The sequence below is a fragment of the Roseinatronobacter bogoriensis DSM 18756 genome (genome assembly GCF_004366635.1).
GTDB lineage: Bacteria > Pseudomonadota > Alphaproteobacteria > Rhodobacterales > Rhodobacteraceae > Roseinatronobacter > Roseinatronobacter bogoriensis.
The window spans coordinates 113,857-171,527 of the sequence record NZ_SORN01000002.1; the positions used below are offsets into that span (position 1 = coordinate 113,857).

Below are 57,671 nucleotides of genomic sequence, written 5' to 3' on the forward strand. Positions count from 1 at the left end.
AATCGAGCATGACGCCGTGCGGGCATGGGGTGACGATGCGCTGGCGGTTGATGGCCGGGGCAGGGTGACCGTGCAAAATCCCGAAGGCGTAACGCTGCAAATCGCAAATTCCGAGACGGGCATCCTTCAGTCCCTGCCCGAAGGTTTGGCGGTCAGCGACCTGACGCAAGGCTTTGGCAAGCTGCCTTTCGCCTTCAACTGGCTGGGGGTTGAGATGGGTTTCGTGTCGGCCCATAAGATTGGTGGCCCGAAAGGTGTGGGCGCGCTGGTCATGCGGCGCGGCACGGATATTGCAGCTCAGATTCGCGGGGGTGGTCAGGAAATGGGCCGCCGCGCCGGAACAGAAAACCTGATCGCAATCGCCGGATTCGGCGCAGCGGCAGAAGCTGCGGCAAAAGACCTTGCGGATGGGGTGTGGAATTCTGTATCTGAAATTAGAAATATTCTAGAACAGGCTCTGGACGCTGGCGCAAGCAAGACTATTTTAGTCGGGAAAGATGGTGACCGTTTGCCCAACACCCTGTGTCTTGCGACACCGGGCTGGAAGGGAGAGACGCAGGTGATGCAGATGGATTTGGCGGGGTTTGCCATTTCGGCTGGATCGGCCTGTTCTTCTGGTAAGTTGCGCGCTTCGGCAGTGTTGGGCGCAATGGGGTTTGACGCGGTAACGGCATCGGGTGCGATCCGTGTGTCGCTGGGGCCGCATAATGTGGAAGAAGATGTGCTTCGCTTTGCCGAAGCGTGGTTGAAGGAATATCGCCGTTTTGCTGCCCGCGCAGCGTGAATGGACGAAACTGGCCCCTGCACAACAGGGGATGAGAGAAAAAGGAAAGCACATGGCTGTACTGGACGAGACGCAAATGCGCGAAGGTGTGGACCGCGAGACTGTCGAAACAGTGCAGTCGATGGCGGGCACCTATAAGCACGGCTGGGAAACAGAAATCGAAATGGATTTCGCGCCCAAGGGCCTGAACGAAGATATCGTGCGCCTGATCTCGGAAAAGAATAATGAACCTGAATGGCTGCTGGAATGGCGGCTGGACGCCTATCGGCGTTGGTTGACGATGGAAAGCCCTGATTGGGCGATGCTGAACATCCCCGAGATCGACTATCAGGAACAGTATTATTACGCCAAGCCCAAGTCGATGGTCGAAAAGCCGAAATCGCTTGATGAAGTTGATCCCAAGCTGCTGGAAACCTATGCGAAACTTGGAATTCCGCTGAAAGAACAAATGCTTCTGGCCGGTGTTGAAGGTGCGGAAGAGGGCCGCAAGGTCGCTGTTGATGCCGTGTTCGATTCTGTATCTGTTGGCACGACCTTCAAGAAAGAACTGGCAGAGGCTGGCGTGATCTTCTGTTCCATCTCGGAAGCTGTGCAGGACCACCCGGAGTTGGTGAAGAGATATCTCGGCTCTGTTGTGCCACAGAATGACAATTACTTTGCGGCGCTGAATTCGGCTGTGTTTTCAGACGGTAGTTTCGTCTACATTCCTGCGGGCGTGAAATGCCCGATGGAATTGTCCACCTATTTCCGCATCAATGCAGAGAATACGGGCCAGTTCGAGCGCACGCTGATTGTGGCGGAAAAAGGCAGCCATGTCAGCTATTTGGAAGGCTGCACGGCACCCAAGCGTGACACAAACCAGCTACATGCGGCGGTGGTCGAGATTGTCGTGCTGGAAGATGCAGAGGTGAAGTACTCGACCGTGCAGAACTGGTTTCCGGGCGATGAAAACGGCAAAGGCGGGATTTACAATTTCGTCACCAAACGCGCCGATTGCCGCGAGGACCGCGCAAAAGTGATGTGGACGCAGGTCGAAACCGGCAGCGCGATTACTTGGAAATACCCCTCCTGCATTCTGCGCGGCGATGACACGCAGGGCGAATTTTACTCAATCGCCATCGCCAATAACTGGCAGCAGGCCGATACGGGCACGAAAATGGTGCATCTGGGCAAGAATTCACGCTCGCGCATCGTGTCCAAGGGGATTTCGGCAGGGCACGCGCAAAACACCTATCGCGGGCTTGTCTCAATGCACCCGAAGGCCAAGGATTCACGCAATTACACGCAATGCGACAGCCTGCTGATCGGCGATAAATGCGGCGCGCATACTGTGCCTTACATCGAGGTACGCAACGCATCGAGCCGTGTGGAACATGAGGCCACCACCTCCAAGGTCGATGACGACCAACTGTTCTACTGCCGTCAACGCGGCATGGATGAGGAAGAGGCAGTGGCGCTGGTGGTTAACGGGTTCTGCAAGGAAGTGTTGCAGGAATTGCCAATGGAATTCGCAATGGAAGCGCAAGCGCTTGTCGCAATTTCGCTTGAGGGCTCGGTGGGCTGACACGCCCCAAGGAATGAAACGAGGAAAAGAATATGCTGGAAATCAACAACCTGCACGCCGAACTTGAAGAAGATTCTGGAGTGAAGATCCTTAAGGGTCTGTCGCTGACCATCAAGCCGGGCGAGGTTCATGCGATCATGGGCCCGAACGGGTCGGGTAAATCGACGTTGTCCTATGTCCTGTCAGGCCGCGACGGGTATGAAGTGACCGAGGGCAGCGCCACGCTGGAAGGTGTTGACCTGCTGGAGATGGAACCCGAAGAGCGCGCAGCCGCAGGCCTGTTTCTGGCCTTTCAATACCCGGTCGAGATTCCCGGTGTGGGCAACATGACCTTCCTGCGTACCGCCGTGAACGCCCAGCGCAAGGCGCGTGGCGAGGAAGAGCTTTCTGCCGGGGAATTTCTGAAAGTCGTGCGCGCGAAGGCCAAAGAGTTGCAGATTGACGCGGAGATGCTGAAACGCCCCGTGAATGTGGGCTTCTCAGGCGGCGAGAAGAAGCGCAATGAAATCCTGCAAATGGCAATGCTGGAACCAAAAATGTGCATTCTTGATGAGACGGATTCCGGCCTTGACGTGGATGCGATGAAGCTGGTGTCTGACGGTGTGAACGCGCTGCGCGATGCGGGGCGGTCATTTCTGGTTATCACGCATTATCAAAGGCTTCTGAACCATATTCAACCTGATGTCGTGCATATCATGTCTGAGGGGCGGATCATCAAGACGGGCGGGCCAGAGCTTGCACTTGAAGTTGAAGAGAATGGTTATGCCGACCTGATGGCGGAGGCGCAGGCATGATGCCGCGTGCGAAACTGAAAGCCCAGAAAGTTGAGGCTGCGAATGCCCTGTTGGACGGGCGCGCGTTGCCGCAAGGCGGCGCATGGATCACGCGTGCGCGCAGTGACGCGGAACAGCGCGTGCGCGACATGGGTTTGCCGACCAAACGCGATGAATACTGGCGTTATACTGACCCGCGACGCCTGACGTCTGCCGATGTCGTAGCGGGTGCGTTGCATGACACGCAAGGCGAAGCGCCTGCATTCGACGCGTTTGACCGGGTCAAGCTGGTATTTGTCGATGGTGTGTTTGACGCCGACGCATCCGATCCAATGGCGTTGGATGGGGTTGAGATTTGCCAGCTTTCACAGGCGGCCATGACAGACCTGCACTGGGCGCGTGATATTTACGGGGCATTGGAAGCGCGCGGACAATCGCCTGTTGAACGCCCGCTTGCCAGCCTGAACACGGCCTATGCGACCGAAGGCGTGCTGATCCGTGTTACGGGCAAGCCAGCAAAACCGATCTCGTTGATCTACCAGCGCAAGTCCGAAACATCTGACGCGATGGTTCACCATGTGATCCGTGTCGAGTCCGGTGCGGAGGCGACGATTCTGGAGAATGGCCCCTTTGCCACGCGGTTCAATCAGGTGATGGAAGTTGACATTGCCGATGGTGGGACGCTGCATCACATTCGTGCGCAGGGCCGCGACCATGAACGCGCAGGTTCTGCCCATTTCTTTGCGCGTTTGGGGGCAGGGTCGCATCTCAAGTCCTTCACTCTGACCGCGAATGGCGCGCTGATCCGCAATGATTCCGTGATCTGGCTGGATGGGGGCGAGGGGTCTGCGCATGTGGCCGGTGCAACTGTGGGTGATGGCGCCTTTCACCATGATGATACGGTGTTTATCACACATGGCGCGCCGCGTTGCGAAAGCCGTCAGGTGTTCAAGAAAGTGTTGCGTCACGGTGCCGTTGGTGTGTTTCAGGGCAAGATTCTGGTGGACCAGATCGCGCAACTGACCGATGGCTATCAGATCAGTCAATCGCTGTTGCTGGACGAAGATGCACAGTTCCTGGCCAAGCCGGAGCTTGAAATCTATGCGGACGATGTGAAATGTTCGCACGGGTCCACCTCGGGCGAGATTGACAGCAACCAGCTTTTCTATCTGCGCGCGCGCGGTGTCCCGGAGGATACGGCGAAAACGCTTCTGGTTCTGGCCTTTCTGGCCGAGGCGCTGGACGAGATTGCAGACCCCGCTTATGCCGAGGACCTTCGTGCCAGATTGGAAGCGTGGTTTGAACGGCGTGGTTGATGGCGGTTGTAAATCGCGTTAAATCAACGCCCGTCCGGTAAGGTCGGGCGGACCACGCAGTCAGACAGGGGCGTATGCAATGTCGGTTACGAGCAATATGGTGCGCACCTATCGCGCCCCTCGGGCAACGATTCGGGGCATGATTACCCAAGGTATCCGCGAGCCGCAAATTTTGGTATTTGCGCTTGCCTCTTGCGGGCTGATCTTTGTCGCGCAATGGCCGGGCTTGTCGCGGGCCGCGACGCTTGACCCCTCGATCACATTCGAGCAGCGCATGGGCGGTGCCATGTTTGGCATCATGTTCATGCTGCCTTTGCTGTTATACGCGGTCGCCGGTCTGTTGCAGCTTGTGATGCGTGTTCTGATAGGGCCAGTGCAGGGGATTCATGTCAGGTTGGCGCTGTTCTGGTCCTTGCTGAGTGTGACACCGCTGATGCTGGCGCAGGGGGGGCTTTCGGCCATTGTCGGGCCGACCCCGGCCGTGACCGCTTTCGGGTTTGTGGTGACGGCGGTCTTTCTTTACATACTTGCGGCGGGGCTTGTGGAAGTGGCGCGCCCGCGTCATGGAGAAGCTTCCTGAGGGCTGGCCAAAAGGGACTTAACGCATGAATTTGAATGCCGCCAATGTCAGCGCGCTTGTGCGCCTAACGATGACGCGCCCGCGTGAAGCGGCAGGGCGTCTGCTGGATATGAATATCCCCGATGATGCGCGCTGGTTGGGCTTTGTCATTGTCGTTGTTCTGTCGGTTATTATTGGCCAGATCTCGGTTCTTCTGATGGGCGAGGAAGGGTTTCAGGGCAGTATGCTGTTCATGGCCATGTTCCAGACCTCGATCTTGCTGGGGATGGTGGTTGCGGTTCAGGGAATCGGGCGCGCGCTAGGGGGCAGTGGCACGTTTCCCGATACGCTGATGCTGGTGGCGTGGCTGCAATTCGTGATGCTGGTGTTCCAACTGATCCAGATTGTAAGCCTGCTGATCTTGCCGGGTATATTCGGGCTGATCACAATTGTCGCACTGGTGTTCTTCATGTGGATGCTGACAAATTTCATCATGGCGCTACATGGATTTGTGTCGCCGATCAAAGTCTTTGTCGGCATCATTTTCTCGTTTTTCGGCATGGCCATCGTTCTGGCTATCTTGCTGGGCATGATGGGGCTTGCGCCAGGAGGGGTGTAATATGCTCGATATCGGGCGGGTGCGCGCGGATTTTCCGATTCTGGAGCGCAAGGTCAATGGCAAGCCATTGGTCTATCTGGATAGCGGGGCTTCTGCCCAGAAGCCGCGCGCGGTCATTGACGCGGTGACGCGCGCTTATGCGGAAGAATATTCCAACGTCCATCGTGGGTTGCACTACCTGTCCAATCTGGCGACAGATAAATATGAGGCTGTTCGCGGCACATTGCAGCGCTTTCTGAATGCAGCGCATGAGGATGAGATCATCTTCACGACAGGCACCACAGAGGGGATCAATCTGGTTGCCTATGGCTGGGCCATGCCGCGGTTCGAGGCGGGCGATGAAATCGTGCTGTCGATCATGGAGCACCATGCCAATATCGTGCCGTGGCATTTTCTGCGCGAGAGGCAGGGCGTTGTGCTGCGTTGGGTCGATTGTGCGCCCGACGGTTCACTTGACCCGCAAGCGGTGATTGATGCGATCGGCCCGCGCACCAAACTTGTGGCGATCACACATATGTCGAATGTGCTGGGCACTGTGGTCGATGTTGCCGCGATAAGTTCGGCTGCGCGTGAAAAGGGCGTGCCAGTTCTGGTTGATGGGTCGCAGGCAGCGGTGCATATGCCCGTCGATATGCAGGCGATCGGCTGCGATTTCTACGCGGTCACCGGGCACAAGCTGTATGGTCCTTCTGCCTCGGGTGCGATCTATATCAGCCGCGCACGTCAGGCAGAGATGCGCCCATTTCTGGGCGGCGGCGACATGATCCGCGAAGTGACGCGCGATACTGTCATCTATAACGACCCCCCCCATAAGTTTGAGGCAGGCACCCCCGGAATTGTCCAGCAGATCGGCTTGGGCGTTGCGATCGAGTACATGATGGCGCAGGGCATGGAAGCCATCGCCGCGCATGAAACTGATTTGCGCGATTACGCGCAGCAACGGCTGGCGGGGCTGAACTGGCTGACTATTCAGGGCACGGCCCCCGGCAAGGGTGCAATCTTCAGTTTCACACTCGAAGGGGCGGCCCATGCGCATGACATCTCGACTGTGCTGGACAAGAAAGGCATCGCGGTGCGTGCCGGCCAGCATTGCGCGGCGCCGCTGATGGATCATCTGAGAGTAACCGCCACCTGCCGCGCGTCTTTTGCCATGTACAACACCCGCGAGGATGTCGATGCACTGGTCGAAGCGCTGGAATTGTGCCACGAGCTATTTGCCTGAAAAGGGCGATTGCATCACGGCATATGTCGTTCTATAGACGCATCAGAAGCACCCATAGCTCAGCTGGATAGAGCGCTGCCCTCCGAAGGCAGAGGTCAGAGGTTCGAATCCTCTTGGGTGCGCCATTTTCCAATGTTTGCAACGTGTTTCGCTGAGTGCGATGTAATTGCTTGGGGATTGGCGGCGAAAATGCGCCCCAGCGACTGCACTATGGCAGTGCCGGGGCCGCAGCGTATGAATTACAAAGGCACGGATGGATCGCCAAAGCCCTGAGGGACATACAGGTTTTGTGCGCCAAGGTTTTTCACATCCGTTTCGCCACACAGGGCCATTGTGACATCAAGCTCCTTGTGGATCACTTCCAACGCCTTGGTCACGCCAGCCTCGCCCATCGCGCCCAGCCCATAGGTATAGGCGCGCCCGATATAGGTTGCCTTGGCCCCTAGCGCCAGCGCCTTGAGCACATCCTGACCCGAGCGGATGCCGCTATCGAGATGGATTTCGACATCCTTGCCCACAGCCTCGACAATCGAGGGCAGCATACGGATGGAACTGACCGCGCCATCCAGCTGGCGGCCACCGTGATTGGACACGACAATCGCATCCGCGCCGACATCTGCCGCGCGGCGCGCATCTTCGGGCTCCATTATTCCCTTTACGATAACCTTGCCGCCCCACCATTCCTTGAACTGTGCGATTCGGTCCCAGTTCAGCGCCGGATCGAATGCCTCGGCGGTCCAGGTGGAGAGGGATGAGGGGTCGCTAACGCCTTTCGCATGGCCGACGATATTTCCGAAGAAGCGGCGCTTGGTGCCCAGCATCTCCAGCCCCCAAGGGATTTTGGTCATCATATTGGCGATGGATTTCGCAGTGAGCTTGGGCGGGGCAGACAGGCCGTTCTTGAGGTCCTTGTGGCGCTGGCCCAGAACCTGAAGATCGACCGTGATGACGATGGCCGAGCACTTGGCCTCATGCGCGCGCTCGAACAGGCGGCGCATGAAATCGTCGTCCTTTAGCGTATAGACCTGAAACCAGAACGGGGTTTTCGTATGTGCGGCCACATCCTCGATCGAACAGATCGACATTGTTGACAAGGTATAGGGGACGCCGAATTTTTCTGCTGCGCGGGCGGCCTTGATCTCGCCATCGGCAGATTGCATCCCTGTCAGCCCGACCGGGGCTAGGGCGACCGGCATCGCCACATCCTGCCCGATCATCTGCGATTTGGTCGTGCGGCCAGACATGTCCACCGCAACGCGCTGCTTTAGCCGGATTTGTGCGAAATCCGAGGTGTTTTCACGAAAGGTCTGTTCTGTCCAGCTGCCCGATTCCGCGTAATCATAAAACATGCGCGGGGTGCGTCGCTCGTAGATTTTGCGCAGATCCTCGATATTGGTAATGACGGGCATACGGGCTCCCCCTGAAATTGGTAAAAAAACTTTACCGAAGCCGGGGGGCTGATGCAAGCATTCAGCCCAGAACGCGTTTCACCCAGCCTTTCTTTTTGGCTGGGGCTTCTGACGCTTCGGAGTCCGCTGGCAATGTGGTGTCGGGGTCTGCCTCTTCTGTTGCGGGTGGGCCCTCGATTTCGGCTTGGAAACGGGTGAAAAATTCGGCGGCCATACGGCGTGCAAACCCGTCAACAATGCGACTGCCAAGCTGCGCCAGCTTGCCGCCGACCTTGGCGTCCACCTCATAGCTTAGCAATGTGCCGCCATCTTCGCCGGGCGACAGCCGGACATGGGCGTCACCTTTGGCAAAGCCTGCGGCACCGCCCTTGCCTTCACCCGACAGGGTGCAGCTTTCGCCCTCGACCACGTCCTTCATTGTCACGACGCCTTTGAATGTCGCTTTGACGGGACCGACCTTTTGCACGACAACAGCTTCATACCCTTCTGCCGCTGACCCGCTAAGTTCCTGACAGCCGGGCACACAGGCCCGCAACACTTCTGGGTCAAACAGCGCGGTCCAGACGGTTTCTGGCGGGGCCGCGATCTGGCGTTCATCAGACATATGCATGGCGTGACCTTTCCTTTATCGTTGTGCATAAGGTAGGGCATTGGCCTGTGCCGGAAAAGAAGGCTTTGGTCGCATGGACTTTGGTCTTAGGCTGTGGCTTGGGCAAGCTGCCCGATTGACGCTTGTGGAAATTTGAGGCCTGAATTTGCGATGCGTGATTTGACCAACCGCCCCAGCATATTGTCGGAACAACCGGCGCAGGCCGCACATGACCGTGTGTATCGGGGGCTGCGCCAACAGGTAATGCATGGGGAACTGCCGCCGGGGCAGGCGCTGACCTTGCGCGGTATTGGCAAAGCCTATGGCGTCAGCATGACCCCCGCGCGCGAAGCGTTGCGCAGGCTTACGGCAGAAGGGGCCTTGTCATTGTCGGCATCGGGGCGGGTCACAACGCCGGAGTTGAGCAATGACCGGATTGAGGAACTTGCGCAAATCCGGGCGCTGCTGGAACCTGAATTGGGCAGCCGCGCGTTACGGCGTGCGCATCTGGCCTTGATTGACCGGATGGAATCCATCAACGAGGCAAATGCCCGCGCGATCCATCGGCAAGACCCGGTGGAGTATATTCGCACCAATCTGGAATTTCATCGCACGCTGTATTTGCGCGCGCAAAGCCCTGCGATGCTGGGTTTGCTGGAAACGGTCTGGCTGCAACTTGGCCCCACCATGCGCGCCCTTTATACCCGATTGCGGCGCACAACAGCCCCGCCGCATCATCGCCTGATCTTGGAGGCCTTGCGCGCAGGTGATGATGCCGCGTTGCGACTGGCGCTGCGCACGGATGTGACGCAAGGCTTGCGGCATTTGCAGGGGTAGCAAGGGGTATAGCCTTGCAACATATGCCGCGCCAAGGATCAGGTGATCTGTCCGTCCTGCAAGTGCACCACGCGATCCATGCGGCGGGCAAGGTCCATGTTATGTGTTGCAATCAGGGCCGACAGCCCTGTGTCGCGCACCAGTGACATCAGCGCGGCAAATACCTGATCCGACGTGGCGGGGTCCAGATTTCCGGTCGGTTCATCGGCCAGAAGAAGGCTGGGTTCATTGGCCAGCGCCCGACAGAAGGCAACGCGCTGCTGCTCGCCCCCCGAAAGCGCGGCAGGGCGGTGGTCAGAGCGTGCGGCGATGCCCACGCGTTCCAGCAAGTCACGCGCGCGGTTTTCGGCCCTTGCCTGCGGCACGGCATTGGCAAGCTGCGGTAAAACCACGTTTTCCAGCGCAGAAAATTCGGGCAGCAAATGGTGGAACTGATAGACAAACCCAACCTGACCGCGCCGCGCTGCCGTGCGGGCACGGTCGCCCAGCCGTGTCATATCGGCCCCGTCAATATGCACAGCGCCGGTGTCTGGCGTGTCAAGCAGGCCCGCAATATGCAGCAAGGTAGACTTGCCTGCACCCGAGGGGGCGACCAGCGCCACAATCTCGCCCCGGTCGATTTGCAACGAGGCTTCGTGCAGGACTTTCACCTCGTTCGGTTTGCCTGCGTTATAGGTCTTGGAGATCGAATTCAGGGTCAGGGCTTGATCATTCATAGCGCAATGCCTCCACCGGGTTCATGCGTGCGGCGCGGCGCGCAGGAAAGATTGTCACGATGAAAGACAGCGACAGGGATAGCCCGACAGCTTTGAGCACATCGACCAATCGCAACTCTGCCGGCAGGTTGTATATGCCACGGATGGACGGGTCCCAGACCCCGCCACCTGACAGGTAATTCACAAGGCTGAAGATCTGGTCGATATACAGCGCGAACAGGCAGCCCAGAATGACACCGGCGATTGTGCCCAAGACCCCCACGCTGGCACCGCAGATGAAAAACACCCGCAAGACCGAACCTTCGCTTAGCCCCATTGTGCGCAAGATGCCAATATCGCGGCCCTTGTTCTTGACCAGCATGATCAGCCCGGAAATGATATTCATCGCCGCGATCAGGACAAGAATTGACAGGATCACGAACATGACATTGTCTTCGACATCCAGCGCACGCAGGAAGGCGCCTGCGCTGTCGCGCCATGTCCATAACATCGCGCGCTCTCCGCCCGCGCGTAGCAGGTCGCTGCGCATACTGTCGATCTGGTCGGGATTGGTGACCATCACCTCCATTTCATCGGCGACCCCGTCGCGGTTGAAATAGGTCTGCGCTTCTTCAAAGGGCATATATAACCGTGTTCGGTCAATGTCATAGCGCCCGGCGGTAAAGATATAGACCACCTCATAAGCGGATATGCGCGGGCTTGTGCCAAAGGCCGTGCGCGCGCCATCCGGTGAAATGACACGGATGGAATCGCCCAGCGAGATATTGAGTTCCCGCGCCACGCCAGAGCCAATCGCGACCCCTTCGCCAAAGCGCGAGATATCGCCCAAGGCTTGTTCCGGGTCAGCAATGCGGGGGATGGTCAGCAAGTTTTCCTTTGATATTCCAAAAACTTCGACCCCGGTGTTGCGCCCATGTGCAGAGGCCATGACTTGACCGCGAATAAGCGGGGCCACCCGCGTGACACCGCGTACGGCGGCAAGGCGTTCGGCCATATCTTCATAATCTTCGATAACACGGCTGGTGCGGCCTGAATCGTCAACATGGACCGAAGAGTAGATGGTCACATGCGCATTCGCACCAAGGATCGTATCGACAAATTCGGCCCGGAACCCCGAACGCACCGACAGGGTGGCGATCAGTGCAAACACAGCCAGCATGATCCCGAGGAATGAGATGATTGTCATGGCGCTGACGCCACCTTCGGCCCGGCGCGCGCGAAGGTAACGCAAGGCAATCATCCATTCAAATGCGGCAAAAGGGGGCGTGTGGCCGGTCATGCGTGAACTGTCCTGCTCTGGGTTTTGCCGCAAACTCTCGACAATGCGCGACGAGGTCAAGCATAAAGCACACCAGTTGCCATTGGTTTGATCGGCCGTCCCTGCAGGCAAGAGTGCCTTGTCAAGCTGACCAGCGGCGGGCGGATTGTGACCGGATTGACGATGTGCCGAAATAGAAAACGCCCGTCTGCGATGCAGAAGGGCGCTCTTTCTGTCTGGTCACAGAGCGTTTTAGTTTCGCAGGAAATCTGCTGTTTCGATCAGAACATCGGCTTCGACAAAACCACGGATCATTTCAGTTTCCATGACGAATGTCGGTGTCCCGCTGATCTGCAATCTTTGTGCAAGGGCGCGGTTCTCGGCCAGAATATTGCCGACCTCTTCGCTTTCCATTTCGGCAACAACGGCTTCGAAATCGAGGCCCAGATCACCCGCAAGGTCATCCAGATAGTCCGGGGTCACCGGGCCATCATGGCGGATAAGCGTGTCATTGACCTGTTCATAGATGTCATCGCCACCCAGTCGCAGGCTGGCGATGGCAAAGCGTGATGACAGTTCTGATTCTGGCCCAAGGATCGGAAATTCCTTGATGATCAGGCGGATACCGGAATCTGCTTCCAGCAGTTCCAGCACTTCATCATGGGCGCGTTTGCAAAAGCCGCAGCGATAATCCAGAAACTCGACCAATGTAATGTCGCCCTCCGGGTTGCCACCAACCCAGGAATGCGTGTCATTGAACAGCGCGTCTGCATTGGCTTCGAGGATCGCGCGGTCCATGTCGGCTTGCGCTTCTGCATTGCGTTGTTCAAAGGCGGCGACTGCTTCAAAGATCACTTCGGGATTTTGCAGCAGATAGCTGCGGACCTGTTCGCCGAATTCGGCATCAACACTTACAGTGCCGGGCACTGCACTGGCGCCCAGCTGTTCAAGGACATCTTCTTGTTGGGCAGCCTCTGCTTCAAGCTGTGCTGATTGTACCTGATTTGCATCTGCCACAGTCTGACCGTTGCCGCCCGATGATGTCAGAACAATCAGCCCAAGAGCAGAGGCGGCAAGGCATGTCCCTATCAGTGCAGTGTCGGTCAGCGGCAATGTCATTTGAAAGCTCCTGTATGTCTTGAATCGCGGCGATGGCTGTTTGATCGCATGCCGAAATCTGTTGCGCCTTATAAAGCTTGTGCGGGGCTGGGAATCAACCCTTTCGGCCCAGTTGAAGGCCGATTTCGCGAAAGTGAACGCGTTTGCAAGGCGCAATCGGTTCATCACAGGTTTTCTGTCCGCCATGTCGGGTGTATTGGGGGAAGAGGGCAGTCAGGAAAAGAGGTCGAATTGCGCATCGGGGCAGGGTGGCGAAATATGGTCGGCGTGATATGCGGCCTACTGGTGCTTTTGCTCTGCGCGCCATCTGCGTTTGCGCAGGCCAATATGGGGGCGCAGGCGCGTGTCCTTGAAGCTGGGACCGTCTTGGTGGGCGGTCGCGATACGCTCGCGCTGGATATATCGTTAAGCCAGCCAGTCCCGTATAGGGTGCGCACATTCTCTGCCCCGCCGCGACTGGTGATTGATTTCAATACACTCGACTGGGCGGATGTGGAGCCGGGTGCGGGTGCGCCGCGCAGTCATGTGCGCGCAGCACGGCGGGGTCAGTTGCCGGACGGCTGGTCGCGTCTGGTGCTGGATCTTGGCGCGCCGTTTTTGCTGACAAGTTCGGAACAGCGCGTTGACCCTGACAGTGGGCAAGCCATCATTTCCTTGCGAATGAAGCGGGTCGCCTTGGAAGAATTCGAGCGCAATGCGCAGGATGAGCAACGCTTTGCGCGCCTGAGTGGTGCAGCCTATCTGCACCCGGAGGCCGCGCCTGCGCCCGCGCCTGCGCCCGCGCCGCGCAAACCCATTGTAATGCTGGACCCCGGTCATGGTGGCATCGACCCCGGCGCCGAACGGGACGGAATTCGTGAGGCCGATATTGTCCTGAGTTTTGCACGTCAATTGCGCGAGGTCTTGCTGCGTCGCGGTCGTTTTGATGTGGCCATGACACGCGATGCGGACGAATTTGTGTCCCTTGATGGCCGGATCAGGGCCGCGCGCGCCGCGCAGGCGGATCTGTTCCTGTCGCTTCATGCCGATGCCTTGCCCGAAGGGCTGGCCACGGGCACTGTCATCTACTTGCTGGGGGACGAGGCCAGCGATGAATCCGCCGCGTATCTGGCCGAGCGCCATGACCGCGCCGATATGCTGGCCGGTGTTGACCTGACTGGCAACACGGATGAGATCGCGCGCGTGCTGATGTCGGTCGCGTGGCAAGACACCGCGCCACGGGCGCGCGGACTGGCCGATGCGCTGGTCGAAGGGCTTGGGGATGCGGGGCTGCGGCTGCACCGACGGCCAATTCAGTCGGGCGCGTTCACAGTTTTGCGCGCGGTCGATATGCCCTCGGCGCTGATCGAGCTTGGTTTCATGTCCAGCCCGCGCGATTTGCAGAATTTGCGCGATCCTGACTGGACCTTGCGCATGGCCGAGGCTTTGGCGGATGCGCTGGAACTCTGGCAGGAACGTGACACGGCGATGCAACAGTTGCTCAGGCGTTGAAACTGCCTTTGCGTCACGGAGTTTTGACAGGGGCGTGTTTTTGACCTTGGTCAAAGAAGAGCCTATAAGAACGCTATCTGTCCATACGAGGTATCCGGTGCTCCGAGCGATTCTTTCTTTTTTTGGCGGCTTGGTCAGCTTCGCCATAACGGCGTTGTTTGTCGGCGCGCTCGCAGTTGCGGGGGTGTTCTGGTATTATGGGCAGGATTTGCCAAGTCATGAACAGCTAGCCAATTATGCGCCGCCCTCTATCAGCCGCATCTATTCTGGTGAGGGGCGCCTGATTGATGAATTCGCGCTGGAGCGGCGATTGTTCACGCCGATTGACGATATTCCGGAAGAGGTCAGGGATGCTTTCATCGCTGCCGAAGATCGGAATTTCTATGTTCATACCGGATTTGACGCACGCGCGATAGCCGTTGCTGCTTATGAAGCTGTCGCCTCTCGGGGCGAGAATGTTCGCGGTGCGTCCACCATCACGCAGCAGGTGATGAAGAACTTTCTTCTGTCTGGCGACCGGACGGGTGAGCGCAAGATCAAGGAATTGATCCTTGCCAGCCGCGTCGAAGGCACGCTGACCAAGGATCAGATTCTGGAACTGTACCTGAACGAGATTTTCCTTGGTCAGAATTCTTATGGTGTGACTGCGGCTGCGCAAACCTATTTCAACAAGACGCTGGACGAGCTTGATCTGCAAGAGGCCGCCTTTCTGGCAGCCCTGCCGCAAGCACCATCCAGCTATCACCCGGTGCGCAACCATGACCGCGTTGTCGCACGTCGCAATTATGTGCTGGGTGAGATGTTGCGCAATGGCTTCATTTCCCAAGCCGAACATGATGCAGCGCGCGCGTCACCCCTGCTGACAGTACAGTCGGGCGACATTGCAGCGGCCCGGTCCAGCATGCCGCCGCGCGATTATTTCACCGATGAAGTGCGCCGCCAGTTGTCCAGCAGCTTTGGCGAAGACGAATTCTTTGCCGGGGGCCTGTCCATCCGCGCGACCATCGACCCGGAAATGCAGGTGCATGCGGCCCATGCCCTGCAACGTGCGCTGGAACAATATGACCGCGGGCTGGGGCGTTTGCGCACTACGGGCGAAACCATTGCGCCGGACCTGCTGGACAGCGAAGACGCGTGGCGCAATGCGCTGGCCGGGATGGAGCTTGCACGCGATGTGACCTTGGGCAACCGCTGGTATCCGGCCGTTGTGCTGGAGGTCAGCGCGGAAGAGGCTCGTCTTGGGATTGAAGCCGTTGCAGATGATTATCACGCCCCGCATGTTGTGGAACGCGCCGATATTTCATGGGCGCGCGGGTCGTTGTCGGACAATCTTGATGTTGGCGATGTGGTTTATGTCCGGCGCGTCACCTCTGACAGCGATGGCAGTCATGTGCGCTGGTCTTTGCGTCAAATTCCCGAAGTTCAGGGCGGGTTTATGGCGATGGACGTCAATACGGGGCGTGTGATCGCCATGCAGGGGGGCTTTTCCTATCAGGCCTCGGTGTTTAACCGCGCGACCCAGGCGCAACGGCAGCCCGGTTCTGCCTATAAACCGTTTATCTATGCCGCTGCGCTGGATTCCGGCTTTACCCCGGCGACGATCATCGTGGATGCGCCGATCGAATTGGAGACACCTCAGGGAATATGGCGGCCCACGAATGCCACCAACCAGTTCTATGGCCCAACCCCTGTGCGCCGTGGGATCGAATTGTCGCGCAACCTGATGACTGTGCGGCTTGCGCAGGAAATCGGTATGGATGTCGTCGGTGGTTATGCCGAGCGTTTCGGGGTGTATGATCGTGCGCAGCAATTCCTTGCCGCATCGCTTGGGTCGCAGGAAACAACGTTGTTTCGCATGGTGGCGGCCTATGCCATGTTCGCCAATGGGGGCGAACGGGTAGAGCCGACGCTTGTTGACCGGGTGCAGGACCGCTGGGGCGAAACTGTCTATCGTCATGACCAGCGCAATTGCGTGGATTGCGAAGAGCGCGCCTTGCCAGAGGGGCGCAGCCCCTGGATCGCATCGCGCCGTGCGCGGGTGATGGATGCCGTTACGGCCTATCAGTTGACCTCCATGATGGAAGGTGTGGTCCAGCGCGGGACGGCAGCGCGCACTGTGAACCTGCCAGTTCCCGCCGCTGGCAAGACCGGCACAACCAATGAAGCGCGCGATGTCTGGTTTGTCGGATATACGTCAAATATCGTTGCAGGATGCTATATTGGCTATGACCAGCCACGTCCGCTTGGGCGGGGCGCTGGAGGCGGCACGATGTGCGGGCCTGTGTTCAATGAATTCATGCTGGAAGCGATCAAGAAATATGGCGGCGGGCGTTTCCGGGTGCCCGAAGGGGGCTATTTCCTGAAAATCGACCGCAATAGCGGCGCGCGGCTTGCAGATGATGCAACTGGCCCCAATGTCATCTCAGAGTTCTTCCGCGAAGGTGTAGAGCCGATCTTTGGCCTTGCGGCTGTGATTGATGGCGGGTTTTCTCTGGGTTCGGACCTGCCTGTGTTTGCCCCGGGCGAAAGCTATGAGGCATTGCAGCGCGACGATGAAGGGCGCGGGACGGCACCCAGTGGTCCGGCCAGCCTTGGTTCTGTTTCCACCGGTGGTTTGTATTGAACTGGCAATGCTGGTTAACCCCGTTCTGAAGGTGCGGGCGCTTGCCCCTGTCGGCGGGCCGCGCTATGCACTGCGTTGAAAAATCCAGATGATATGGTGAAGACCTATGCGCTCCGAGACGCTCAGCACGATTGATGCGATCCGCAAATCCCTGCTTCTGCTGGGGCAGCGGATGGATATCGAGACAGCACCGCACAGGCTGGAAGAATTCGACGCGATGACCGAAGACCCTGATTTGTGGAATGATTCCGCGCGCGCGCAGGCATTGATGCGGGATCGGCGGATGCTGGCGGATGCGCTGGAGACGCACCGTTCCATTTCGCAGGAACTGGAAGACCAGATCGGTCTGATCGAACTGGGCGAGGCTGAGGGAGATTCCGAAGTCGTGGCCGAAGCGGAGGCCGAGCTTGCCAAACTGGGCAAAGTGGCGGCTGAGAAAGAGCTTGAGGCGCTTTTGAACGGCGAGGCGGATTCGAACGATACCTTCCTCGAGATCAACGCAGGTGCCGGCGGCACCGAAAGTTGCGACTGGGCCTCGATGCTGGCGCGGATGTATGTCCGCTGGGCCGAGAAAAAAGGCTATACAGTCGAGATGATGAGCGAGAGCGCGGGCGAAGAAGCGGGCATTCGCTCTGTCGCCTACAAGATCAGTGGGCATAATGCCTATGGTTGGCTGAAATCTGAATCGGGCGTCCATCGACTTGTGCGCATTTCGCCCTTTGACGGGTCTGCGCGGCGTCATACTTCTTTCAGCTCGGTCTGGGTTTACCCTGTCGTGGACGACAATATCGAGATTGACATCAACCCCTCGGATATTCGCATAGACACCTACCGTTCCTCTGGGGCAGGTGGGCAGCATGTGAATACCACCGACTCGGCGGTGCGTATCACCCATGTTCCGACAGGCATTGTCGTGACCTCCAGCCAGAAATCGCAGCACCAGAACCGCGAAATTGCGATGAACGCCTTGAAATCGCGCCTGTATGAACTGGAATTGCGCAAGCGCACCGAAGCGATCGAGGCCGCGCATGACGCCAAGGGCGATGCGGGCTGGGGCAATCAGATCCGCTCTTATGTGCTGCATCCCTACCAGATGGTGAAGGATCTGCGCACGGGGCACGAGACGTCAGACAGTCAAGGCGTTCTGGATGGTGCGCTTGATGGCTTTATGGCGGCGACATTGGCAATGGATGTGTCGGGCAAATCCCGCGCAGAGGCAAATGCCGAAAGCTGAACCGGCCCGCCCCCAAGCAAACTGAAGAATTTTCTTGCAGGACATATTGTCGCAGCCCTATCCTTCGTTCATGCACAGCGGAGGATCGGATGAACGACAACATGACCCAACAGGCCCATTTGCCACCGTCAGAGATTCCGGCCCCTGAACATATCGGCATCAATGATTTGCGCGACGTCTTGCAGGCGGGGTTTCGTGATTTCATGCGTGCACCGCTATTCGGTATCGCCTTTTCTTTGGTATATGTATTGGGCGGCCTGATCATGTATGCGATCTTCCTTGCCTCAGGTCAAAGCTGGTGGTTCATCCCGATTGCTGTGGGGTTTCCGTTGCTTGCGCCTTTTGCCGCAACCGGGCTTTATGAGGTTAGTCGCCGCCTTGAACAGGGAGAGCCGCTTGGCTGGGCCGCTGTGACGGGGTGCGTGTTTGCACAAAAGGACCGCCAAGTCCCTTCAATGGCGATGGTCATCATGCTGGCCTTCATGTTCTGGGTCTTCGTTGCCCATACGATTTTTGCGCTGTTCTTTGGCCTGCAACCCATCACCAGTTCGACCACAGACATGCTATTGTCAGGGCCGGGCCTGATGATGTTGCTGGTTGGTGGCACAATCGGAGGGGTAATGGCGGCGGTCTTGTTTGCATTGACCGTTGTATCCTTGCCTTTGTTGCTGGATCGCGAAGTCGATTTTATTACTGCGATGATCACCTCTTTCGGGGTTGTGACTAAGAATTTCGGGGCGATGATGGTCTGGGCGGGCCTGATCGCGGTATTGCTGTTTCTTGGGATGCTTCCTTTCTTTCTGGGGCTGTTCGTGGTCCTGCCTGTTCTTGGCCATGCAACCTGGCATTTATATCGCCGCGCGCTGCCCTGAGCGAAGGCGGCGTTTATGCTTTGTAGGGCTGGACACTGCGCGCGGGTCAGGGCAATCTGATCCCAAAGAGGGAGTATGTTATGCCCGCAACGTCGCGCCGCAGTTTTCTTGTTACAGTCTTTGGGGTGATCGGAACGTTATGGTTCGCGGTCCACGCAATTGAATATGTCTTTGCGCGTTATTCCGCGCTGGAGGCGAGCTTTTCCTTGCCAGAACCACTTGGCCTGTCCGGGGTGTTCGAGGGGATGCCGCAATGGGCGGGCATTGCCTTGACTGCTACGATCTGGCTGGGCCTTCTGGGGGCGTTCCTGCTGTTGCTTGGGGATCGGGCCTCGGTTCTGATCCTGTCCTTCACATTGCTGGCAACATGTGTCGCCCTTGCTTGGGGTGTTTTAAGCTTTCTTGAAGGGAATCAGACCCTTGCAGGGATTAATCTGATCTTGTTCCTTGGCAGTCAAACGCTGATGGCTTTCGGATTGTGGTTGTATTCAAGGACGGCAAAAAGGTATCAGACGATCTGACACCTTCTTGGCTTGATGGCCGGGCCGCGTGACGATGTGATTGTAATTTCGGACACAGTCGCTAAGTCTCGCGCCCAGTCAAACCGGAGTATCAGATGAAACGCCACGCAAATCTCTCGGACGCTATCGGCAATACGCCCCTTATCCGGCTGAACAAGGCCAGTGATGCTACGGGATGCGAGATATTGGGCAAGGCAGAGTTCCTGAACCCCGGCCAGTCAGTCAAGGATCGTGCTGCACTATATATCATCCGCGACGCGGTAGAGCGGGGCGCATTGCGCCCCGGCGGCACGATTGTCGAAGGCACCGCGGGTAATACTGGAATCGGGCTTGCACTTGTCGGGGCCTCGCTTGGGTTTCGGACGGTTATCGTCATTCCGGAAACGCAGAGTCAGGAAAAGAAGGACATGCTGCGCCTTGCGGGTGCGGAACTGGTCGAGGTGCCCGCCGCGCCCTATCGCAACCCCAATAACTATGTCCGCTATTCGGGCAGGCTTGCAGCCGCTTTGGCGGAGTCTGAGCCAAATGGCGCGATCTGGGCCAATCAGTTTGACAATGTTGCAAACCGGCGCGCGCATTTCGAGATGACGGGGCCGGAAATCTGGGCACAGACCGAAGGCAAGGTGGATGGGTTCATCTGTGCTGTCGGCTCAGGCGGGACACTTGCCGGTGTGGCCGAAGCATTGCAGCCCAAAGGTGTGCGTATGGGTTTGGCAGACCCGATGGGTGCCGCGCTTTACAGTTTTTACACGACAGGCGAATTCAAGTCAGAGGGTGACTCCATCACCGAAGGGATCGGGCAGGGGCGTATCACAGCCAATCTGGAAGGGTTCACCCCGGATTTCTGCGCGCGCATCCCGGATGATGAAGCGCTGCCGATTGTGTTTGATCTGCTTGCCGAAGAGGGGCTTTGCCTTGGCGGGTCTTCGGGGGTGAATGTTGCAGGTGCCATTCGCATGGCGCGCGATATGGGGCCGGGGCATGTGATTGTGACGATTCTGTGCGACTATGGCACGCGGTATCAGTCCAAGCTGTTCAATCCCGAATTCCTGCATAGCAAGGGCCTGCCAGTGCCTGCATGGATGGAAAAAAGACCTCGCAAGTTACCTGATGTCTTTGAGGGGTGATCCCTTGAAACTGTTTCGACATCTGCAATCGGTCATGCTTGCATGTATGCTGGCATTGTCTGCACCTGTGTTTCTGCCCGCTGTGGCGGTGGCACAAACCAGCCATCAGGTGGTCGCGCCCAATTACGATGAATGGCGCGTTTTTGCAGAACGCGCGGAACGTTTGATTGACCTGCAATTCACCTCTGATGAGGTGTTGGCAGAGTTGCGCGCAGACCTTGTTGTGTTCAGGGGCCGGTTTCTGTCGGCGCAAGATGCGAATGCGACCCGGATTGCAACCTTGCGCGAACAGATTTCTGCGCTTGGCCCGCCGCCAGAAGATGGGGCAAGCGAGGCTGAAGAGCTGGCAGCCCGCCGCGCGGAACTGAGCGAACAACTGACGCAACTACAGGCACCGGGAATCGCCGCACAAGAGGCATTTCGCCGTGCGGATGGGTTGATCCGCCAGATTGACCTTATTGCACGGGAACGGCAGGCAGAGGCGCTTCTGACGCTATGGCCATCGCCGTTGAACCCGGTCAACTGGGTGGCTGCGGTCGATTCCGTTTGGGGCACCGTGTTCACTTTTGGCACTCAGGTTCTGGGCGCGTTGGAAGATCCGGCACATCTGCGCGAATTCCGGTCAAACCTGCCAGTCGTCGGTTTCTTGCTTCTGGCAGCAGGGTTTGTGTTGCTGCGTGGGCGCGCTTGGATTGAACGTCTTGTTGGGCGGTTGCTGGACGAGGGGGGCGACCGCAAGAGCAAGCGCCTTCTGGCGCAGATCATGTCGCTGACGCAGATCATCGTGCCCGTTGCAGCGGTCGCTGCGCTGAGTTCGGCTTTGGTGCTGACGTCGCTTACAGGCGAGATCGGCGCTGCACTTGGAACAGCCCTGGTGCAGGCGGGGATCGGGTATTTCACGGCCCGCTGGGCGGGGCGGCAGTTGTTTCCGGTCCATGAATCCCGACGCGCGCCACTGCAACTGCCAGCGCCGCGCCGACGCGAAGGCCGCTTCATGGCCAATCTTGCGGGGTTGTTCCTTGGGCTGAATGTCATCATCAGCACATTGTTCGATCCTGCACGTCAATCAGACGCGGCCAATGCTGTGATCGCTTTTCCGCTTATGGTTCTGGCGGGTGTGGTGCTGTTCCGGCTTGGCGCATTGCTGTCGCGGCATTTTCAGCTTGTCGCGGCAGACAGCACCGAGACACGATTCTTCGATCGCATTGTCGGGGTGCTTGGAAAGCTGGCGATGATCATCGGCATCGGCGCGCCGCTAATTGCCGCAGTTGGTTATGTCCAGGCGGCGCAAGCGCTTTTGTACCCGTCTATTGTGTCGCTGGGCCTGATCACCTTGCTGCTGTTTCTGACGCAGTTGGTAGATGATATCTTTGACCTTGTGACCCATAGGGGGCCAGATGATCCGGCAGCGCTGATTCCGGCATTGATCGGTTTTGCTATTGTCGTTCTGGCCTTGCCGCTATTTGCGATTATCTGGGGCGTTCGTCCGACCGAATTGCTGGAAATCTGGCAAGTTCTGCGCGAAGGCTTCCGGATAGGCGATACGCGTATATCGCCCACAAATATTCTGAGTTTCCTGATTGTCTTCTCAATTGGTTATCTTGCGACGCGGATGGTGCAGGGTGCGCTTGGCAGCGGTGTGTTGCCCAAGACCAAAATCGACAAGGGCGGCCAGAAGGCAATAATTTCTGGCACCGGTTATGTCGGGATTTTTCTTGCCGCGCTGGTTGCCATTTCGACGGCTGGCATTGACCTGTCGGGGCTTGCGATTGTCGCGGGTGCGCTGTCGGTGGGCATCGGCTTTGGCCTGCAAAATATTGTTTCCAATTTTATTTCGGGGCTGATCCTGCTGATAGAACGACCCGTGGCAGAGGGCGACTGGATCGAGGTTGGCGGCACGATGGGGACAGTGCGTTCAATCTCTGTGCGATCGACCGTGATCGAGACTTTTGACCGAACTGATGTGATTGTCCCGAATGCTGACCTGATTTCGGGGACAGTCACGAACTGGACGCGTTACAACTCGCTAGGTCGGATCATCCTTCCGGTCGGCGTGGCCTATGGGTCCGATACGCGCAAGGTTGCGCGCATCCTCAAGGAAATTGGCGATGCAGAGCCGCTGGCCCTGCTGGACCCAGAGCCGCAAGTGCATTTTGTCGATTTCGGCGCGGACTCTCTCGATTTTGAGCTGCGTCTTGTGTTGAGTGATGTGGGCTTCGGTCTGGCTGTACGTACTGAGCTGCGCCACCAGATTGCAGAACGGTTCAAGGCAGAAGGGATCGAGATACCCTTTGCTCAGCGTGATATATGGCTGCGCAACCCCGAAGCCCTGCGCGGAGAAGCGCCCCCCAAGGCCGCAACCGAGACTGCGCGCGACCCGCGCGATGAGAATGCACGAACCGAAATGCGTTATGACGAGATTTCCGACACGGATGCAGGCGGTGGCGATGCGGATGGTGGGCGATAAACGCGGCTGACTTGTGACAGATCAAGGTCGGGTCTGCGCTGACAGCTAGACTGGGCGCAGAACGTGATATTGAAAGGAGATGCCTATGTCGCACACCCCACATGAACTGCCCGAGGAATTTCCGAATGCAATTGACTTGATCCACAAGCTGAAGCTGGAAGATGCACATTTCGCCCGCCTGTCAGAGCAGTATCACGAGGTTAATCGTGCGATTCACCGTGCCGAGACTTCGGTTGAGCCTGTCTCGGAGGCGCATGAAACCGAATTGCGCCGCAAGCGTATGGCGCTGAAGGATGAAATCGCCCGTATGCTCAATGCGTAAGGTTAGTTTTTGCTGGCGTGACCAGGCCGGGTTGCGATAGCCGCCCCTATCCCTTGGAGATGGCTTCCAGCCTGTCGCGCGACATTTCGCCGGGGACGATGGTGATGGGGATCGGCAGGCTGCCGGAATTGCGTGACATCTGCGTAACAAGCGGACCGGGTGAATTGCCTTCGGTGCCGGCCCCCAGAACCAGAATGCCGATATCCAGATCTTCGCTGATCTGTGCAAGGATTTCGTCCACAGGCTCGCCTTCGCGGATGACAAGTTCGGGGTCCACGCCCTGCCGGTCACGCATCCATTTTGCAAAGACCTCAAAATGGGCTTCAATGCGTTCACGTGCTTCGGCGCGCATCAGGTCTGCGACGCCCGCCCATCCCTGAAATTCGTCCGGCGTGATGATTGACAGAATCTGCACCTTGGCGCCGGTTTGTGACGCCCGCAAAGCGGCAAAGCGCATTGCATTCAGGCATTCGCGGCTGTCATCCAGAATGACCAGAAATTTGCGCATTACGATTCCCGTTCCAATTCGTCAGCGCATCTTGTCCAAAAGCCCGGTGTCTGTAAACAAAAAGACCACCGTGGGTCTGGGTTAAACAGGTCGTTTTGCGCTTAACCCCAGGTCACATTGCCCAGAAAAATATAACCCGCCCCGTAGATCGTCTTGATCAGACGCGGGTTGCGGGGGTCTTCGTTCAGTTTGGTGCGCAGGCGCGAAATCCGCACATCCATGGCGCGGTCGAAGCTCTCACCTGCGGTGCCGCCCAGCGCATCCAGCATCTGGTTGCGCGAGATCAGGCGCTTGGGGCTGTCGAGAAACAAGCGCAGCACCTCGCCTTCGGCGTGACTGATGGGGATCTCGCGCGCGTCCTTGTCGATCAGCACATAGCGGTCGAACTCCGCCGTCCAGCCGTTAAATTGAGCGCGTGTATTGCGTGCCTCTGGCTGTGTGCCGGGTTTGCGCAAGCGCGCGCGAATGCGCGCCACAACTTCGGCGGGGTCAAAGGGTTTGATGATGTAGTCATCCGCCCCCAGCTCCAGCCCTGTCACGCGGTCCTGCACTTGGGCACGGCCAGAGATGATGATGATCGTAGCCCCCGATTCCAACGCAAGCCGATGCACCAGCGCCAGCCCGTCGCGGTCTGGCAGACCAAGATCCACAAGGCAGACATCCGGGGTGGTCCTTTTCAAGGCGGCCTCGAATTCGGTGGCGCGCGCATAGGTCGTGGTGTGAAACCCTGCATCCTGCAATGCCGATGACAACACTTGCCTGATTTCAGGTTCGTCATCCAGAATGGCGATATGCGGAATGCTCATATGACGATCTCCAGCGCGCTGCGCAGCTCGCTCAGTGTAAAAGGTTTGTCCAGAACCGGAAACTCTCTGGCAGCTTCGCGGTAGAGTGTATCGCCCGGTGGTAAGGCGGTCATCAGATGCAGGCGGTTCATACCCTGCGCGCGACATGCGCGCAAAAGATCGAGGCCAGATCCCGTTCCCACAAGATTGATATCAGACAATACCAGCCCAAGGCCGGGCAGGTCCACCAGCGCCATCGCTTCGTCATGGCTGGCGGCTTCTATCACATTATGGCCCAGATCGCGCAGCATTTCACGCACGTTCTCGCGGATGCTGTCAGTATCTTCGACCAACAGTACAAGTTCGGGTGGCTGTGACCGCGTGACTTGTGCCGCGGGCTTGAAAGGCAGGCGCAAGGTCACTTCGGCCCCGCCTGTCGCGCGGTTCGCAAGCCGGACAGTGCCCCCAGCCAATGTGATCTGATCATAGACCATCGCCAGCCCCAGCCCTGACCCCTCGCAGCCCTTGGTCGTGAAGAACGGGTCTAACCCTTTGTCCAGCGCCATCTCGCTGAACCCCACCCCGGTATCTTCAACGCGCAATTCCAGCCATGTGTCACTGACACGACGGGCGGATAGAATAATCTCGCCGGGTTCTGCGCCAAGGGCATCGCGCGCGTTCAGTATCAGGTTCAGAAGCGAATCCTGCAATGCGCCCTGATCCAGCATTAGCGGTGGCAATACATCCTGCACGCGCATGTGCAGGCGAATATCGGGCGGCAGGGCAGGGCGGGCCATGACCTGCAAATCTTCCAGCAGCGACGCCAGATCCGTTGGCTGGGGCCGCAATTCTCGATGACCGGAAATGGTGGCAATGCGGTCCAGCAACACACCGCCACGCCTTGCAGCGGCGATGGTGGATTGCGCGATCTGCGCAATTTCCGGCGGCAGGTCCTTGCGGCGCGCAAGCTGCCCTTGCAGCCCCAATATGATCGTCAGCAAATTACCGAAGTCATGCGCCAAACCCGATGACAGTTGCGCCGCCAGTTCGCGCTTGCGCGTTTGTGCAAGGGTGGCGCGGGCCTGGGTTTCTTCGGTCACATCCATCGACATGACATAGATGCCGCTGATCGGACCATCATCGACCTGATCGGGGGTCAGGGACAGGCGAACGCGCCGACCACTTGCATCATGGGTAAATTCATGGACCGAATTCTCGCCTTGCAAGGCAAGGTCCAGCCATTGGCTGATCTTGCCATAGACGTCGCCCATAACCTCTTGCACCGTCATCCCGACGATATTCTGTGGAAGACCCGGAAACACAGAGGATAGCCGCCGATTCGAGAATGTATAGCGCAGGTCGCGGTCCAGATGGGCGATATGGGCGGGCATCATTTCAGCGGTCAAGCGGGTGCGGGCCTCCATCTCGGTCAGTTCACGCTTGGCCTGTTCCAATGCCGCGTTTGACGCCGCAAGCGCCCGGTTGGTTTGCGCCAGCCGTTTAGTATGCGCCAGCAATTCGCCAGATAATTCTTCTGAATGCGCTTGCAGCAGGCGTTCTTGCAGCTTCACTTCGGTTATGTCGGTGTAAACCGTGACCCAGCCGCCCTGGGGCAGGGGCGCCCCCTCTACGCTGATCCAGCGCCCATTGGCGCGTTCGCGCTCCATGTAGTGGGGGACAAAGGCGCGCGCGGCGTCAACGCGCACGCGCACCGCTTCGGCTTCGTCGTCAACCTGTCCATATTCCCCACGCGACACAAGATGGCGGATCGTCTGCTCAAACTCGGCGCCGGGTTGCACCAGATGATCTGGCAACTCGAACATTTCCTGATAGCGGCGGTTGCTGACAGACAGGCGCAGATTGCTGTCGAAGATCGACAACGCCTGCTGGATCATGTTCAACCCCGCCCCCATCAGCTTGATCCGGGTATCTTCCGATAGCGACATCACGGCACTCCTTCCCCCGGAGCGGATGCTAGACTGCCGCAGGCAGCGGGAAAAGCCCCGAAAAATAGGCGTTACAATTCGTAAGGATTGCGCAAAACTACGGCAAGAATCGCCGCGCTTCATGGCGCATGAGGGAGAGCGCAACGCGACATGATCGCGCAGCGCAGGAGTTGCCAAGAGGAGGGGGGCCCAGTGAGTAGCACGGCCGTAACCAGCCAATCGCTGGATGATCTGACGTCTATTCCGGCGCTGTTGGCGCGCAACGCCAAGCGATACGGCTTGCAGACTGCTTACCGGGAAAAGGAATTCGGCATCTGGCAATCCTGGACCTGGGCCGAGACGCTGGCCGAAGTGCGCGCGCTCTCACTGGGATTTCTGGCACTGGGGATGCAGCGCGGCGATTATGTCGCCATCATTGGCCGCAACCGTCCGGCGCTGTATTGGTCGATGGTTGCGGCGCAATCGGTCGGCGCGATCCCAGTGCCGCTTTATCAGGACGCTGTGGCCGAAGAGATGGCCTATGTTCTGGACCATTGCGGCGCAAGGTTCGTCGTCTGTGGTGATCAGGAACAGGTCGATAAGGTGCTGGAGGTTCAGGAAACCGTCAAATGCATCGAAGAGATCCTGTATCTCGATAAGCGCGGGATGCGGAAATACGATCACAGCCACATGAACTGGCTCGACGATGTCATGCGCGAGGGGCGCGCGGCAGAAACCCGGCTGGGGGGTGAGCTGGACAAGCGCAGCGCTGCGCTGACGCTCGATGATACATGCGTCATGCTCTATACATCAGGGACGACGGGCAAGCCCAAGGGCGTTGTGCTGAGCAATCGCAATATTATCGTCACCTCGAAGAACAGTTCAGAATTCGACAAGCTGCGCCCCGGTGACGAAATTCTGGCCTATCTGCCTATGGCCTGGGTTGGGGATTTCATCTTTGCGATTGGGCAGGCTTACTGGACCGGATTTTGCGTCAATTGCCCGGAATCGGCGCAGACGATGCTGACCGACCTGCGCGAGATCGGGCCGACCTATTATTTTGCCCCGCCGCGTATTTTCGAGACGATGCTGACAACAGTCATGATCCGTATGGAAGATGCCTCGCCTTTGAAGCGGCGGCTGTTTCACCACTTCATGGAACATGCGCGCAAGATCGGGCCAAGATTGCTTGATGGCAAACCCGTTGGCGCGGGTGACAAGCTGAAATATGCGCTTGGCAATCTGCTGGTCTATGGTCCGTTGAAAGATACGCTTGGCCTGCGCCGCATTCGTGTGGCCTATACAGCGGGCGAAGCGATCGGGCCGGAGATTTTCGATTTCTATCGCGCGCTGGGGATCAACCTCAAGCAGCTTTACGGCCAGACCGAAGCCTCGGTTTTCATCACGCAACAACCCGATGGAGAGGTGCGTTCGGACACGGTTGGTGTGCCTTCGCCAGGGGTCGAGGTGCGCATTGCCGAAAATGGCGAGGTATTCTACCGCTCGCCCGGCACTTTTGAGAGCTATTACAAGAACGCCGAAAGTACCGCCTCGACCAAGGATGCCGAAGGCTGGGTGGCCACAGGGGATGCCGGGTTCTTTGAGGAAGCAACCGGCCATCTGCGTATCATCGACCGGGCCAAGGATGTGGGCAAGATGGCCGATGGTGGCATGTTCGCGCCCAAATATGTTGAGAACAAACTGAAATTTTACCCGAACATTCTGGAAGCTGTGGTCTTTGGCAATAATCGTGACCGCTGCGTGGCGTTCATCAATATCGACCTTGGGGCTGTCGGGTCCTGGGCGGAGCGTAACAATATCGCCTATTCCAGCTATCAGGAACTGGCCAGTCTGAAGCCGGTTCTTGATACGATTCAGGAACATGTCGAGACTGTGAACGAAAGTGTCGCACAAGACGACATGCTGTCTGGCTGCCAGATTCACCGCTTCCTTGTCCTGCACAAGGAGCTTGACGCTGATGATGGCGAAATGACCCGCACCCGCAAGGTACGCCGCCGGATCGTCGAGGAAAAGTTCAATGACCTGATCGACGCGCTCTATGGCGGAAAGGACAGCATCTATACCGAAACCGAAGTGACCTATGAAGACGGGCGCAAGGGAAAGTTGAAAGCAACGCTGGAAATCCGCGACGCCAAGGTTTTCGGGCAGGTCGCAGCCAAGGTTGCGGCAGAATGAAGGGGCAGGGGGACGCAATGCGCGATACGGCACCGGAGGAGGGCTATGTCACCGCTGATGGGCGCAAGATTGGGGGCGTTGCGATGGAAATGCGCAACATTACCCTTCGCTTTGGCGGTGTGGTGGCGATCAAGGATATCAGTTTCGACATCCGCTGGGGGGAGATCCGTGCGATTATCGGGCCGAATGGCGCGGGCAAGTCGTCGATGCTCAATGTCATCTCCGGTTTTTACCACCCGCAGGAAGGCGATGTGATCTTCAAGGGTTACAAGCGCCCGAAGATGCGCCCTTATCAGGTGGCGCGCATGGGGATAGCGCGCACCTTCCAGAATATCGCCTTGTTTGAAGGGATGAGCGTTCTGGACAACATTATGACCGGCCGGTTGCACCATATGAAAGCCAATCTGTTCCAGCAGGCCTTGTGGTGGGGCCGCGCCCAGCGCGAAGAAGATGAAAACCGCGAACAGGTCGAGAAGATCATCGACTTTCTGGAAATCCAGCACATCCGCAAGACCCCTGTGGCGCGCCTGCCTTACGGGTTGAAAAAGCGGGTGGAGCTGGCCCGCGCGCTGGCGGCGGAACCGTCCATCCTGCTGCTGGATGAACCTATGGCGGGCATGAATGTCGAAGAGAAAGAAGACATGTCGCGCTTCATTCTTGATGTGAACGACGAATTCGGAACAACAACTGTGCTGATCGAGCATGACATGGGCGTGGTCATGGACCTGTCCGACCGCGTAGTGGTCATGGATTACGGCAAGAAAATCGGTGACGGCACCCCCGATGAGGTGCGGACCAATGAAGAGGTCATCAAGGCCTATCTGGGGGTGGCGCATGAATAACCGGCATTTGACACGGGTCCAGATGACAGGGAGGGCGCGCAATGCCTGATACGCTACTCTTCGCGATGGAGGCCACGTTGAATGGCCTGACGGCGGGCGTGATGTATGCGCTTGTAGCCCTTGGGTTTGTGCTGATCTTCAAGGCCAGCGGCATATTCAACTTTGCTCAAGGGGTGATGGCCCTTTTTGCCGCGCTGACGCTGGTGGGCTTTCAATCCGGCCAAATTCCGTTTTCGCACCTTATCAACGCGATGTTCGGCACAAGGTTGCACCATTTCGGCTGGAACATGCCCACGCTTCTGGCAATCCCGGCGACTGTGCTGGTCATGATCTTGCTGGCGGTTCTGGTCGAACGCTTCATCCTGAAACATCTGGTCAATCAGGAACCTATTATCCTGTTCATGGCAACCATCGGTCTGGCTTATTTCCTTGAAGGTGTCGGTGACATCATGTGGGGGGCCGAGGTCAAGGCGCTGGATGTGGGCCTGCCCAAAGGCATGTCAGGCGCGGTTGATGATGTGACATTTGCCTGGTTCGGATATGGCTTTTACATCGACCGGCTGGAAATCTGGGCTGCGGGAATTGCTGCGCTTCTTGTGGCCGCGCTGACCGTGTTTTCACAATATACCAAACAAGGCCGCGCGCTGCGCGCTGTGGCCGACGACCATCAGGCTGCGCTGTCGGTGGGTATAAGCCTGCGTTTCATTTGGGTGCTGACATGGTCCATCGCCGGTATCGTTGCGCTGGTTGCCGGGATCATGTGGGGGTCAAAATCCGGGGTGCAGTTCTCGCTTTCCCTGATCGCGCTGAAGGCTCTGCCGGTTTTGATCCTTGGCGGCTTCACCTCAATTCCCGGTGCGATTATCGGCGGGCTGATTATCGGGGTCGGTGAGAAGCTGTTCGACTTCTTCATGAGCCCGATCATCGGCGGGGCGACAGAGAATTGGTTCGCCTACATGCTGGCGCTGGTCTTCCTGCTCTTCCGTCCACAAGGCCTTTTTGGCGAACGAATTATCGAGAGGGTCTGAGATATGCTGTATCGTGAAGCAGGCGATTTCAAGACAAGCTATGTCGCCGATAACCAGACATTCCCGATCAAGTTCGACCGGTATGGCTATTACTTCCTTCTTGGCTTTGCCTTTCTGGTCATGCCGCTGATTATCAATGATTACTGGGCAAATTCCATCGTCGTGCCCTTTCTGATCTATACGATCGCGGCCTTGGGGCTGAACATCCTGATCGGATATTGCGGGCAGCTTTCGCTGGGTACCGGGGCTTTCATGGCCGTAGGGGCCTATGGCAGCTACAAACTGATGACCGCATTCCCGGAATTGAACATCATTTTCGTGATCATCATCGCAGGGTTTATCACGGCGGGCGTTGGCGTGCTGTTCGGCCTGCCCAGTTTGCGCATCAAGGGGTTTTATCTGGCCGTGGCTACGCTTGCGGCACAGTTCTTCCTGATCTGGCTGTTTACGCGCACCGCATGGTTTTACAACTACTCGCCCACAGGCATGATCTCTGCCCCGACGCGAGAGGTGTTTGGCGTGCCGGTGACCGGCCCGCGTGCAAGTGCCGTGTCGATGTATATGATCTGCCTGTGCTTCCTTGTCGTCACGGCCTGGCTTGCGCGCAATCTGACGCGCGGCTCTCTGGGGCGGCAATGGATGGCCATTCGTGACATGGACATCGCCGCAGAGATTATCGGGGTAAACCCGCTAATGGCCAAGCTGACCGCGTTTGCCGTGTCTTCCTTCTTTGTGGGCATTTCCGGGGCACTGCTGTTCACGGTCTATCTGGGGGCCGCCGAAGCAGGCGAGGCATTCGGGATCGACAAGTCCTTCCTTGTCCTGTTCATGGTCATCATTGGCGGACTTGGGTCGATCTTCGGCGCTTTTGCCGGGGCCTTTTTCCTGATCGTGGGGCCAGTGCTGCTGAAGCTATTGCTGGTCAACGGGCTGGGATGGCCCACGGATCTGGCTGCGCATCTGGAAATCATGATCATTGGTGCACTGATCCTTGTGTTTCTAATCGCCGAGCCGCATGGCATCGCGGCCCTGTGGCGCACGATAAAAGAGAAACTGCGACTATGGCCTTTCCCCTACTAGGGGGCAGGCCGACCTGAGACTTGTCATTCATATGGGAGGAGAACCGATGAAGATGACCCGACTGGCTGCAACATTTGCAGCAACCATGATCGCAACGGGGCCTGCTTTGGCCGAAACGCTGCATTTCCCATCACTCAGCTACCGCACCGGACCTTTCGCAGCAGGGGGCATTCCCTTCGCTGACGGGTATTCCGACTATCTGACGCTGATAAACGAACGCGATGGCGGGATTGGTGGTGTCCCCATTCGCCAGACCGAATGCGAAACCGCCTATAACACCGAACGTGGTGTGGAGTGTTATCAGTCCATTCGCGGTGACAACCCGCTGGTGTTGCAGCCGCTTTCCACCGGCATTACCTATCAGTTGATCCCGCGCACGATGGAAGATGGCATTCCCATGCACACGATGGGCTATGGGCGCACATCGGCTGTGAATGGCGAAGTGTTCAACTGGACCTTCAACTATCCTGCAAACTACTGGGATGGGGCCAGCGTGATCATCAATTATCTGCTGGATGAAAATGACGGCTCTCTTGAAGGCAAGAAGATCGCGCTTCTCTATCATAACTCCGCCTACGGGCGCGAACCGATCCCAACGCTGACGCGCCTGTCAGAACGTCATGGCTACGAGTTGCTGACCATCGGCGTGGACAGCCCTGGCCAGGAACAGGGCAGCCAGTGGTTGCAAATCCGGCGTGAGCGGCCCGATTATGTGGTGATGTGGGGTTGGGGTGTGATGAACCCGACTGCGATTCAGGAAGCCGCAAATATCCGCTTCCCGATGGAAAATTTCATCGGCGTTTGGTGGTCCGGCTCGCAGCAGGATGTGCGTCCTGTTGGGGCGGGCGCGCATGGTTACAAGGCGCTTGCGATGCACGGCACCGGCATGGATTACCCGATCTACGAGGACATGCAGCGTTATGTCATCGATGCCGGAAAATATGCCGGCACGGGCGATGAAGTGGGAACAGTGCTCTATTCGCGTGGCATGTATGCCGCCATGCTGGCAGTAGAGGCCGCGAAGAAGGCACAGGAAATCCACGGGGTTGCAGCGATCACGCCCGCAATGATGCGCGATGGCATGGCCAATCTGGAAATCACCGAGGAATTGATGGCTGAACTGGGCCTGCCGAATTTCGGCCCTGCCTTCTCGGTGTCGTGCCAGAACCACGGTGGGTCGGGCGCGGCCATGATACAGCAATGGGATGCCAATGCCGGGGAGTGGAACCTGATCACCGACTGGATCGAGCCGGATCGGGAGTTGATCATGGAGATGGCGATGGAAGACAGCCTTGCCTTCGCAGCCGAGAACAACATGACCCCGGCCTGCCTGAACTAAGCGCAACAGTGGTCCCGGGCTTCAGCCCCGGGGCCACTTTCCCCAGCCTGACAGCGAAAGCCTGAACCGATGTTGGACACAAGCCCCACACAAACAACGCTTCTTGAAGTGAACAATATAGAAGTGCTGTACAATCACGTCATCCTTGCGCTCAAGGGGGTCAGTCTGGATGTCCCCAAGGGTGGCATCACAGCGCTACTAGGGGGCAATGGCGCGGGCAAGTCTACGACGCTCAAGGCCATTTCCAACCTGATCCATTCCGAGCGTGGTGAAGTTACCAAGGGCACCATCTTGTATGACGGGCGCAATATGGTGGGTCTTGATCCGGCCGATCTGGTGAAATCCGGTGTTGTGCAGGTCATGGAGGGGCGCCATTGCTTCGAGCATCTGACAGTTGAAGAAAACCTGCTGACAGGTGCTTACACGCGCAATGATGGGCGCGCAGCAATCGCGGCAGAACTTGAGCTGGTTTATGAATATTTTCCGCGCCTGAAAGAACGCCGCAAGTCACAGGCGGGCTATACTTCGGGCGGCGAGCAGCAAATGACGGCAATCGGTCGCGCGCTGATGTCGCGCCCGTCGATGATCCTGCTGGACGAGCCGTCAATGGGCCTTGCGCCGCAACTGGTCGAACAGATTTTTGAAATCGTGGCCCGGCTGAACCGTGAACAGGGTGTGACCTTTCTGCTGGCCGAACAGAATACAAATGTCGCGCTGCGCTATGCGCATACCGGTTTCATCATGGAAAACGGGCGCATCGTGATGGAGGGCACCGCAAAGGAATTGCGCGAGAACCCGGATGTTAAGGAATTCTACCTTGGCATGTCCGACAAGGGCCGCAAGAGCTTTCGCGAGGTCCGCTCTTACCGCCGCCGCAAGCGTTGGTTGGCGTAACATGGCCGATGGACAAAACCGCCACAGTTCAGAGGGCAACGCAATGACCCCGTTCGACAATTTGGAAACCCTATCGCCAGAGGCCCGCGAAAGCGCGCTTGCTGAGGCATTGCCGCGCGCCATTGCTTTGGCCTTGCAGGCACCGGGGATGGCCGCGCATCTGGGGCAGATTGATCCAGACGCGATAACCGACAGTGCTGCACTGGCAAGGTTGCCGGTCTTGCGCAAGTCCGATCTTGTCGCTGCCCAATCCGCGCAGCCGCCATTCGGCAGGCTGAATGCGACGAAATTGCGGGGTTTTGAACATGTCTTTCAATCGCCCGGCCCGATTTATGAGCCGGGACGCATCAGCAAGGACTGGTGGCGTCTGGGGCGCTTTCTGCATGCCTCTGGCATAGGGGCGGGCGATGTTGTGCAGAACTGTTTTTCCTATCATCTGGTGCCTGCGGGCATGATGTTTGAAAATGCCGCCCGCGCGGTGGGCGCGACAGTCCTGCCGGCAGGAACAGGGCAGACAGAATTGCAGGTCATCGCCGCGCGCGACATCGGCACCACTGCTTATGCAGGCACGCCGGATTATCTGAAGATGATCCTTGAGAAAGCCGATGAAATGGGGGTCACCCTTGCGATTTCCAGGGCTGTGGTTGGGGGCGGTGCGCTGTTTCCCAGCCTGCGCAGCTATTACGAGGACCGTGGCATCACCTGTCGGCAATGTTATGCCACAGCAGATCTGGGCAATATCGCCTATGAGACTGATGCGCTGGAAGGCATGGTGGTTGATGAGGGGGTGATCGTCGAGATTGTACGCCCGGGCACAGGCGACCCTGTGCCAGAGGGCGAGGTGGGCGAGGTTGTGGTCACATCCCTCAACCCCGATTATCCGCTGATCCGGTTTGCGACCGGCGATCTGAGTGCTGTCTTGCCGGGGCAAAGTCCTTGCGGTCGTACCAATATGCGTATCAAGGGCTGGATGGGGCGCGCCGATCAAACCACCAAGATCAAGGGTATGTTTGTACGTCCTGAACAGGTTGCGGCCCTTGTCGCGCGCCATGACGAAGTGCACCGGGCGCGGGTTATTGCCACCCGCAGCGGTGAAAAAGACGTGATGACCGTCCAGATTGAGACGCGCGCAGCAAATCCTGCATTGTATGAAGAGACGGTGCTCTCTACTCTCAAGCTGAAAGGGCTGGTCGAATTGGTGCCACCTGGGTCGTTGCCCAATGACGGGCTGGTGATAGAGGATTTGCGCCGTTACGATTGACCCTATGCTGTGGCTGTCAGCGAGGGATGAAGATGCGCAGGCTTATTCCGGTTTTGCTACTTTGGTTTCTTGGGGTGCAGGCCCATGCATCCAACCTTGCCCTTGTCATTGGTAACCAAGACTACGAGTCCCTTGGCACCGCGCGCGGGGCGGCGGTTGTTGCGGCTGCGGGTGACGCATTGGAAGATATGGGCTTTCGTGTCTTCTCGGGGGAAGGGCTGAGCACGGAAGAAATACGCGCGCAGCTTTCCGGGATGCATGAAGATATTCTGCGCGACGGCGCAGAACGCGTGGTCGTCGTTCTGGCCGGGCATTTCGGCCATTCGCGCAGTGGTGGCTGGTTCATGGGCAGCGAGGCCGAGGCACAGGGGTTGGCGCTGGCCGACGGGCAGGGTTTGCGTCTGGATATCGTGCTGGAGATTGCCGCTCTGGCAAGTGACAGCGCTGTGATCTGGCTGGGCGATAGTGATGGCGCTGTCGCGCTTGGCAATGGGCTGGAGGCGGGTCTGCCGCAAAGGCTGATGGTGCCGCAAGGGGTTGGGGTCGTTCGCGGGCGGCCTGATCAGGTGCTGGACGGGCTGCGCCAGACCTTGCGCCCGGGAACGGCACTTTCTTCAGTGGTGGATCGCAATCGCAACCTGTCTGGTGAAGGCGCCATCCCGACGCTGGTTCCTTTCCTGCCCGAAGGCTATGCACCAACCGCGCGGGCCGATCAGCGCGCTTTTGCGGCCGCGCAGGAAACCGGAACCGAGGAGGCGTATCAGGCCTATCTCGACACTTTTCCGAATGGTCAGAATGCACAAGCCGCCCGCGCCGCGCTGGAGCGTATCCGCAATTCACCAGAACGGCTGGAAGATGCCCTGATGCTGACACGCGCAGAGCGTCGCGCGATCCAGAATGACCTTGTGGTTCTGGGATATGATACGCGCGGAATAGACGGCATTTTTGGCCCCGGAACACGTGGCGCAATTACCAACTGGCAGCGCCACAATGAACTGCCCGATACCGGCTATCTGACGCAGGATCAGATATTTCAACTGGCCAGACAGGGCGCGGACCGCACACTGGAACTAGAAGCCGAAGAACGCGCGCGCCGTGAAGCAGAGGAACGCAGGGACCGCGAATACTGGGCTGCAACCGGCGCAGTTGGCGATGAAGCGGGCCTACGCAGATACCTTGAGAGGTATCCGGAAGGGATTTTCGCGGGGCTTGCGGGGGACCGGCTTGAACAGATTGCCGCCGAGGCGGAAGAGGCATTGCGCAGCCGTGATTTGGCCGCATGGCGCCGCGCGCGTGGCCGTGATGATGTTGCAGGCTATGAAGCTTATCTGGACGACTGGCCCGATGGTGGTTTTGCAGATGTCGTGCGTAGCCGGTTGCGCGACTTGCAAACAGACTCTGACGGGGCTTGGCCACCCGGGCGCGACAATGCAGCGATCCGGCGCGCGCGTGCGCAAGAGCAGCAACTTGGACTTGCTGAGCCGACACGATTGTTGATCGAACAAAGGCTGGCGCGGCTTGGGTTTGACCCCGGACCCGTGGACGGTGTGTTCGATGACCAGACCCGCGAGGCGATTGCAGGGGCACAGGAACGGTTTGACCTGCAACCGACCGGCTATGTGAATCAGGATCTGCTGACCATGCTGGTCAGCAATCTGTTCAGAGAGTTCTTCCGATAGGGCGGTTGCGTGAGGGCCTCGACTGGCCTATGCGCACAGCGAAAGCCCTTAACCGTGGAGACTGCCATGCCCCTTGCCGATGACAGATTGATTGTCGCCCTTGATGTGCCCAATGCACTTGCCGGACTGGAGTTGGCGCGCACGCTTGGCGATTCTGTTTCGTTCTATAAAATCGGGCTGGGGATGCTGACAGGCGGAGGCCTTGCGCTGGCAAATGAGTTGAAGCAGGAACACGGCAAGCGCATCTTTCTGGATATGAAGTTCTTTGACATCGGTGCCACGGTTACAGCCGCGGTTCGCGGAATTGCGCAATATGATCTGGATTTTCTGACAGTGCATGGCGACCCGCATGTGGTGCGCGCCGCGAAGGAAGGGGCAGGGGGCACTGACCTCAAGATTCTGGCGGTTACCGTGTTGACCTCGCTGGACCGGAACGATCTTGACGACGCGTTGATGCGTGAAGGTGACATTACAGACCTGACCCTGGAACGCGCGGCGCGTGCGTTGGCGGCGGGCGCAGATGGTGTCATTGCCAGCCCGCAGGAAGCGGCCGGAATCCGCGCCCTGCCAGAGGCGGCGGGCAAACTGATCGTCACACCCGGCGTGCGCCCATCGGGCAGCGCCCTCGGCGACCAGAAGCGGGTCGCAACCCCTTTGAATGCCTTGCAAGCGGGTGCGGATCATATCGTGGTGGGCCGTCCTGTCTGGCAGGCGCAGGACCCGCGCAGCGCGGCGCAAGCCATCTTGCAAGAGATTGGCCCCAGCAAAGCCTAAGTGTCAGTGTTTCGCAGACCAGCTGAGCGATGCGCGCTTTCTGGTATACGCCTCGACCAGCATGCCAAGGAATAGAACGGTAATCCCGAACAGGACCGGATACAGCGCTGAGGTATGCATCGGGTTGTAGTTTATGAAGGCATATCCGCGCGCCTGATCAATGCAGTGAAACAGCGGGTTCCACATGAAGTAATGCAGATAGGATTCTGGCAAGGAATTGGCGAGGAAGAACTTGCCAGAGGCAACCATGTTCATGCGCGCGAATAGCTGGGTCAGCAATTTGCTGGCGGCAGGTGCCCAGGGCTTGAGCGCATAAAGCATCACCCCTATGGCAAGCCCGGCAAACCAGACCGCGAGTAGCATACCGAATGCGGCGGCGGGCTGGTAAATCTCAACCGGGGTCCAGATCACATGGTAGAGAAACAGGATCACCACCACTGACAGAACCTGAATGTACAATTCTGCCAGCGCCGCCCCTCCGATCGAGACGATGGAGTTCATGGGACGGTGTTTCATCATGGTCGAAGTCGGCCCTTCGGCGGTCGCAACCGCTGACAGGACCTTGATATGCGCCATGAACAGGAAAACGCCGCTCATGAGGTAGATAAGCGTGTCGCCCCGGATCGCGCCGCCCCGCATCCCGGCAAAGATAAAGATCACCATGAACACGGCAACCAACAGCACGGTCTGCGCGATATTCAGTAACAGACCGACAACCGCGTTCCCATGGTTCTTGCGAACATTGCGAACGGCCTGATTGAAAATCAGCTCACACGTGGTGAAAACAAGTGAAAAGGTCGTTTCCCGCCCTGTAGTGCCGTGCATCAACTGCCTTTCAACTTGTTGTACAATAGAAACTGCCTTACTCCGATAAACAGCGCAAGAATATGTCCGAAATGCGAAAAACGCAAATACTGCCCTGTGCCTGTAGCGTAAGACGAAGAGCAAGGAGAGATGACTATCATGGCAAATCTTGATTATGAGAAAATAGAGCGGCTGTTGCGTGAACTGGCTTTACTTGCTGGTGCCAAGATACTCTCGATTTATGAACAACCTGATTTCAGTGTCCGCGTGAAGGACGATTCCAGCCCGCTGACCGAAGCAGATGAAGCGGCAGATGCGATCATTTATGCAGGCTTGCAAGCCGCGTTTCCCCATATCCCCATCGTGACCGAGGAACAGGCCGACAGCCACAATCTGAATGCAGCGCGTTTCTTCATTGTTGACCCGCTGGATGGCACCAAGGAATTTGTCCAGCGGCGCGGTGATTTCACAGTGAATATCGCCTTGGTGGAAGATGGCAAGCCCGTGCGCGGTGTTGTCTATGCACCAGCAAAGAATCGCATGTTCTATACCCGCGCGGATGGCCGCGCGGTCGAGGAATTGGGGCCGTTCAGTATTTCTCAACACGGACAGATGAAGGCATTGCAAATGCGCCAGCCGGATAAGGGCGCATTGATTGTGGTCGCATCAAAGTCGCACCGCGATAAGGCCACGGATGACTATATCAACCGCTACGCAGTAGCCGATCTGCGTTCTGCCGGGTCTTCGCTTAAATTCTGCCTTCTGGCTGCGGGCGAGGCTGATCTTTACCCACGCCTTGGGCGCACAATGGAATGGGACACAGCCGCAGGACACGCCGTTCTACAGGCCGTTGGGGGCGAGGTGCTTGATTACAATACCGGGTTGCCGCTCGCATATGGGAAACCGAATTACGAAAACCCATTTTTCATTGCGCGGCACCGCGATGTCGATCTGGTATCAGACAAGGAAAGCTGACCAAGTTCTAACATCAACACAACCCAGGGTTTATTGGCTGTCGGATGATTTCTTAAAATGGCCTCGTTTCACTTCACTTTAACCATAAACGTGCCCGAATCTGACGGTCTTTTACTTCATGACAAAAATTAACCAAGTGTATTTGGAGACGGCCATGAAGCGTAAGGTTACAAAAGCAGTTTTTCCTGTGGCAGGTATGGGCACGCGGTTTTTGCCCGCGACGAAGTCGGTGCCAAAAGAGATCATGACACTGGTGGATCGCCCCCTGATCCAATACGCGATTGATGAAGCACGCGAAGCAGGGATCACTGAATTCATTTTTGTAACCTCGCGCGGCAAAGGCGCTTTGGAAGATTACTTCGATCGCGCACCAGAACTTGAGGCGACGCTGAGGGCCAAGGGCAAGACAGCCCTGCTCGATACGCTGAACAGCACCAATATGGACAGCGGTGCAATCGCCTATGTTCGCCAGCATCAGGCGCTTGGCCTTGGACATGCGGTATGGTGTGCACGGCATCTGATCGGCGATGAACCTTTCGCCGTATTGCTGCCCGATGATGTGATCGCTGCTGAAACTCCATGCCTCAAGCAGATGGTCGAGGCCTATGAAACCACTGGCGGCAATATGATTGCTGCGATGGAAGTGTCGCCTGAAATGGCATCGAGCTACGGGATCATGGATGTGCCGCCGTCGATTGGCCGTATTCTGCCAATGCAGGGCATGGTCGAAAAGCCTGCCCCGGGTACCCAGCCTTCCAATCTGGCTGCGATCGGGCGCTATATCCTGTCCCCTGATGTCATGCGCCATCTCGATGCAATCGAGCCCGGTGTCGGTGGCGAGATACAGTTGACTGATGCCATTGCGCGCGAAATTGCCGAGAAGCAGAATGTTTATGGCTTCCGCTTCGATGGCCAGCGCTATGATTGCGGGTCCAAAGCGGGGTTCTTGCAAGCGACGGTTGCCTTTGGTCTTGCGCGCGAAGAACTGTGCGCTGAACTGGCTGATTTTCTGGTGGAAATGGTCGCGCAGCGCCGCGCGGCAGAGTAACGCCCCGCAAGTCAGAGATTGCCAGCGCATGTCGTGCAAGATATTGCCCACATGCACTGGCAAGGTTTTTTCATGGTAGGGTTGGATCAGCGCTGAGATGTTCACGCCTGTGCCATATTTGAAAGATCGCTGGTTTACGTTTCGCATGCACTGGAAACGCAGGCGGCTGAGGGCGCGCGCAATTGCGCGCGCGCATCAGTTAAAATGTCTGCGACGCGGGCGGTGGGATAAGAACGCCATCCTTCTGTTCTGCACGATCCGCAACGAGGCCGAGCGCATTGACTGGTTCCTGCACCATTATCGCCGTCTTGGAGTGCAGCATTTCATCTTCATAGACAATGGCAGCACTGATGGCACGCGCGAGACATTACTGGCGCAACCTGATGTGACGGTTTACGCGACCGATGCCAGCTACAAGCAGTCTCGTTTCGGGATGGACTGGATCACATGGCTAATGCTGCGGCACGGCAACGGGCATTGGTGTCTTGTCGCAGATGCGGATGAGTTGCTGATCTATCCGCATTGGCAGAGCCGACCGCTCTCTGCCCTGACGGGCTGGCTTGAGGCAGAGGGGCAGGGCGTTTTGCCCGCGATGATGCTGGAACTTTACCCCAAAGGCCCGCTGGATTCTGTGCCATGCCCTGCAGGCGCGGACCCGTGCCAGACCCTGAACTGGTTTGATGCGGCAAATTATACCATCATGCACAAGCCGTTGCTGGATTGCCTTCTGATCCAAGGCGGCCCGCGCGCGCGGCAATTTTTTGCCACTGCACCGCAACGTGCCCCGACACTGACCAAATTGCCGCTTATCAAATGGAGTTGGCACTATGTCTGGGTCAATTCCACCCACTCCATTTTGCCGCGCGTGTTGAACAGGTGTTTTTCAACAGATGGTGGAGAGGGGATTTCCGGCGTTATGCTGCACACCAAATTCATGGCGAGTGTGGTGCAAAAGTCCCGGATCGAAAAGCACCGCGCAGAGCATTTCGGGAATGCACCTGTGTTTGACAGCTATTACGATGCAGTGTCAGAAGCCCCTGACCTGTGGTGTCCGATGTCAACCAGATTCGAGGGTTGGGAGCAATTGGAAGAGCTTGGCCTGATGTCTCGTGGTGGCTGGGCGTGAAAGCTGGGCGACTATTAAGCATACCAAGCGAAAACACGCGGCAGGTGGGTAGGCAAATGGTCCATAACTGTCGTAGACAGAGAGGGATTGAAAAAAGGGTTTGGCAGGCCGTCAGTAGCGTCCGGGTGCATGTGAAAATCAAAGTTATGGCCGAGTTAAGCGATTATACCAAGATGGCAGAGCGCGCGTGAGGGTTTACTAGAATATGGGTGTGCTCAGTCAGCTAAGGTTGCGCGCAGAACGGCATGCAAAGCTGCTGCGATGCCTTCGCAAAAGCGCCAGCCTGTCATCGCGCGCAAATCGTGCGGATGCTATACGCGCTGGTGATATTCTTGCTTTCGTAACCCTGCGCAATGAATTGGTGCGGCTGCCTTATTTTCTGGAATATTACCGCGCGCAGGGCGTGCAGCATTTTCTGATGGTCGATAACGGCTCGACCGACGGAACCACAGAATATCTTGAAGCGCAGCGCGATGTTTCGGTCTGGGTGACAAGCGACAGCTATAAGCGCGCTAGCTATGGTGTGGACTGGTTGAACCATCTGCTTTGGCGCTACGGCGAAGGGCATTGGGTGCTGGTTCTGGATGTGGATGAGTTTCTGGTATATCCGTTCTGCGACACACGCCCCTTGCAGGCGCTGACCGACTGGCTGGACAGTCAGGGGCGGCGATCGTTCGGGGCGATGTTGCTGGATATGTACCCCAAAGGTCCGATCGCTGCGCAGCCTTACCAATCCGGCCAGGACCCGTTCGAGATTGCACGCTGGTTCGACTCCGGAAATTTCAGCATCCGGCGCAATGCAAAGTATAACAACCTCTGGATTCAGGGGGGGGTGCGTCAGCGTCTGATCATGTCGCAAACCCCGGAAATGGCACCCGCACTGAACAAGACGCCATTGGTGCACTGGTCGCGCAAATATGCATATACCAGTTCAACCCATATGCTGCTGCCGCGCGGGTTGAACAAGGTATATGACGATGCCGGGGGCGAGGATGCATCCGGCGTTTTGCTGCATGCCAAGTTCCTCGATACAATCCTCGCGAAGACACAGGAAGAATTGCAACGCGGCGAACATTATGCAGGCAGCCGGGAATATCAGGCTTATCAGTCAAGCCTATCAGCCTCGCAGGATTTATGGTGTGAATGGTCGACAGAGTATATCAATTGGCGACAGTTGGAGATTCTGGGGCTGATGTCGAAAGGGGATTGGGCATGACAGCGTCCAGCGCCACTCTGGGGGTCGTGATGCTGTGTCACACAGCATTGGAACGCGCTGCACAGGTTGCCCGATTCTGGCTGGATGCAAGTTGCCCTGTGGTGATGCATGTTGACCGTGCGGTTTCAGCGTCGGCATTTCAAAAACTGAAAGACGATCTTGGTGCCCATCCCTTGCTGCGCTTCAGCGCGCGTCACCGCTGCGATTGGGGATCGTGGCAGATTGTGGCGGCGACCCAAGATGCGTCTGAGCTGCTGCTGACAGAGTTTGCGGACGTAAATCATGTCTTGCTGACCTCTGGCGCATGTCTGCCGTTGCGTCCGGCGGCCGAGATGGTCGCCTATCTGCAAAAATCCCCCAACACGGATTTTATTGAATCCGTTTCGGTCGAACATGCCACATGGATCATGGGTGGGCTGTCGGAAGAACGTTTCACCCTGTATTACCCGTTCAACTGGCGTCGGCAGAGGGCGCTTTTTGACTGGTTCGTGGAGTTTCAGCGCAAGTGGAAAATCCGGCGTCACATCCCGCGTCCCCTGCGCCCTCATATGGGGTCGCAATGGTGGTGCCTGAGTCGCGCCACTTTGTCGGCGATCCTGAATGACCCCAAACGCCCGCGCTTTGAACGGTATTTCCGACGCAACTGGATTCCAGATGAGTCGTATTTTCAGACATTGGCGCGTCTGCATGCGACAGAGGTCAAGAGCAGGTCATTGACGCTGGTGAAATTCGACCGCAATGGCCGCCCCAACCTCTTTTATGATGACCACCTGCAATTGCTGCGCCGTTCAGATTGCTTCATGGCGCGCAAGATCTGGCCGGATGCGTCGCGTCTGTATGACTTCTTCTTGTCTGATCTTCCCGCGAAAACACCGCCTCTGCCTGCGGAACCCGCCAAGATCGACCGCTATTTCGAATTGGCGGAAAAGCAGCGCCTTGAAGGGCGTGCGGGGTTGTATATGCAAAGCCGCATGCCGAAAGTAGACAGTTCCGGCAGCAAGACGGCTGGACCTTATGCTGTCTTTTCCGGTTTTGACCATATGTTCGAGAATTTCGAGCATTGGTTGGGGCAGGTGCTTGGAACGCGCGTGCATGGCCATCTTTTTGCGCCTGAGGCTGTGCAATTTCACGGTGGTGCCAAAGTCTGGCATGGCGCCATCAGCAATTCTGCCGCAATCCGTGATTATAATCCGCGCATGTTTCTGACCAATCTGCTTTGGGCAACGCGCGGTGAACGCCAGTGCTTTGCCTATGGGCCAGAAGACAGCATGGACCATGAGGTGAACTGGTTTATGGCAACCGACCTGAACGCGGAAATAAATGTTATCCGCGGGGCCTGGATCTTGCCGCTGTGGCGTCGTGGCGTTGTGGATGACGCGGTGATTGCGCGCATTGCAGAGTTGCAGAAGCGTGAAGAGGATTGGGTCGCGATCCTGCAATCCCGTTGGACCTTGGCCAATGTTCGACTCTGGTCTGTGGCAGAGATGCTTGAAGACGCAGACTCCAGACTAGCCTTGATCGTAAAGGATTATGCCAGCGCGCCTGCGCTGCATGCCCACGGGATGCCACGGCTGGCAGATATGAACGGCTTCGACATTTTTGTTGCACAATTGCGCGATAATGGACTGCCGACACCGTTACTAAAAGATTTTCAACTGTGATACCCGAGCAGAACTGAGAGTATGTGATGTCGCGAGGAACCCGTTTTCGGTATTTTGTTGTTCTGGCAGAGATGCGAACAGGATCGAACCTGCTGGAATCCTGCCTGAACCAGTTTGAAGGTCTGGTCTGTCACGGTGAGGCGTTTAATCCGCATTTCATTGGCTACCCGAATACCGAGAGTTTGTTTGGCTTCGACAAGGCCGCGCGGGACGACAATCCCCAAGCATTTCTATCGTGTTTCGCGCAGCAACCCGGACTGACGGGCTTTCGATATTTTCATGATCATGAACCACGGGTTCTGGATCGCTTCATGCGTGAAAGAAGCTGCGCAAAGATCATCCTGACCCGCAATCCGCTTGAGTCCTACGTCTCGTTGAAAATTGCGCAATCCACCCAGCAATGGCGTCTGGGCGATGTCAGTCAGCGCAAGGCTGCAAAGGTTGCCTTCGACCCATCAGAATTCGAGGCGCATGTCAGAAAGCTGCAGGATTTCCAGTGTCGTATTCAAAGCATGTTGCAGACCACCGGGCAGACGGCGTTCTTCATTTCATACGAGGATATCAAGTCGCTCGAAGTGCTGAATGGCCTGGCGCAATGGCTTGGCCTTGACGAGACGATTGACGAACTGCCACGCAAACTGAAACGACAAAATCCCGAAACTCTGGATGAGAAGCTGGTTAATCCCGAAGCCGTTGCAGAGGGTATCGCACGCCTGGACCGGTTCAATCTGGCGCGAAGCCCGAATTTTGAGCCGCCGCATCCACCCATCCTGTGGGCATACCGCGCCTGCCACAGCCAACCTCTGATCTATGCCCCAGTTCCGGGGTGTTCCGAACGCCAGATTTTGCAATGGATGGGCAGAATTGATGGCAACGGGGCAGAGGGCCTTTTGTCAAACTTCACGCGCGAAACATGGCGCGACTGGCAGCGCGCAAATCCGCGTCGTATGGCATTCACAGTGTTGCGCCACCCGTTGCAGCGCGCGCATGATGTATTTGTCGATCAGGTCTTGTTGGGCAAAAGGGTCAATGTCCGCGCGTTTATTGAACGTTTGCACGGGTTTGAATTGCCGCAAGACAAGTCTGATCTTGCATCATTTGAGTCTGAAAAGCATCGTACTGCATTTCTGGGATTTCTGAAATTCGTTCAGGCCAATCTGAACGGTCAGACAGCGGTGCAGACACGACCGATCTGGGCAAGCCAGTCGCGGATTATCGAAGGGATTTCGACGCAATGCCCTTTGCACCGACTGGTGCGAGAGGAAAACCTGAGTGAAGAACTGTCCGAGATTTGCGACAGGCTTGGCTGCACCACTCCTGATCTAGAGCCAAAGCCACAGCGCGGAGTGCTACAGCTTGCGGCGATTTATGACCAAACAGTAGAGCAGGCCGGGCGCGCGGCATATGGGCTAGATTATGAAATGCTGGGCTTTCAGGATTACAGCGCAGATTAAGCCGTATTGTTATGCATCCGTGGTATCGAGTCAGGCTGCCTTGCTTGACTCGGTGCTGCTCAGGATCGCGTAAATCTTGGCTGGGTCTTCGTTTGCGCGCAATTTCTCGCATGTCTGCGGGTTGCGCAATGTCCGCGAGATGAAAGCCAGTGCCTTCAAATGCTCTACCCCTGCTTCGCGCGGAGCAAACAACGCAAAGACCAGATCAACCGGCGCCTTGTCCACCGATCCGTAATCCAATGGCTTTTCAAGACGAAAGAACACCCCCAGCACATGATCGACGCCGTCCAGCCGGGCATGTGGCACCGCAACGCCATGTCCTACACCAGTCGGCCCCAGGCTTTCACGTTCCTGAAGCGCGTTTATCACGCTTTCACTGTCCAGTTCATAGACGGATTGCGCGACTTCCGCGATACTTTGAAACAGGCGTTTCTTGCTGGTTGCAGATGCAATAAAGCGCACCGCCTTTGGATTGAGAAGCGTCGACATGGCCATAGCAGGACGTCTCCCGTAGGAATTGAGAAAAAGCAAACCACCCCCGCAATCATGCCGCGAGGGTGGTCCCGATAGAGTCTGAGGTTATTGTGGGTCGACCCAGCCGATATTGCCGTCGTCACGCCGATAAACAACATTCAGCCCACCATGGCGTTCGTTTCTGAACACCAGAACCGGGGCATGTGCTAGCTCCATCTGCATCACGGCTTCTCCTGCGGAGAGAGAGGGAATACGTGTTTCCATCTCTGCGATTATGATCGGCTGCAACGAGTCGGGCTCGTCTGCGGGCTCGGTCTTGTCTGATGCGAGGATATAGGACGAAGCGTCGGCAAACTCAACCGGGGTTGCACGGTCGCGGTGATGATCCTTCAATCGGCGCTTGTAACGGCGCAACTGCTTGTCCAGTTTCTCGCGGCAGGATTCGAATGCGGCGTAAATTTCGGTTGCATGGGCCTTCGCCGCTGCAGTCAATCCGGTGGACATATGCAGAGTTGCTTCGCAGACATGGTTATGTGCATCACGCGAGAAGACGACGACCGCCTCTGTCGGCCGTTGCTGGTACTTCTCTACCAACTCGCCAAATTCGGCTTTCACATGGGTTTGTAATGCCTCTCCGATATCAATATGTCTGCCGCTAATCTGATAACGCATGCGCTTCTCCTCGCTGTTTTGACAGGGCAATTCTCGCCCCATCATAAAATTTTGCGCCGCTTGCCCTGTCTTTGACCACCTTTGCAGTGTTTGTCCGTACGGTGCCAGAGCGTGCCTCATACTTGTATTTGGCAACGGATAGCAGGGGGTTGTCAATGCTTTCTCGTGCGGGTTTGCGCCCCCAAGATCGCCTTAGTCCAATCTGAAATCTGCACCCAGATAGACCCTGCGCACGTCGCTATCGGCCACAACCTCAGCGGGTGTGCCTGTTTTCAACACTTTGCCATCATCCAGAATATAGGCGCGGTCCACGATAGCCAGCGTTTCACGAACATTGTGGTCAGTTATCAACACCCCAAGGCCACGTGTCTTCAGATCAGCGACCAGCGCGCGAATCTCTCCGACGGCGATGGGGTCGACGCCTGCAAAGGGTTCATCCAGCAAGACATAGCGGGGGTTGGCCGCGAGGGCGCGCGCAATCTCGACACGGCGACGCTCGCCCCCTGACAGCGCCATGGCGGGCGAGTCGCGCAGATGTTCGATGGAAAACTCCTGCAACAGTTGCTGTAATCTGTTTTGGCGCTGCGTTCTATCCGGCACGGATAATTCCAGCACCGCCATGATATTCTGGGCAACGCTGAGGCCACGAAAGATAGACATTTCCTGTGGAAGATAGCCCAGTCCCTGACGCGCGCGCTGATACAGGGGCAATCCGGTGGCTTCCTTGCCGTCAATAAAGACCGCGCCCCCTTCGTGGCGAACGATGCCGGCGATGCAATAGAAACATGTGGTTTTGCCGCAACCGTTCGGGCCAAGCAGGGCAACCACTTCGCCGGGGTGCAAATGCAAGGAAACATCGCGGATAATAACCCGCTTGCCGTAACTTTTCTGAAGCTTCGTGACTTCGAGTGCCGCAGGCAGGCTGGATGAATCGGAAAGCGGCATCAGGTCAGGGGTTAGTCTGGATGATTGTGCGAACATTGCCGTCCATGCGGCCTTGCCCGCTGCGCAGATTGACATTGAGTGTGTCGCCGGACAGCACATTCTGGCCCTGTGTCAAGATCACATCGCCCCGCATCGTCACCGTTCCCGCAGCCACTTCGTATACTGCGCTTTGGGCTTCGGCAGCTTCTTCGGCTGTGACCAAGGTGACGCCGCCTGACGCTTCGAGGCGTTCAATGCGCCCACCATTTTCGGTGGCATAGATTATGCGGATCTGCGGGGCCGCAATCCGCATATCGCCTTGCCCTAGCACGGCATTTCCTGAAAACAGGGTCTCGCCTGTGCTGTTATCGACCCGCAATTCGTCTGAACGGACCTCTACCGGCAGACCGCGCACAGCATCCAGCCCCGAAAAACTCAGTCCGGTTCCCTGCGCTGCGGCTGCATGTGCACTGAACAGGATCAGCGCCAGTGCAGTCCGGATCGTTGCTGATGCGCGCACAGCACAGCCTCCTCTAATTATCTGGGAAGTATATCAGCCTGACATTACCCTTAAACGCAAGCAGATATCCGTCACTCTGCTCTTCTGACGGCGTCAGCTCGACCGTATCGGCCGAAATATCGCCTGCCGGTGCTTGGCCGGTTATGCCACCGCTACCCCGGACATGAGTCGACTGGATTGCCGCAACCAGTTTGGGCATGGTCATGAGGTAACCGTCAGAGGTTTCCAGAACAACCGAACCGCTGAGCGTGATCTGGTCTTGTAACTGGTCTATCTGCCCTTCGGCCCCGCGAAAGGTGGCGATGCGACCGGTAGGAAACTTCAGTTCACCGCTGGGTGTGTCAAGGTATAGCAACACCGGGCCATCTTCGCGTAAATCGCCAACCGAACGCACGGAATGTGCAACGATCGTCAATGCAGTCGCTTCCGCAGTAACACCTGCGAACCTGGCCTCTCCGATACGCGGGTCGCGGGTCAGTTCTTCGACATTGATATCCGACATCTCGACAGCGCGCTGCGGGTCCACCCCGCTGGACAGCAGAAAGACGGTCGAGAGCAGGGCGAGCGCACCTAAAGGAAGCACCAGACGCAGGATCTGGATAACGGATTCGCCCAAGGGTGAGTGTCGAGTCTTCGCAACCAATCCCGCAGTCCTAATGAGAAAAAATGTCGGTTTCGGGCCAGCCCAGAAGGTCAAGTTCGGCGCGGGTTGGCAGGAAGTCGAAACACCGTTGCGCCAGATCCGTCCGTCCTTCGCGTGCAAGCATCGTTTCCAGAACATCACGCAAGCGGTGCAGATACAGAACATCAGAGGCGGCATAGGTCTGCTGCGCCTCTGTCAGACCCGGCGCACCCCAATCGGAGCTTTGCTGTTGTTTGGAAATATCGACGCCGACCAGTTCTGACAGCAAATATTTCAGCCCATGCCGGTCGGTATAGGTCCGCACAAGGCGCGATGCAATCTTGGTGCAATATACCGGCGCCGTTGTGACGCCATAGCTGTGCAACAGCAATGCGATATCGAAGCGCCCAAAGTGAAATAGTTTCAATACATCCGGGTCTGTCAAAAGGCGGGTCAAATTCGGGGCAGGCGCAATATTTTTAGCGACCTGTACCAGATGCGCGGTGCCATCCCCGGATGAGAGTTGGACCACGCACAGCCGGTCACGATGCGGGTTCAGCCCCATGGATTCACAGTCAATCGCGACCACCGGCCCCAGATCAAGCCCATCAGGCAGGTCATCCATATGTAGCTGAAGGGTCATCATCGCCTCTTTATCTCTGTGTTGCTGAACAGGGGGCTAGGCGGGTTGACGCTGAAAATCAAGCAATTTGCGCGTCAGGATGTTGACGTATGGTCATACAGATCGTGGCTGAGATTGATCTTCGCAAAGCATGGCGGGTGCGATACCTTTGCCTAAGGAGTAATTCGCATGTCGCGTTTTTTTGCACCCAGAGAGGGGTATAGCCGCGCCGAGCGGCGCCTTGATTCCGTGATCCATATCTCTGGTGTGGGCGCGGCGCTACTGGCTGTGCCGGTATTGATCGGGGCTGCGATAATGCGCAGTCTCGAAACAGGGTCTTCCAGTTTCATTGTCGCAATCACTGTTTATGGGGTGTGTCTGCTTGCGATGCTTGGCGCTTCGGCACTTTATAACATTGGGATCAAACCGGGCCTGGACTGGTTGCTGCAGCGGATAGACCATGCCGCGATCTACCTCAAGATAGCCGGGACATATACGCCTTTTACCCTGATCAGCGGACAGGGGCTTGGATTGCTTGCAGGATTATGGGTGGCCGCAGCGCTTGGCACGGCCTTGAAACTCTTCTCGCCTGTCAGGTTTCGGTTTGTCGCGTTGGCGCTGTATCTGGCGATGGGCTGGGCCGGCGTGCTGATCCTGCCATCGCTGGCACCGCTGCTGCCATCGGCCACGCTGGTCCTGATGATCCTTGGCGGCGTGGTCTATACCACGGGGGTGGTGTTCTATCTGTGGACGCGTTTGCCTTATCACTTTGCGATCTGGCATATCTTTGTTCTGGTTGCGAGTGTCCTGTTTTACGCGGCGGTCATGGTCCTTGTCTTAAGCGCTTAGGGGCCATGTGCCCCGCTCAATCAGGATTTCTCGCAAAAGTGTCGGCTTGTCTGTAATAAGCCCATCAACCCCCATATCCAGCAGCCGGTTCATCTGCGCGCGTTCATTCACTGTCCAGACCTGTACCGCGATTCCAGCCGCATGTGCCGCGCGGATGAATCGCGGTGTCACGACGGCAATACCTTTCCAGCGGGCGGGAACTTGCACGACACGAAAATCCGCAAGGCTGAGAGGCAGCCCCCACCCGCGCGCCCAAAGCCGCGCCACCTGTGCATGTGCGGGCGACCACAGCAGATCCGGGCCAAGTAAGGCGCGCGCCTGCGCTGTGCAGGCCGGATCAAAAGCGCCGATGCAAACCCGCTTGATTGCGCCAAGGCGCTGGATCACAGCGCAGAGGGGTTCGACAACGTCACGCGTTTTCGCCTCAATGATCAGGTTGATGTTAGGGTCGTGCGAAAGCAGGTCTTCAAGTTTTGGAATCTGCGCGCCCTTGGGGCTGCGCAATTGGGCAAGTTCGGCGTAATCCATCTGCGCGATCTGCCGGGGATCCTTGAACACACGGCTCAGGTCGGGGTCATGGTGAATCACAACTACCCCGTCGCGCGTTGCGTGCACATCCAATTCCATATGGGTGTATCCAAGCGCTATGGCGTGAGTGAAAGCATCCCAAGTGTTTTCTTCATTTTCCAGCGCGCCCCCGCGATGGGCAATCGCCAATGCATTGGGATTGCCAAGCAATGGGTGTGTGTGTGTATAATTCATGCGTGTATCTTCACTGGATCGCGGTTTTTGTCGAGGGTACGAACAATAGAAAAGCATATACAAATGACATGTTTTCTGCGCCTATTGAAGTTGATCTATGTCATTTAGGGAAACAAGCACCTGAGCTAGCGTTTGGTATCTTCATGGGAAGGACGGACATGCCCGATACGTTCCAATCATATACAGACGCAAAAACTCGCCGGGTATGCAGGTCTTCAGAGCTGCGCGAAAACGCGATTCTGAAGCTGGCATTGAAATCCCTGTGTGCGGTAAAGGCGGCACAAGACGCGCGCTGGCCCCGCCGGGTTTGTCCCACACACCAGATTTCTTCGCAAAGCGACATGTCGATGCGGCGCGATTTTTCTACCTGACCATTTCCTCTAGTACGACACAGACTCCGTTCCCCGTTCGCAGACTCATGCGCCCAAGGTCGTATTTGCCTTGGCCGCTTTTAGCTGCCATCCTCATGGTGGTTTTGGTCTGGTGAAGGGGGGGCACGATGGATGCGCGCTATGATCAGATACCAGAGGTTGCGCTGGAGTGGCATGATGTCGGTCGTGGCGCGGTTCTGGCGACTGTCGTGCAGACATGGGGGTCCGCGCCGCGACAGGCAGGCAGTCAACTTGCAATCTCTGGCGCAGGCGAGATCATGGGCTCGGTGTCGGGGGGCTGTGTCGAAGGCGCAGTCGTCGTCGAGGCACTTGATGCGCTTGCCGATGGTCAGCCACGCCTGCTGAGTTTCGGCGTGGCCGATGAAACAGCGTTTGATGTCGGGCTTGCCTGCGGTGGTACGATCGAGGTTCTGGTAGAACCTGTGGGTGAAGCGATCCCCTGTCTGCCCGTTGCGGTGCTGCGTGACATTGTGGCAGCGCGCGCCGAACGCGTTCCGGTCGCTTGCGTCACTGACCTGACAACATGGGCGCGCCATATCGCGATGCCCCAAGACCCTGCGTTTGCTGATCGATTCCGTCGGGACCAGTCAGGGCGCGATGAAGCGGGGCGTCTGGTGACGCTGCATAACCCGGCCCTGCGGTTGGTGGTTGTCGGCGGGGTCCATATTGCGCAGGCGCTGTTGCCGATGGCGCGGCTTGCGGGCTACGCACCTGTTCTGGTGGACCCGCGAGAGGCTTTTGCCTCTGATCTGCGGTTTCCGGGTGAGACATTGATCCATGACTGGCCAGATGAGGCGCTGACTTCCATCGGGCTTGATGCGCGCACAGCGGTCGTCACCTTGACGCATGATTCCAAACTGGATGATCCGGCCATTATCACGGCGTTGCAATCGGATGTGTTCTATCTTGGTTGCCTGGGGTCATCCCGGACCCATGCAAAGCGATTGGACCGGCTGCGCGCCGCAGGCCTGAATGAGGCGCAGCTTGCACGCATTCATGCGCCTGTCGGGTTGAATATCGGCGCGCGCAGCCCCGCAGAAATCGCCCTTGCAACCCTTGCCCAGATCACCGGCGCATTACGAGGGCCAAAATGAAATTCGGACCTGTCGCTGTGTCCGAGGCGAAGGGTGCAGTGCTGGCGCATTCGGTCGCGCTTGGCACAGGGCGTCTGCGCAAGGGCAGGGTGCTGGACGATGCGGACCTGTGCGCGCTTCAAGCGGCAGGCTATAGCGAAGTTACCGTGGCCCGGCTGGACGCGCTGGACCTCGATGAGGATGCGGCTGCAATTGCGCTTGCGCAAACGCTGGTTCCGGACCCACAGGCGGCGGGGTTGTCCTTGGCCGCCGTGGGGACAGGGCGCGTCAATGTCGTCGCGCAAGGGCCGGGGCTGGTGCGGGTGAACGCGGCGCAGGTTCATGCCGTGAATGCCGTGGACCCCGCAATAACAGTTGCGACATTGCCCGATCAGATGCGCGTTGAGCCGGGTGCAATGGTCGCAACGGTCAAGATCATCTCTTACGGTGTTGCGGCTTCGGCTGTGGAACAGGCACGCACTGTCGGGCGGGGGGCTTTGCGTCTTGCGCCACCTGTCTTTCGCCGCGCCAGCCTGATCCAGACACAGGTGCAGCCAAATGATGACGGCACCAAGGGCCACGCGGTCACCGCTTCCAGGCTAAGCCGGCTGGGGGTGGCATTGGACCCGATCTGTCTTGTGCCACATCAGGTCGAAGCCCTTGCGAAAGCATTGCTTGACGCTAAGGGCGAGGTCATTCTGATCCTGACCGGCTCTGCCACATCAGACCTGCATGACACAGCCCCCGAAGCGCTGCGCAAGGCAGGTGGTGAGGTGGTGCATTTCGGAATGCCAGTGGACCCGGGAAATCTACTGTTTCTGGGCCATCTTGGCGCGCGGCCTGTTATCGGGTTGCCGGGCTGTGCCAAAAGCCCCGCGCTGAACGGTGCCGATTGGGTGATGGAACGCATTATCTGCGGTCAGGCTGTCACGGCGGCGGATATCATGGCGATGGGCGTTGGAGGGTTGTTAAAAGAAATCCCAACCCGCCCGCGCCCCCGCAGAGTGGGGGAGAAGCTGCCAAACCAAGGGCAAAAGGACTAAGCCCAAGGTCGCATAGGCGGGGGCAAGAAACCGTGTTTAACTGCGAGTATAAAATTCTACGGGAGGAATTGATGTCTCAGGTAAAGATGAAGGTAAATGGCCGCGAGGTCAGCGCCGCAACAGAAGGGCGCACGCTGCTATCAAGCTATCTGCGCGATTTGCTGGGCCTGACTGGCACGCATGTGGGGTGCGATACCAGTCAATGTGGCGCTTGCGTTGTGCTGGTTGACGGCAAGGCGGTCAAATCCTGCACGGCCTTCGCGGCTGATCTGGAAGGGGCAGAGGTCACGACCGTCGAAGGCATGGCAAATCCCGATGGCAGTCTGGGCCGCATCCAGCAGGCATTTCAGGACTATCACGGGTTGCAATGCGGATTCTGCACGCCCGGCATGGTCATGTCTACCGCTGCCCTTCTGGCCGAGAATCCAAAGCCCTCTGAAGAAGAGGTGCGGCATTATCTGGAAGGCAATATCTGCCGCTGCACCGGGTATCAGAACATCGTGCGCGCGGTGATGGCGGCCTCTGGGCAGGATGCGGGCGCGCTAGCGGCAGAGTGATCTGCCGCTGCAAGTCATTCCATGTGCAACGGGGCAGCTATGGTGCAGCCCGGCACATTTAGAAAACATGGGAGGAATTCATGCCTAAAGATGACGGCATTGGCGCCAGCACCAAGCGGCGCGAGGATGTACGGTTCCTGACAGGAAACGGCAAATATACCGATGACATCAACCTGCGTGGCCAGTGCTTTGTGCATTTCCTGCGCTCGGATGTGGCGCATGGGCGGATCAGGGGCATTGACACTTCCGCCGCCGAAGGGATGGACGGCGTACTGAAGGTGTTTACCGCGGCTGATTTCGAAACTGCAGGTGGCCTGCCTTGTGGCTGGCAGGTGACGGACCGTTTCGGCGAGGTGATGCAGGAACCCAAGCACCCCATTCTGGCCGAAGGCAAGGTGCGCCATGTGGGTGACCCGATCTGCGCGGTGGTGGCGGAAACCTATGAACAGGCCCGCGATGCAGCCGAAGCGATCGAGGTGGACATCGAACAACTGGAAGCGGTTGTTGATATGAAAGCCGCGCTGGCCGAGGGCGCGCCCAAGGTGCATGACGAGCTGACAAGCAATCTGTGCTATGACTGGGGTTTTGTCGAGGAGAACAAGGACGCGGTGAATGCGGCGTTCGAGAGTGCTGCGCATGTCGTGTCGTTGGAACTGACCAATAACCGCCTTGTCGCCAACCCGATGGAACCGCGCGTCGCCGTGGGGGATTATGACCCTTGGGGCGACAGTCATACGCTCTATACCACCAGCCAGAACCCGCATGTCATCCGGCTGCTGATGGGGGCGTTCGTGCTGAATATCCCCGAACACAAGTTGCGCGTGGTGGCCCCTGATGTTGGCGGCGGTTTCGGGTCAAAAATCTATCACTATGCCGAAGAAGCGTTTTGCACCTATGCCGCCAAAGTTCTCAAACGCCCTGTCAAATGGACCTCCTCCCGGTCCGAGGCGTTTATTTCCGATGCACATGGGCGCGACCATAAAACCAAGATCGAACTGGCGCTGGATGCGGATCATAATTTCACCGCGCTGCGCACCGAAACCTATGCGAATATGGGCGCGTATCTGTCCACCTTCGCGCCGTCCATTCCCACATGGTTGCACGGCACGCTGATGGCGGGCAATTATAAGACGCCGCTGATTTACGTCAACGTTAAGGCTGTGTTCACCAACACAGTGCCAGTCGATGCCTATCGCGGGGCAGGGCGGCCAGAAGCCACGTTCCAGATTGAGCGTCTGGTGGACAAGGCCGCGCGTGAATTGGGCGTGGACCCGATTGAATTGCGCCGCAAGAACTTCATCAAGGCAGATGAATTCCCATATCAAACCCCGGTTGCAGTGGTCTATGACACGGGCAATTACCACGCCACGATGGACAAAATGCTGGAACTGGCTGATTATGCAGGCTTTGAGGCGCGGCGTGCGGAAAGTGCCAAACACGGCAAGCTGCGCGGCTTTGGCATTGCCCATTACATTGAGGCTTGCGGGATTGCGCCGTCAAACCTTGTGGGCCAGTTAGGCGCGCGGGCGGGTTTGTATGAATCGGCTTCGGTGCGGGTGAATGCGACAGGGTCCATCAGCGTCTATACCGGCAGCCACAGCCACGGGCAGGGGCATGAAACCAGCTTTGCCCAAGTGGTGGCCGACATGATCGGGGTGGATGCAAACAGCATTGAAATTCACCATGGCGACACGTCCAACACACCGATGGGCATGGGCACCTACGGGTCGCGTAGCCTTGCGGTGGGCGGGTCCGCGATTGTGAAGGCCACGAACAAGATCATCGACAAGGCCAAGAAAATCGCCGCCCATCTTCTGGAAGCCGCGCCCGAGGATATCGAGTTGAAGGACGGCAAATTCAGCGTGGCGGGCACTGACAAATCGGTGGATTGGTCCGGTGTGACACTTGCGGCCTATGTGCCACATAACTACCCGCTGGAAGATCTGGAGCCGGGGCTGGAAGAAACGGCGTTCTATGACCCGTCGAACTTTACCTACCCGTCGGGCGCCTATGGCTGCGAGATTGAACTGGACCCCGAGACGGGCAAAATTGACATCCTGCGCTTCATTGCTGCGGATGATTTCGGCAATATCGTGAACCCGATGATTGTTGAGGGGCAAGTGCATGGGGGGCTTGCGCAAGGGATCGGTCAGGCGCTTTTGGAAAACTGCGCCTATGATGATGAAGGGCAGCTTTTGTCCGGCAGCTTCATGGATTATGCCATGCCCCGCGCGGATGATGTGCGTGGCTTCACCGTGGATCATAGCTGCATCACGCCCTGCACGCATAACCCGCTGGGTGTGAAAGGCTGCGGCGAGGCGGGCGCGATCGGATCACCGCCAGCGGTGGTCAATGCGGCAATCGACGCGCTGCACCGCGCGGGCCATACCCATGTCACCCATATCGACATGCCCCTGACGCCTGCGCGCGTCTGGGCGGCAATGAAAGCCTGAGGGAGCAAGACCAATGCATAACTTTGACTTCGTAAAACCCTCCAGCGTGGCAGAGGCAGTTGCCGCACTTGCCAATGAAGATGCCTTGCCGCTTTCGGGCGGACAGACATTGATCCCGTCGATGAAGGCGCGGCTGAATGCGCCGGAAACGCTGGTCAGCCTGACAGGCATTGACGAGTTGAAAGGCGTTTGTGTGGATGGGGGCAGCCTTGTCATTGGCGCAGCCACGACCCACGCCACGGTGGCCGCTGAAGCGGCCAGCCATTTCCCCGGATTGGCGGCGCTTGCAGGTCAGATCGGGGATCCGGCTGTCCGCAATCGTGGTACTCTGGGGGGAAGCCTGGCCAATAACGACCCGTCTGCCTGCTATCCTGCGGCGGCTTTGGGCACTGGGGCAACAGTTGTCACCAATACCCGAGAGATTGCAGCGGATGACTATTTTCAGGGCATGTTCACCACAGCACTGGAGGAAGGCGAGATCATCACCTCGGTGCGCTTTCCGATTGCCGAGAAATCAGCCTATGCCAAATTCCTGCAACCTGCGTCACGCTTTGCGCTGACAGGTGTGTTCGTGGCGAAATACGCATCAGGCGTGCGAGTTGCTGTAACCGGCGCGTCTGAAAACGGCGTTTTTCGCTGGGCTGAGGCGGAAGCGGCCTTGTCGCAGGATTTCAGCGCCGATGCGATTGCA

53 protein-coding genes and 1 tRNA gene (2 of these 54 only partly in view) are annotated in these 57,671 nt (G+C 57.6%); 38 read left to right on the plus strand and 16 right to left on the minus strand.

Going from position 1 to position 57,671, the window contains the following annotated elements; genetic code table 11:
* The 8 genes from EV660_RS05255 to EV660_RS05290 all read left to right on the plus strand — a co-directional run.
* On the plus strand, positions 1 to 784 hold the 3' portion of the coding sequence (locus EV660_RS05255) for a cysteine desulfurase family protein (RefSeq protein WP_071480707.1). It extends 263 nt beyond the left edge of the window; only the last 784 of its 1,047 coding nucleotides appear in the window; the start codon falls outside the window, past its left edge; its stop codon occupies positions 782 to 784.
* Between the two features lie 52 nt (positions 785 to 836).
* Positions 837 to 2,348, plus strand: coding sequence for a Fe-S cluster assembly protein SufB (gene sufB / locus EV660_RS05260; protein ID WP_071482102.1), 1,512 nt, complete (start codon positions 837 to 839; stop codon positions 2,346 to 2,348).
* Positions 2,349 to 2,380: 32 nt separating this feature from the next.
* On the plus strand, positions 2,381 to 3,142 hold the full coding sequence (gene sufC / locus EV660_RS05265; protein ID WP_071480708.1) for a Fe-S cluster assembly ATPase SufC: 762 nt from the start codon (positions 2,381 to 2,383) through the stop codon (positions 3,140 to 3,142).
* Positions 3,142 to 4,437: a SufB/SufD family protein gene (locus tag EV660_RS05270; protein ID WP_071482103.1), complete on the plus strand. Its 1,296-nt coding sequence runs from the start codon at positions 3,142 to 3,144 to the stop codon at positions 4,435 to 4,437. Before sufC ends, EV660_RS05270 begins: the two co-directional genes overlap by 1 nt.
* Before the next feature lie 79 nt (positions 4,438 to 4,516).
* Positions 4,517 to 5,017 (plus strand): hypothetical protein, encoded by a 501-nt coding sequence (locus EV660_RS05275; RefSeq protein WP_071480709.1) that lies wholly within the window; start codon positions 4,517 to 4,519, stop codon positions 5,015 to 5,017.
* A gap of 25 nt (positions 5,018 to 5,042) precedes the next feature.
* Positions 5,043 to 5,615, plus strand: coding sequence for a Yip1 family protein (locus EV660_RS05280; protein ID WP_071480710.1), 573 nt, complete (start codon positions 5,043 to 5,045; stop codon positions 5,613 to 5,615).
* A gap of 1 nt (position 5,616) precedes the next feature.
* The gene (locus EV660_RS05285; protein WP_071480711.1) at positions 5,617 to 6,837 is read left to right on the plus strand and encodes a cysteine desulfurase; all 1,221 of its coding nucleotides are present in this window, start codon (positions 5,617 to 5,619) and stop codon (positions 6,835 to 6,837) included.
* Positions 6,838 to 6,885: 48 nt separating this feature from the next.
* Positions 6,886 to 6,962 (plus strand) — tRNA-Arg (locus tag EV660_RS05290).
* Between the two features lie 114 nt (positions 6,963 to 7,076).
* Here the strand turns inward: EV660_RS05290 and EV660_RS05295 are convergent.
* Entirely contained in the window at positions 7,077 to 8,246 is a 1,170-nt protein-coding gene (locus tag EV660_RS05295) for an alpha-hydroxy acid oxidase (RefSeq protein WP_071480712.1), read from the minus strand.
* Between the two features lie 61 nt (positions 8,247 to 8,307).
* A complete protein-coding gene (locus EV660_RS05300; RefSeq protein WP_071480713.1) occupies positions 8,308 to 8,856 on the minus strand; it encodes an SRPBCC family protein in 549 nt (182 codons plus the stop codon).
* Positions 8,857 to 9,006: 150 nt separating this feature from the next.
* Between EV660_RS05300 and EV660_RS05305 the strand changes: the two genes are divergently transcribed.
* Entirely contained in the window at positions 9,007 to 9,672 is a 666-nt protein-coding gene (locus EV660_RS05305; protein WP_071480714.1) for a GntR family transcriptional regulator, read from the plus strand.
* 38 nt (positions 9,673 to 9,710) lie between these two features.
* On the opposite strand, the gene EV660_RS05310 is transcribed toward EV660_RS05305, so the two are convergent.
* The 3 genes from EV660_RS05310 to EV660_RS05320 form a co-directional block, all read right to left on the minus strand.
* Positions 9,711 to 10,388, minus strand: a complete 678-nt coding sequence (locus EV660_RS05310; protein ID WP_071480715.1) for an ABC transporter ATP-binding protein — start codon at positions 10,386 to 10,388, stop codon at positions 9,711 to 9,713.
* Entirely contained in the window at positions 10,381 to 11,667 is a 1,287-nt protein-coding gene (locus tag EV660_RS05315) for a lipoprotein-releasing ABC transporter permease subunit (RefSeq protein ID WP_071480716.1), read from the minus strand. Before EV660_RS05315 ends, EV660_RS05310 begins: the two co-directional genes overlap by 8 nt.
* A 231-nt stretch (positions 11,668 to 11,898) precedes the next feature.
* On the minus strand, positions 11,899 to 12,765 hold the full coding sequence (locus EV660_RS05320) for a DsbA family protein (RefSeq protein ID WP_084634885.1): 867 nt from the start codon (positions 12,763 to 12,765) through the stop codon (positions 11,899 to 11,901).
* Positions 12,766 to 13,023: 258 nt separating this feature from the next.
* On the opposite strand from EV660_RS05320, the gene EV660_RS05325 reads away from it, so the two are divergent.
* From EV660_RS05325 to EV660_RS05360, 8 genes are all read left to right on the plus strand, one after another.
* On the plus strand, positions 13,024 to 14,256 hold the full coding sequence (locus tag EV660_RS05325) for an N-acetylmuramoyl-L-alanine amidase (protein WP_071480718.1): 1,233 nt from the start codon (positions 13,024 to 13,026) through the stop codon (positions 14,254 to 14,256).
* Between the two features lie 97 nt (positions 14,257 to 14,353).
* On the plus strand, positions 14,354 to 16,879 hold the full coding sequence (locus EV660_RS05330) for a penicillin-binding protein 1A (protein ID WP_071480719.1): 2,526 nt from the start codon (positions 14,354 to 14,356) through the stop codon (positions 16,877 to 16,879).
* Between the two features lie 106 nt (positions 16,880 to 16,985).
* Complete coding sequence (gene prfB / locus EV660_RS05335) at positions 16,986 to 18,113, plus strand: peptide chain release factor 2 (protein WP_071480720.1); 1,128 nt, start codon at positions 16,986 to 16,988, stop codon at positions 18,111 to 18,113.
* An 89-nt stretch (positions 18,114 to 18,202) separates the two neighbouring features.
* Positions 18,203 to 18,985, plus strand: coding sequence for a DUF2189 domain-containing protein (locus tag EV660_RS05340; RefSeq protein ID WP_232727272.1), 783 nt, complete (start codon positions 18,203 to 18,205; stop codon positions 18,983 to 18,985).
* A gap of 80 nt (positions 18,986 to 19,065) precedes the next feature.
* A complete protein-coding gene (locus tag EV660_RS05345) occupies positions 19,066 to 19,506 on the plus strand; it encodes a hypothetical protein (RefSeq protein WP_071480721.1) in 441 nt (146 codons plus the stop codon).
* 95 nt (positions 19,507 to 19,601) lie between these two features.
* Positions 19,602 to 20,633 carry a cysteine synthase A gene (locus tag EV660_RS05350; protein ID WP_071480722.1) on the plus strand — a complete coding sequence of 344 codons (1,032 nt, stop codon included), beginning with the start codon at positions 19,602 to 19,604 and terminating at the stop codon, positions 20,631 to 20,633.
* Positions 20,634 to 20,637: 4 nt separating this feature from the next.
* Entirely contained in the window at positions 20,638 to 23,100 is a 2,463-nt protein-coding gene (locus tag EV660_RS05355; protein ID WP_168800298.1) for a DUF3772 domain-containing protein, read from the plus strand.
* Between the two features lie 85 nt (positions 23,101 to 23,185).
* Entirely contained in the window at positions 23,186 to 23,422 is a 237-nt protein-coding gene (locus EV660_RS05360) for an HP1242/YdcH family protein (protein ID WP_071480723.1), read from the plus strand.
* Positions 23,423 to 23,468: 46 nt separating this feature from the next.
* Here the strand turns inward: EV660_RS05360 and EV660_RS05365 are convergent, their stop codons facing one another.
* From EV660_RS05365 to EV660_RS05375, 3 genes are all read right to left on the minus strand, one after another.
* The gene (locus tag EV660_RS05365; RefSeq protein WP_071480724.1) at positions 23,469 to 23,930 is read right to left on the minus strand and encodes a universal stress protein; all 462 of its coding nucleotides are present in this window, start codon (positions 23,928 to 23,930) and stop codon (positions 23,469 to 23,471) included.
* 101 nt (positions 23,931 to 24,031) lie between these two features.
* A complete protein-coding gene (locus EV660_RS05370) occupies positions 24,032 to 24,736 on the minus strand; it encodes a response regulator transcription factor (RefSeq protein WP_071480725.1) in 705 nt (234 codons plus the stop codon).
* Complete coding sequence (locus EV660_RS05375) at positions 24,733 to 26,661, minus strand: hybrid sensor histidine kinase/response regulator (protein ID WP_071480726.1); 1,929 nt, start codon at positions 26,659 to 26,661, stop codon at positions 24,733 to 24,735. Before EV660_RS05375 ends, EV660_RS05370 begins: the two co-directional genes overlap by 4 nt.
* 192 nt (positions 26,662 to 26,853) lie before the next feature.
* Here EV660_RS05375 and EV660_RS05380 point away from each other — a divergent pair, with 192 nt between their 5' ends.
* The 9 genes from EV660_RS05380 (at position 26,854) to pyrF (ending at position 37,733) form a co-directional block, all read left to right on the plus strand.
* Entirely contained in the window at positions 26,854 to 28,836 is a 1,983-nt protein-coding gene (locus EV660_RS05380; protein ID WP_232727273.1) for an AMP-binding protein, read from the plus strand.
* Between the two features lie 17 nt (positions 28,837 to 28,853).
* Positions 28,854 to 29,678: an ABC transporter ATP-binding protein gene (locus tag EV660_RS05385; protein WP_071482107.1), complete on the plus strand. Its 825-nt coding sequence runs from the start codon at positions 28,854 to 28,856 to the stop codon at positions 29,676 to 29,678.
* Between the two features lie 41 nt (positions 29,679 to 29,719).
* Positions 29,720 to 30,706, plus strand: coding sequence for a branched-chain amino acid ABC transporter permease (locus EV660_RS05390; RefSeq protein ID WP_071480727.1), 987 nt, complete (start codon positions 29,720 to 29,722; stop codon positions 30,704 to 30,706).
* Positions 30,707 to 30,709: 3 nt separating this feature from the next.
* Complete coding sequence (locus EV660_RS05395; RefSeq protein WP_071480728.1) at positions 30,710 to 31,786, plus strand: branched-chain amino acid ABC transporter permease; 1,077 nt, start codon at positions 30,710 to 30,712, stop codon at positions 31,784 to 31,786.
* Between the two features lie 46 nt (positions 31,787 to 31,832).
* Positions 31,833 to 33,125, plus strand: coding sequence for an ABC transporter substrate-binding protein (locus EV660_RS05400; RefSeq protein ID WP_071480729.1), 1,293 nt, complete (start codon positions 31,833 to 31,835; stop codon positions 33,123 to 33,125).
* A gap of 69 nt (positions 33,126 to 33,194) precedes the next feature.
* The gene (locus tag EV660_RS05405) at positions 33,195 to 34,019 is read left to right on the plus strand and encodes an ABC transporter ATP-binding protein (protein WP_071480730.1); all 825 of its coding nucleotides are present in this window, start codon (positions 33,195 to 33,197) and stop codon (positions 34,017 to 34,019) included.
* 43 nt (positions 34,020 to 34,062) lie between these two features.
* Positions 34,063 to 35,280, plus strand: a complete 1,218-nt coding sequence (locus EV660_RS05410) for a phenylacetate--CoA ligase family protein (RefSeq protein WP_071482108.1) — start codon at positions 34,063 to 34,065, stop codon at positions 35,278 to 35,280.
* A 32-nt stretch (positions 35,281 to 35,312) separates the two neighbouring features.
* Entirely contained in the window at positions 35,313 to 36,959 is a 1,647-nt protein-coding gene (locus EV660_RS05415) for a peptidoglycan-binding domain-containing protein (protein ID WP_168800297.1), read from the plus strand.
* Between the two features lie 66 nt (positions 36,960 to 37,025).
* On the plus strand, positions 37,026 to 37,733 hold the full coding sequence (gene pyrF, locus EV660_RS05420) for an orotidine-5'-phosphate decarboxylase (RefSeq protein ID WP_071480732.1): 708 nt from the start codon (positions 37,026 to 37,028) through the stop codon (positions 37,731 to 37,733).
* 3 nt (positions 37,734 to 37,736) lie between these two features.
* Here the strand turns inward: pyrF and EV660_RS05425 are convergent, their stop codons facing one another.
* Positions 37,737 to 38,558, minus strand: coding sequence for an ABC transporter permease (locus EV660_RS05425; protein ID WP_071480733.1), 822 nt, complete (start codon positions 38,556 to 38,558; stop codon positions 37,737 to 37,739).
* Positions 38,559 to 38,696: 138 nt separating this feature from the next.
* On the opposite strand from EV660_RS05425, the gene cysQ reads away from it, so the two are divergent.
* From cysQ to EV660_RS05455, 6 genes are all read left to right on the plus strand, one after another.
* Complete coding sequence (gene cysQ, locus EV660_RS05430) at positions 38,697 to 39,512, plus strand: 3'(2'),5'-bisphosphate nucleotidase CysQ (protein ID WP_071482109.1); 816 nt, start codon at positions 38,697 to 38,699, stop codon at positions 39,510 to 39,512.
* A 154-nt stretch (positions 39,513 to 39,666) separates the two neighbouring features.
* On the plus strand, positions 39,667 to 40,560 hold the full coding sequence (galU, locus tag EV660_RS05435) for a UTP--glucose-1-phosphate uridylyltransferase GalU (RefSeq protein WP_071482110.1): 894 nt from the start codon (positions 39,667 to 39,669) through the stop codon (positions 40,558 to 40,560).
* Positions 40,561 to 40,705: 145 nt separating this feature from the next.
* Complete coding sequence (locus EV660_RS05440; protein WP_084635108.1) at positions 40,706 to 41,686, plus strand: glycosyltransferase family 2 protein; 981 nt, start codon at positions 40,706 to 40,708, stop codon at positions 41,684 to 41,686.
* Positions 41,687 to 41,891: 205 nt separating this feature from the next.
* Positions 41,892 to 42,902: a glycosyltransferase family 2 protein gene (locus EV660_RS05445; protein WP_071480735.1), complete on the plus strand. Its 1,011-nt coding sequence runs from the start codon at positions 41,892 to 41,894 to the stop codon at positions 42,900 to 42,902.
* Complete coding sequence (locus EV660_RS05450; protein ID WP_071480736.1) at positions 42,899 to 44,563, plus strand: DUF5927 domain-containing protein; 1,665 nt, start codon at positions 42,899 to 42,901, stop codon at positions 44,561 to 44,563. The genes EV660_RS05445 and EV660_RS05450 overlap by 4 nt, the downstream gene beginning before the upstream one ends.
* 71 nt (positions 44,564 to 44,634) lie before the next feature.
* Complete coding sequence (locus EV660_RS05455; RefSeq protein WP_134013908.1) at positions 44,635 to 46,017, plus strand: nodulation protein NodH; 1,383 nt, start codon at positions 44,635 to 44,637, stop codon at positions 46,015 to 46,017.
* 30 nt (positions 46,018 to 46,047) lie between these two features.
* Here the strand turns inward: EV660_RS05455 and EV660_RS05460 are convergent, their stop codons facing one another.
* From EV660_RS05460 to EV660_RS05485, 6 genes are all read right to left on the minus strand, one after another.
* Positions 46,048 to 46,512 carry a PTS sugar transporter subunit IIA gene (locus tag EV660_RS05460; protein WP_071480738.1) on the minus strand — a complete coding sequence of 155 codons (465 nt, stop codon included), beginning with the start codon at positions 46,510 to 46,512 and terminating at the stop codon, positions 46,048 to 46,050.
* Between the two features lie 84 nt (positions 46,513 to 46,596).
* Positions 46,597 to 47,163, minus strand: a complete 567-nt coding sequence (gene hpf / locus EV660_RS05465; protein ID WP_071482111.1) for a ribosome hibernation-promoting factor, HPF/YfiA family — start codon at positions 47,161 to 47,163, stop codon at positions 46,597 to 46,599.
* A gap of 192 nt (positions 47,164 to 47,355) precedes the next feature.
* Positions 47,356 to 48,108, minus strand: a complete 753-nt coding sequence (gene lptB, locus EV660_RS05470; protein ID WP_071480739.1) for an LPS export ABC transporter ATP-binding protein — start codon at positions 48,106 to 48,108, stop codon at positions 47,356 to 47,358.
* Positions 48,109 to 48,112: 4 nt separating this feature from the next.
* A complete protein-coding gene (locus EV660_RS05475; RefSeq protein WP_232727274.1) occupies positions 48,113 to 48,607 on the minus strand; it encodes an LptA/OstA family protein in 495 nt (164 codons plus the stop codon).
* 13 nt (positions 48,608 to 48,620) lie between these two features.
* Positions 48,621 to 49,223: a hypothetical protein gene (locus EV660_RS05480; protein ID WP_071480740.1), complete on the minus strand. Its 603-nt coding sequence runs from the start codon at positions 49,221 to 49,223 to the stop codon at positions 48,621 to 48,623.
* Positions 49,224 to 49,260: 37 nt separating this feature from the next.
* Complete coding sequence (locus EV660_RS05485; RefSeq protein WP_071482113.1) at positions 49,261 to 49,872, minus strand: ribonuclease D; 612 nt, start codon at positions 49,870 to 49,872, stop codon at positions 49,261 to 49,263.
* A 168-nt stretch (positions 49,873 to 50,040) separates the two neighbouring features.
* Between EV660_RS05485 and trhA the strand changes: the two genes are divergently transcribed.
* Positions 50,041 to 50,700: a PAQR family membrane homeostasis protein TrhA gene (gene trhA, locus EV660_RS05490; protein WP_071480741.1), complete on the plus strand. Its 660-nt coding sequence runs from the start codon at positions 50,041 to 50,043 to the stop codon at positions 50,698 to 50,700.
* Here the strand turns inward: trhA and EV660_RS05495 are convergent.
* Positions 50,689 to 51,462 (minus strand): glycerophosphodiester phosphodiesterase family protein, encoded by a 774-nt coding sequence (locus EV660_RS05495; protein ID WP_071482114.1) that lies wholly within the window; start codon positions 51,460 to 51,462, stop codon positions 50,689 to 50,691. The two genes, trhA and EV660_RS05495, sit on opposite strands and share 12 nt — an antisense overlap.
* A 499-nt stretch (positions 51,463 to 51,961) precedes the next feature.
* On the opposite strand from EV660_RS05495, the gene EV660_RS05500 reads away from it, so the two are divergent.
* The 5 genes from EV660_RS05500 to EV660_RS05520 all read left to right on the plus strand — a co-directional run.
* Positions 51,962 to 52,948, plus strand: coding sequence for an XdhC family protein (locus tag EV660_RS05500; protein ID WP_071480742.1), 987 nt, complete (start codon positions 51,962 to 51,964; stop codon positions 52,946 to 52,948).
* Positions 52,945 to 53,970: a molybdopterin-binding protein gene (locus EV660_RS05505; protein ID WP_071480743.1), complete on the plus strand. Its 1,026-nt coding sequence runs from the start codon at positions 52,945 to 52,947 to the stop codon at positions 53,968 to 53,970. Before EV660_RS05500 ends, EV660_RS05505 begins: the two co-directional genes overlap by 4 nt.
* 71 nt (positions 53,971 to 54,041) lie before the next feature.
* On the plus strand, positions 54,042 to 54,527 hold the full coding sequence (locus EV660_RS05510) for a (2Fe-2S)-binding protein (protein ID WP_071480744.1): 486 nt from the start codon (positions 54,042 to 54,044) through the stop codon (positions 54,525 to 54,527).
* A gap of 80 nt (positions 54,528 to 54,607) precedes the next feature.
* A complete protein-coding gene (locus EV660_RS05515; protein WP_071480745.1) occupies positions 54,608 to 56,980 on the plus strand; it encodes a xanthine dehydrogenase family protein molybdopterin-binding subunit in 2,373 nt (790 codons plus the stop codon).
* A 13-nt stretch (positions 56,981 to 56,993) separates the two neighbouring features.
* On the plus strand, positions 56,994 to 57,671 hold the 5' portion of the coding sequence (locus EV660_RS05520; protein ID WP_071480746.1) for an FAD binding domain-containing protein. 111 nt of this gene lie beyond the right edge of the window; only the first 678 of its 789 coding nucleotides appear in the window; the start codon lies at positions 56,994 to 56,996; its stop codon lies off the right edge, out of view.

Excerpts from the sequence above, each read along its gene's own strand:
- EV660_RS05390 (WP_071480727.1), top strand. The coding sequence starts at position 29,720 with ATGCCTGATACGCTACTCTTCGCGATGGAGGCCACGTTGAATGGCCTG.
- EV660_RS05415 (WP_168800297.1), top strand. The coding sequence starts at position 35,313 with ATGCGCAGGCTTATTCCGGTTTTGCTACTTTGGTTTCTTGGGGTGCAG.
- EV660_RS05400 (WP_071480729.1), top strand. The coding sequence starts at position 31,833 with ATGAAGATGACCCGACTGGCTGCAACATTTGCAGCAACCATGATCGCA.
- EV660_RS05345 (WP_071480721.1), top strand. The coding sequence starts at position 19,066 with ATGCCCGCAACGTCGCGCCGCAGTTTTCTTGTTACAGTCTTTGGGGTG.
- EV660_RS05510 (WP_071480744.1), top strand. The coding sequence starts at position 54,042 with ATGTCTCAGGTAAAGATGAAGGTAAATGGCCGCGAGGTCAGCGCCGCA.
- EV660_RS05360 (WP_071480723.1), top strand. The coding sequence starts at position 23,186 with ATGTCGCACACCCCACATGAACTGCCCGAGGAATTTCCGAATGCAATT.
- EV660_RS05325 (WP_071480718.1), top strand. The coding sequence starts at position 13,024 with ATGGTCGGCGTGATATGCGGCCTACTGGTGCTTTTGCTCTGCGCGCCA.
- EV660_RS05515 (WP_071480745.1), top strand. The coding sequence starts at position 54,608 with ATGCCTAAAGATGACGGCATTGGCGCCAGCACCAAGCGGCGCGAGGAT.
- EV660_RS05460 (WP_071480738.1), bottom strand. The coding sequence starts at position 46,512 with ATGGCCATGTCGACGCTTCTCAATCCAAAGGCGGTGCGCTTTATTGCA.
- sufB (WP_071482102.1), top strand. The coding sequence starts at position 837 with ATGGCTGTACTGGACGAGACGCAAATGCGCGAAGGTGTGGACCGCGAG.
- EV660_RS05395 (WP_071480728.1), top strand. The coding sequence starts at position 30,710 with ATGCTGTATCGTGAAGCAGGCGATTTCAAGACAAGCTATGTCGCCGAT.
- EV660_RS05275 (WP_071480709.1), top strand. The coding sequence starts at position 4,517 with ATGTCGGTTACGAGCAATATGGTGCGCACCTATCGCGCCCCTCGGGCA.
- EV660_RS05455 (WP_134013908.1), top strand. The coding sequence starts at position 44,635 with ATGCGAACAGGATCGAACCTGCTGGAATCCTGCCTGAACCAGTTTGAA.
- prfB (WP_071480720.1), top strand. The coding sequence starts at position 16,986 with ATGCGCTCCGAGACGCTCAGCACGATTGATGCGATCCGCAAATCCCTG.
- EV660_RS05320 (WP_084634885.1), bottom strand. The coding sequence starts at position 12,765 with ATGACATTGCCGCTGACCGACACTGCACTGATAGGGACATGCCTTGCC.
- EV660_RS05350 (WP_071480722.1), top strand. The coding sequence starts at position 19,602 with ATGAAACGCCACGCAAATCTCTCGGACGCTATCGGCAATACGCCCCTT.
- EV660_RS05450 (WP_071480736.1), top strand. The coding sequence starts at position 42,899 with ATGACAGCGTCCAGCGCCACTCTGGGGGTCGTGATGCTGTGTCACACA.
- EV660_RS05310 (WP_071480715.1), bottom strand. The coding sequence starts at position 10,388 with ATGAATGATCAAGCCCTGACCCTGAATTCGATCTCCAAGACCTATAAC.
- EV660_RS05495 (WP_071482114.1), bottom strand. The coding sequence starts at position 51,462 with ATGAATTATACACACACACACCCATTGCTTGGCAATCCCAATGCATTG.
- EV660_RS05375 (WP_071480726.1), bottom strand. The coding sequence starts at position 26,661 with ATGTCGCTATCGGAAGATACCCGGATCAAGCTGATGGGGGCGGGGTTG.
- EV660_RS05425 (WP_071480733.1), bottom strand. The coding sequence starts at position 38,558 with ATGCACGGCACTACAGGGCGGGAAACGACCTTTTCACTTGTTTTCACC.
- trhA (WP_071480741.1), top strand. The coding sequence starts at position 50,041 with ATGTCGCGTTTTTTTGCACCCAGAGAGGGGTATAGCCGCGCCGAGCGG.
- pyrF (WP_071480732.1), top strand. The coding sequence starts at position 37,026 with ATGCCCCTTGCCGATGACAGATTGATTGTCGCCCTTGATGTGCCCAAT.
- EV660_RS05445 (WP_071480735.1), top strand. The coding sequence starts at position 41,892 with ATGGGTGTGCTCAGTCAGCTAAGGTTGCGCGCAGAACGGCATGCAAAG.
- EV660_RS05370 (WP_071480725.1), bottom strand. The coding sequence starts at position 24,736 with ATGAGCATTCCGCATATCGCCATTCTGGATGACGAACCTGAAATCAGG.
- hpf (WP_071482111.1), bottom strand. The coding sequence starts at position 47,163 with ATGCGTTATCAGATTAGCGGCAGACATATTGATATCGGAGAGGCATTA.
- galU (WP_071482110.1), top strand. The coding sequence starts at position 39,667 with ATGAAGCGTAAGGTTACAAAAGCAGTTTTTCCTGTGGCAGGTATGGGC.
- lptB (WP_071480739.1), bottom strand. The coding sequence starts at position 48,108 with ATGCCGCTTTCCGATTCATCCAGCCTGCCTGCGGCACTCGAAGTCACG.
- EV660_RS05295 (WP_071480712.1), bottom strand. The coding sequence starts at position 8,246 with ATGCCCGTCATTACCAATATCGAGGATCTGCGCAAAATCTACGAGCGA.
- EV660_RS05285 (WP_071480711.1), top strand. The coding sequence starts at position 5,617 with ATGCTCGATATCGGGCGGGTGCGCGCGGATTTTCCGATTCTGGAGCGC.
- EV660_RS05500 (WP_071480742.1), top strand. The coding sequence starts at position 51,962 with ATGGATGCGCGCTATGATCAGATACCAGAGGTTGCGCTGGAGTGGCAT.
- EV660_RS05440 (WP_084635108.1), top strand. The coding sequence starts at position 40,706 with ATGCACTGGAAACGCAGGCGGCTGAGGGCGCGCGCAATTGCGCGCGCG.
- EV660_RS05280 (WP_071480710.1), top strand. The coding sequence starts at position 5,043 with ATGAATTTGAATGCCGCCAATGTCAGCGCGCTTGTGCGCCTAACGATG.
- EV660_RS05365 (WP_071480724.1), bottom strand. The coding sequence starts at position 23,930 with ATGCGCAAATTTCTGGTCATTCTGGATGACAGCCGCGAATGCCTGAAT.
- EV660_RS05485 (WP_071482113.1), bottom strand. The coding sequence starts at position 49,872 with ATGACCCTTCAGCTACATATGGATGACCTGCCTGATGGGCTTGATCTG.
- EV660_RS05405 (WP_071480730.1), top strand. The coding sequence starts at position 33,195 with ATGTTGGACACAAGCCCCACACAAACAACGCTTCTTGAAGTGAACAAT.
- EV660_RS05300 (WP_071480713.1), bottom strand. The coding sequence starts at position 8,856 with ATGCATATGTCTGATGAACGCCAGATCGCGGCCCCGCCAGAAACCGTC.
- EV660_RS05305 (WP_071480714.1), top strand. The coding sequence starts at position 9,007 with ATGCGTGATTTGACCAACCGCCCCAGCATATTGTCGGAACAACCGGCG.
- EV660_RS05270 (WP_071482103.1), top strand. The coding sequence starts at position 3,142 with ATGCCGCGTGCGAAACTGAAAGCCCAGAAAGTTGAGGCTGCGAATGCC.
- cysQ (WP_071482109.1), top strand. The coding sequence starts at position 38,697 with ATGGCAAATCTTGATTATGAGAAAATAGAGCGGCTGTTGCGTGAACTG.
- sufC (WP_071480708.1), top strand. The coding sequence starts at position 2,381 with ATGCTGGAAATCAACAACCTGCACGCCGAACTTGAAGAAGATTCTGGA.
- EV660_RS05315 (WP_071480716.1), bottom strand. The coding sequence starts at position 11,667 with ATGACCGGCCACACGCCCCCTTTTGCCGCATTTGAATGGATGATTGCC.
- EV660_RS05505 (WP_071480743.1), top strand. The coding sequence starts at position 52,945 with ATGAAATTCGGACCTGTCGCTGTGTCCGAGGCGAAGGGTGCAGTGCTG.
- EV660_RS05385 (WP_071482107.1), top strand. The coding sequence starts at position 28,854 with ATGCGCGATACGGCACCGGAGGAGGGCTATGTCACCGCTGATGGGCGC.
- EV660_RS05410 (WP_071482108.1), top strand. The coding sequence starts at position 34,063 with ATGACCCCGTTCGACAATTTGGAAACCCTATCGCCAGAGGCCCGCGAA.
- EV660_RS05340 (WP_232727272.1), top strand. The coding sequence starts at position 18,203 with ATGAACGACAACATGACCCAACAGGCCCATTTGCCACCGTCAGAGATT.